50 protein-coding genes and 1 tRNA gene (1 of these 51 running past the window's edge) are annotated in these 57,671 nt (G+C 41.5%); 15 read left to right on the top strand and 36 right to left on the bottom strand.

Going from position 1 to position 57,671, the window contains the following annotated elements:
* Positions 1–167, top strand: the 3' end of a protein-coding gene (locus tag C7B70_RS03585) for a HAMP domain-containing sensor histidine kinase (protein ID WP_106367701.1). Its footprint begins 1,021 nt before the window's first position; only the last 167 of its 1,188 coding nucleotides appear in the window; its start codon lies beyond the left edge, outside the window; the stop codon is at positions 165–167.
* A gap of 8 nt (positions 168–175) precedes the next feature.
* On the opposite strand, the gene plsY is transcribed toward C7B70_RS03585, so the two are convergent.
* The 4 genes from plsY to C7B70_RS03565 are packed head-to-tail and all read right to left on the bottom strand — an operon-like array spanning position 176 to position 3,300.
* Positions 176–859, bottom strand: a complete 684-nt coding sequence (gene plsY / locus C7B70_RS03580; protein ID WP_106367700.1) for a glycerol-3-phosphate 1-O-acyltransferase PlsY — start codon at positions 857–859, stop codon at positions 176–178.
* 26 nt (positions 860–885) lie between these two features.
* On the bottom strand, positions 886–2,058 hold the full coding sequence (locus C7B70_RS03575) for a DUF3086 domain-containing protein (RefSeq protein ID WP_106367699.1): 1,173 nt from the start codon (positions 2,056–2,058) through the stop codon (positions 886–888).
* Positions 2,059–2,098: 40 nt separating this feature from the next.
* Positions 2,099–2,482 carry a DUF3119 family protein gene (locus C7B70_RS03570; RefSeq protein WP_106367698.1) on the bottom strand — a complete coding sequence of 128 codons (384 nt, stop codon included), beginning with the start codon at positions 2,480–2,482 and terminating at the stop codon, positions 2,099–2,101.
* 41 nt (positions 2,483–2,523) lie between these two features.
* Positions 2,524–3,300: an MlaE family lipid ABC transporter permease subunit gene (locus C7B70_RS03565; RefSeq protein WP_339376736.1), complete on the bottom strand. Its 777-nt coding sequence runs from the start codon at positions 3,298–3,300 to the stop codon at positions 2,524–2,526.
* Positions 3,301–3,595: 295 nt separating this feature from the next.
* Here C7B70_RS03565 and C7B70_RS03560 point away from each other — a divergent pair, with 295 nt between their 5' ends.
* Complete coding sequence (locus tag C7B70_RS03560; protein ID WP_233220816.1) at positions 3,596–3,895, top strand: hypothetical protein; 300 nt, start codon at positions 3,596–3,598, stop codon at positions 3,893–3,895.
* Here the strand turns inward: C7B70_RS03560 and C7B70_RS03555 are convergent.
* A complete protein-coding gene (locus C7B70_RS03555; protein WP_106367695.1) occupies positions 3,892–5,532 on the bottom strand; it encodes a Ppx/GppA phosphatase family protein in 1,641 nt (546 codons plus the stop codon). The genes C7B70_RS03560 and C7B70_RS03555 overlap by 4 nt on opposite strands.
* Positions 5,533–5,628: 96 nt before the next feature.
* On the opposite strand from C7B70_RS03555, the gene C7B70_RS03550 reads away from it, so the two are divergent.
* On the top strand, positions 5,629–6,513 hold the full coding sequence (locus tag C7B70_RS03550) for a 4-hydroxybenzoate solanesyltransferase (protein WP_106367694.1): 885 nt from the start codon (positions 5,629–5,631) through the stop codon (positions 6,511–6,513).
* Positions 6,514–6,587: 74 nt separating this feature from the next.
* Positions 6,588–7,400, top strand: a complete 813-nt coding sequence (locus C7B70_RS03545; protein WP_106367693.1) for a carbon-nitrogen hydrolase family protein — start codon at positions 6,588–6,590, stop codon at positions 7,398–7,400.
* A gap of 372 nt (positions 7,401–7,772) precedes the next feature.
* Here the strand turns inward: C7B70_RS03545 and fba are convergent, their stop codons facing one another.
* The 5 genes from fba to pdhA all read right to left on the bottom strand — a co-directional run bounded on the left by fba (position 7,773) and on the right by pdhA (position 12,057).
* Positions 7,773–8,852: a class II fructose-bisphosphate aldolase gene (gene fba / locus C7B70_RS03540; protein WP_106367692.1), complete on the bottom strand. Its 1,080-nt coding sequence runs from the start codon at positions 8,850–8,852 to the stop codon at positions 7,773–7,775.
* 162 nt (positions 8,853–9,014) lie between these two features.
* Positions 9,015–9,821, bottom strand: coding sequence for a site-specific DNA-methyltransferase (locus C7B70_RS03535; protein ID WP_106367691.1), 807 nt, complete (start codon positions 9,819–9,821; stop codon positions 9,015–9,017).
* 169 nt (positions 9,822–9,990) lie between these two features.
* Positions 9,991–10,062: transfer RNA gene (locus C7B70_RS03530), tRNA-Lys, on the bottom strand.
* A gap of 68 nt (positions 10,063–10,130) precedes the next feature.
* Positions 10,131–11,003 carry an aldose epimerase gene (locus C7B70_RS03525; protein WP_106367690.1) on the bottom strand — a complete coding sequence of 291 codons (873 nt, stop codon included), beginning with the start codon at positions 11,001–11,003 and terminating at the stop codon, positions 10,131–10,133.
* Between the two features lie 16 nt (positions 11,004–11,019).
* The gene (pdhA, locus tag C7B70_RS03520) at positions 11,020–12,057 is read right to left on the bottom strand and encodes a pyruvate dehydrogenase (acetyl-transferring) E1 component subunit alpha (RefSeq protein WP_106367689.1); all 1,038 of its coding nucleotides are present in this window, start codon (positions 12,055–12,057) and stop codon (positions 11,020–11,022) included.
* A 188-nt stretch (positions 12,058–12,245) separates the two neighbouring features.
* Between pdhA and C7B70_RS03515 the strand changes: the two genes are divergently transcribed.
* Together C7B70_RS03515 and petG are read left to right on the top strand one after the other, a co-directional pair.
* Positions 12,246–14,261 (top strand): IMS domain-containing protein, encoded by a 2,016-nt coding sequence (locus C7B70_RS03515; protein ID WP_106367688.1) that lies wholly within the window; start codon positions 12,246–12,248, stop codon positions 14,259–14,261.
* Positions 14,262–14,318: 57 nt separating this feature from the next.
* On the top strand, positions 14,319–14,432 hold the full coding sequence (gene petG / locus C7B70_RS03510) for a cytochrome b6-f complex subunit V (RefSeq protein WP_106367687.1): 114 nt from the start codon (positions 14,319–14,321) through the stop codon (positions 14,430–14,432).
* Here petG and rsmD read toward each other — a convergent pair.
* Entirely contained in the window at positions 14,427–14,984 is a 558-nt protein-coding gene (rsmD, locus tag C7B70_RS03505) for a 16S rRNA (guanine(966)-N(2))-methyltransferase RsmD (RefSeq protein ID WP_199192036.1), read from the bottom strand. The genes petG and rsmD overlap by 6 nt on opposite strands.
* An 8-nt stretch (positions 14,985–14,992) precedes the next feature.
* Positions 14,993–15,628, bottom strand: coding sequence for an imidazole glycerol phosphate synthase subunit HisH (hisH, locus tag C7B70_RS03500; protein ID WP_106367797.1), 636 nt, complete (start codon positions 15,626–15,628; stop codon positions 14,993–14,995).
* Positions 15,629–15,677: 49 nt separating this feature from the next.
* Between hisH and C7B70_RS03495 the strand changes: the two genes are divergently transcribed.
* The 3 genes from C7B70_RS03495 to C7B70_RS03485 are packed head-to-tail and all read left to right on the top strand — an operon-like array spanning position 15,678 to position 19,181.
* The gene (locus tag C7B70_RS03495; RefSeq protein ID WP_106367685.1) at positions 15,678–16,205 is read left to right on the top strand and encodes a peptidase C15; all 528 of its coding nucleotides are present in this window, start codon (positions 15,678–15,680) and stop codon (positions 16,203–16,205) included.
* Between the two features lie 8 nt (positions 16,206–16,213).
* Positions 16,214–17,539 carry a DUF3370 domain-containing protein gene (locus tag C7B70_RS03490; protein WP_106367684.1) on the top strand — a complete coding sequence of 442 codons (1,326 nt, stop codon included), beginning with the start codon at positions 16,214–16,216 and terminating at the stop codon, positions 17,537–17,539.
* Positions 17,540–17,546: 7 nt separating this feature from the next.
* A complete protein-coding gene (locus C7B70_RS03485; protein WP_106367683.1) occupies positions 17,547–19,181 on the top strand; it encodes a glycosyltransferase family 39 protein in 1,635 nt (544 codons plus the stop codon).
* Between the two features lie 22 nt (positions 19,182–19,203).
* On the opposite strand, the gene C7B70_RS03480 is transcribed toward C7B70_RS03485, so the two are convergent.
* Positions 19,204–20,532, bottom strand: a complete 1,329-nt coding sequence (locus C7B70_RS03480) for a hypothetical protein (RefSeq protein ID WP_106367682.1) — start codon at positions 20,530–20,532, stop codon at positions 19,204–19,206.
* A gap of 154 nt (positions 20,533–20,686) precedes the next feature.
* On the opposite strand from C7B70_RS03480, the gene C7B70_RS03475 reads away from it, so the two are divergent.
* Positions 20,687–21,145 (top strand): transcriptional repressor, encoded by a 459-nt coding sequence (locus C7B70_RS03475; RefSeq protein ID WP_106367681.1) that lies wholly within the window; start codon positions 20,687–20,689, stop codon positions 21,143–21,145.
* Positions 21,146–21,156: 11 nt separating this feature from the next.
* Here C7B70_RS03475 and C7B70_RS03470 read toward each other — a convergent pair whose 3' ends face one another.
* From C7B70_RS03470 to C7B70_RS03430, 9 genes are all read right to left on the bottom strand, one after another.
* Positions 21,157–21,606, bottom strand: a complete 450-nt coding sequence (locus C7B70_RS03470) for an SH3 domain-containing protein (protein ID WP_106367680.1) — start codon at positions 21,604–21,606, stop codon at positions 21,157–21,159.
* Between the two features lie 20 nt (positions 21,607–21,626).
* Positions 21,627–23,141 carry an AAA family ATPase gene (locus tag C7B70_RS03465; RefSeq protein WP_106367679.1) on the bottom strand — a complete coding sequence of 505 codons (1,515 nt, stop codon included), beginning with the start codon at positions 23,139–23,141 and terminating at the stop codon, positions 21,627–21,629.
* A gap of 1 nt (position 23,142) precedes the next feature.
* Positions 23,143–23,643, bottom strand: a complete 501-nt coding sequence (locus tag C7B70_RS03460; protein ID WP_106367678.1) for a DUF177 domain-containing protein — start codon at positions 23,641–23,643, stop codon at positions 23,143–23,145.
* 60 nt (positions 23,644–23,703) lie between these two features.
* Positions 23,704–24,222 carry a R3H domain-containing nucleic acid-binding protein gene (locus C7B70_RS03455; RefSeq protein WP_106367677.1) on the bottom strand — a complete coding sequence of 173 codons (519 nt, stop codon included), beginning with the start codon at positions 24,220–24,222 and terminating at the stop codon, positions 23,704–23,706.
* A 3-nt stretch (positions 24,223–24,225) separates the two neighbouring features.
* Positions 24,226–25,371, bottom strand: a complete 1,146-nt coding sequence (gene yidC / locus C7B70_RS03450) for a membrane protein insertase YidC (protein WP_106367676.1) — start codon at positions 25,369–25,371, stop codon at positions 24,226–24,228.
* Positions 25,372–25,522: 151 nt separating this feature from the next.
* Positions 25,523–25,915, bottom strand: coding sequence for a PH domain-containing protein (locus tag C7B70_RS03445; RefSeq protein ID WP_106367675.1), 393 nt, complete (start codon positions 25,913–25,915; stop codon positions 25,523–25,525).
* A complete protein-coding gene (gene rnpA, locus C7B70_RS03440) occupies positions 25,902–26,276 on the bottom strand; it encodes a ribonuclease P protein component (RefSeq protein ID WP_106367674.1) in 375 nt (124 codons plus the stop codon). Before rnpA ends, C7B70_RS03445 begins: the two co-directional genes overlap by 14 nt.
* A gap of 22 nt (positions 26,277–26,298) precedes the next feature.
* Entirely contained in the window at positions 26,299–26,439 is a 141-nt protein-coding gene (gene rpmH / locus C7B70_RS03435) for a 50S ribosomal protein L34 (protein ID WP_199192035.1), read from the bottom strand.
* A 221-nt stretch (positions 26,440–26,660) separates the two neighbouring features.
* Positions 26,661–27,194: a DUF2808 domain-containing protein gene (locus C7B70_RS03430; protein WP_199192030.1), complete on the bottom strand. Its 534-nt coding sequence runs from the start codon at positions 27,192–27,194 to the stop codon at positions 26,661–26,663.
* Between the two features lie 456 nt (positions 27,195–27,650).
* Here C7B70_RS03430 and C7B70_RS03425 point away from each other — a divergent pair, with 456 nt between their 5' ends.
* From C7B70_RS03425 to C7B70_RS03415, 3 genes are all read left to right on the top strand, one after another.
* Complete coding sequence (locus C7B70_RS03425) at positions 27,651–28,817, top strand: Re/Si-specific NAD(P)(+) transhydrogenase subunit alpha (RefSeq protein WP_106367672.1); 1,167 nt, start codon at positions 27,651–27,653, stop codon at positions 28,815–28,817.
* 169 nt (positions 28,818–28,986) lie between these two features.
* Positions 28,987–29,280, top strand: coding sequence for an NAD(P) transhydrogenase subunit alpha (locus tag C7B70_RS03420; protein WP_106367671.1), 294 nt, complete (start codon positions 28,987–28,989; stop codon positions 29,278–29,280).
* On the top strand, positions 29,280–30,680 hold the full coding sequence (locus tag C7B70_RS03415) for an NAD(P)(+) transhydrogenase (Re/Si-specific) subunit beta (RefSeq protein ID WP_106367670.1): 1,401 nt from the start codon (positions 29,280–29,282) through the stop codon (positions 30,678–30,680). The genes C7B70_RS03420 and C7B70_RS03415 overlap by 1 nt, the downstream gene beginning before the upstream one ends.
* 142 nt (positions 30,681–30,822) lie before the next feature.
* Here C7B70_RS03415 and C7B70_RS03410 read toward each other — a convergent pair whose 3' ends face one another.
* From C7B70_RS03410 to htpG, 6 genes are all read right to left on the bottom strand, one after another.
* Entirely contained in the window at positions 30,823–31,413 is a 591-nt protein-coding gene (locus C7B70_RS03410) for a Tfp pilus assembly protein FimT/FimU (protein WP_106367669.1), read from the bottom strand.
* Positions 31,414–31,456: 43 nt separating this feature from the next.
* Complete coding sequence (hpsC, locus tag C7B70_RS03405; RefSeq protein WP_233220815.1) at positions 31,457–32,470, bottom strand: hormogonium polysaccharide secretion pseudopilin HpsC; 1,014 nt, start codon at positions 32,468–32,470, stop codon at positions 31,457–31,459.
* Between the two features lie 3 nt (positions 32,471–32,473).
* Positions 32,474–33,172 carry a hormogonium polysaccharide secretion pseudopilin HpsB gene (gene hpsB / locus C7B70_RS03400; protein WP_106367668.1) on the bottom strand — a complete coding sequence of 233 codons (699 nt, stop codon included), beginning with the start codon at positions 33,170–33,172 and terminating at the stop codon, positions 32,474–32,476.
* A 35-nt stretch (positions 33,173–33,207) separates the two neighbouring features.
* Positions 33,208–38,652 carry a hormogonium polysaccharide biosynthesis protein HpsA gene (gene hpsA, locus C7B70_RS03395; RefSeq protein WP_233220814.1) on the bottom strand — a complete coding sequence of 1,815 codons (5,445 nt, stop codon included), beginning with the start codon at positions 38,650–38,652 and terminating at the stop codon, positions 33,208–33,210.
* A gap of 567 nt (positions 38,653–39,219) precedes the next feature.
* Positions 39,220–39,456 (bottom strand): 50S ribosomal protein L28, encoded by a 237-nt coding sequence (rpmB, locus tag C7B70_RS03390; protein WP_106367667.1) that lies wholly within the window; start codon positions 39,454–39,456, stop codon positions 39,220–39,222.
* Positions 39,457–39,561: 105 nt separating this feature from the next.
* The gene (htpG, locus tag C7B70_RS03385) at positions 39,562–41,535 is read right to left on the bottom strand and encodes a molecular chaperone HtpG (protein ID WP_106367666.1); all 1,974 of its coding nucleotides are present in this window, start codon (positions 41,533–41,535) and stop codon (positions 39,562–39,564) included.
* A gap of 664 nt (positions 41,536–42,199) precedes the next feature.
* Here htpG and C7B70_RS03380 point away from each other — a divergent pair.
* The gene (locus tag C7B70_RS03380; protein ID WP_106367665.1) at positions 42,200–42,991 is read left to right on the top strand and encodes a WecB/TagA/CpsF family glycosyltransferase; all 792 of its coding nucleotides are present in this window, start codon (positions 42,200–42,202) and stop codon (positions 42,989–42,991) included.
* A 90-nt stretch (positions 42,992–43,081) separates the two neighbouring features.
* Here C7B70_RS03380 and C7B70_RS03375 read toward each other — a convergent pair whose 3' ends face one another.
* From C7B70_RS03375 to clpB, 7 genes are all read right to left on the bottom strand, one after another.
* Positions 43,082–45,220, bottom strand: coding sequence for a sialidase family protein (locus C7B70_RS03375; protein WP_106367664.1), 2,139 nt, complete (start codon positions 45,218–45,220; stop codon positions 43,082–43,084).
* 273 nt (positions 45,221–45,493) lie between these two features.
* Positions 45,494–46,513: a glycosyltransferase family 2 protein gene (locus tag C7B70_RS03370; RefSeq protein ID WP_106367663.1), complete on the bottom strand. Its 1,020-nt coding sequence runs from the start codon at positions 46,511–46,513 to the stop codon at positions 45,494–45,496.
* A 43-nt stretch (positions 46,514–46,556) separates the two neighbouring features.
* Positions 46,557–47,822: a lipopolysaccharide biosynthesis protein gene (locus C7B70_RS03365; RefSeq protein WP_106367662.1), complete on the bottom strand. Its 1,266-nt coding sequence runs from the start codon at positions 47,820–47,822 to the stop codon at positions 46,557–46,559.
* A gap of 58 nt (positions 47,823–47,880) precedes the next feature.
* The gene (locus C7B70_RS03360) at positions 47,881–49,029 is read right to left on the bottom strand and encodes a glycosyltransferase (protein ID WP_106367661.1); all 1,149 of its coding nucleotides are present in this window, start codon (positions 49,027–49,029) and stop codon (positions 47,881–47,883) included.
* A gap of 150 nt (positions 49,030–49,179) precedes the next feature.
* On the bottom strand, positions 49,180–50,439 hold the full coding sequence (locus C7B70_RS03355) for an O-antigen ligase family protein (protein WP_106367660.1): 1,260 nt from the start codon (positions 50,437–50,439) through the stop codon (positions 49,180–49,182).
* 145 nt (positions 50,440–50,584) lie between these two features.
* Positions 50,585–52,006: a hypothetical protein gene (locus C7B70_RS03350; RefSeq protein WP_106367659.1), complete on the bottom strand. Its 1,422-nt coding sequence runs from the start codon at positions 52,004–52,006 to the stop codon at positions 50,585–50,587.
* A gap of 302 nt (positions 52,007–52,308) precedes the next feature.
* Positions 52,309–54,948, bottom strand: a complete 2,640-nt coding sequence (gene clpB / locus C7B70_RS03345) for an ATP-dependent chaperone ClpB (protein ID WP_106367658.1) — start codon at positions 54,946–54,948, stop codon at positions 52,309–52,311.
* A gap of 183 nt (positions 54,949–55,131) precedes the next feature.
* Between clpB and recN the strand changes: the two genes are divergently transcribed.
* Entirely contained in the window at positions 55,132–56,862 is a 1,731-nt protein-coding gene (recN, locus tag C7B70_RS03340; RefSeq protein ID WP_106367657.1) for a DNA repair protein RecN, read from the top strand.
* Here recN and C7B70_RS03335 read toward each other — a convergent pair.
* Complete coding sequence (locus C7B70_RS03335; RefSeq protein WP_106367656.1) at positions 56,851–57,402, bottom strand: DUF2808 domain-containing protein; 552 nt, start codon at positions 57,400–57,402, stop codon at positions 56,851–56,853. The two genes, recN and C7B70_RS03335, sit on opposite strands and share 12 nt — an antisense overlap.
* Between the last annotated feature and the right edge of the window lie 269 nt (positions 57,403–57,671).

The following is a 57,671-nucleotide window of genomic DNA, read 5'->3' as shown; positions in this document are numbered from 1 at the left end:
CTTATTACCGAGTTAGCAACGAAGAAAAAGCTTATTTACCTGAGAGTACAGGATTGGGACTGGCGATTGTCGATCAACTTGTACAACTACTAAAAGGAAAAATTGAATTAGTGTCACAGGTTGGAGTTGGTTCGACATTTACAGTAACTTTCCCTCTAGCAATTTAAACAGCTATTTATTTCAAAATTTGTTCTGGTTGGGTGACGTGGTTTTGACCTATTTGAGGTTCCGTCCCCGCAATTAAGCGTTCAATATTGCTACGATGTCGCCAAATAACGTACAAACTTCCAGTAAGAGCAAAGAGTATATAGGCTAAAGGCTGGTGGAAAAAGATAGTTAGTAAAGGAACAGAAATCGCACTAACTATAGAACTCAACGACACAATCCGCGAAAAGGCAAATACTAAGCCAAAAACGCCCATCGTAGATAATCCCACCATCCACGACATTGCAAACAAAACACCTAAACTTGTCGCCACAGATTTACCGCCACTAAAGCCTAGCCAAATTGACTTACTATGTCCCAAAATAACGGCTAAACCAGCGCTTGCTACCATCCAGGGAAGCCAGCTTGCGGAGTTTACTTCTAAAGGAATTAGTTGATTATTCGCTGCAAAATTAACTAACCAATGAGTAAATGCGATCGCGCCATACCCTTTGAGAGCATCTACAAGTAAAACAAACGCGCCTGGGACTGTTCCAAGAGTTCTAAGCACGTTTGTAGCTCCCGTGGAGCCGGAACCGTGTTCGCGGATATCAATGCCCTTAAGCACCCGCGCGGCGGTGTAGCCTGTGGGAGTTGAACCAAGCAAGTAAGCTACAAGCAAAAGTGCGCCGCACAAAGTTAACCAAGTAAGCATATTTTTTTTAGAAAAGGGACATCGCTTTAGTTAAAAAAGTCGTCTTCTCGCTCTTTAACCATTTGCGGATCGGGAGCAAAAGCAAGTAACAAGGGAAATTGCAGCAAAGACAAGCTGATTTTCTCCTCTGAGTCATCAACAATAATTAACGGTAACTCTTTAGCTTTAACTAAACGCTCGGCTTTAATTGCCAATGCATCCGCAGACTCAAATAATACTACACCACGATCAGGCCCAAAATCAGCGCGAACAATGCCTAAACAGTCCTGTAAACCTCGCCGCCATTCTCCTAAGCGTTCGGGTGTATTTGCGATAATTAAGGCGCGGAGGCGATCGCCATGCAACTCTGACAAGACCGATATAACGGCGGAACTAATCAAAATATTTTGCAAGCGACTACCCATTGTCTTTAATGCGCCCCTCCCCCCCTGATTAAAAAACCACTGTGATACCCGCTCCGCATGGATGGGTTCAAAGGTACGGCGTAATTTCCAAGGTTCTCCATAGTAATCGGGCTTTGTGCGATATTCATCGAGCATTTGGCGAATTTCTTTAGTTGTCGATTGAAAACGTTGCTCGGTAAATTGTGGGATACTAGGCGCGACAGCTTTTTTAGGTGGTGGCGGCTCTATACTGGGAATTGGAGCTAAGGGCGGCTGTTTAGTAGAGGTTAATTGTAGCTGTTCGGCAGAGGCTGCCAAGTCTTGCAAGCTGCCTGTAAGATAATCTTTAAAGCCTTGGACTCTAATCGCTAATTCTTGAGAAGTGCCAGCAAAAGTAGTTCTCATCTCAGCGCGGATACGTTCTTGACGGCGTTCTAGCTGCTCAATCGCAATAACTAAGGTTTGTTTGCGTTGTTCTAGATGCGCCAATGATTCTTGCACCACTACCGACATGGCATTTTGGGTTTGTGACAACTGCTCAGAAATCGAACTATAGTTAGCTTGCAAACTGGCGATTTCTTTTTTCAGGCTTTGTTCTTTGACTTGTAAATCTGCGATTCGTTGTTCCTTTGATTCTATTTGCTCAATGTCAGAAATTCCTGTTTCGATTTGAGTTAGTAACTCATCTTCCGATGCTGCCGTTTGTCCATCTAGCGAATTAAACTCTGCAAAGCGATCGCTATCATCAAGAGTATTTTCTGAATCTGTTACAGGCTTAGTAGTTGGTTTGGGGTTTGAAAATTGGTCTGAATTCATATAAAAACAAGTTCGCCCACGCTTCAATACAATTTATTCTTTACTGATTAGGGAAGCGTTGCTCTAATCCGCTTTTCAGCATTTTGGGGTCAAACAAAATTGGCAGAAAATGAATACTTTTAACTTCTTTAAAGTAAAACAAAATTGGTACAGATGGCCAAAATATCCGCCAAGTTTGCCATTCTGCGTAAGGAAAGCAACGAATTAAAGTTTCGCCACGATAGATATCTAAAGCCGTATCGCCTAATTGCAGACGCAAAGTTGCCGCTTGAATCATCAAAAATAAACCAAACAAACCGCAAACTAATCCAACCCATACCTGAATTAGCAATAAGGGAATCGCCGCAATGACAATAGTTATCGGCAAAGTATAGCTAGGGGCAAGTTGTACCGTTGCAGCCGATTGGGGCGTAGAAATAGTCATAATTTTTATTTTCGCTTTAACTTGCTTACCATTTTAGAGTTTTACAACACCGAGCTACCGCTACCTTGAAACATTACCAAGGTTAAAAGAAAGTTACTGATAAAAATAGCCAACAAAGCTGTAACTACGGCGGCGGTAGTAGATTGTCCTACTCCTTTAGCACCTCCGGTGGTTGTTAAGCCCCAGCTACAGCCAATTACAGCAATTAAAGCTCCAAAACACGCGGCTTTAATTACTGAACTACATACATCCCAAACGCTCAAAAAGTTCTGCACCGAATCAAAAAAGACATTTGCAGACAAGTTGTATAAGTTATTGGCTACTAAAAAGCCCCCAGTTAATCCAGTAATTAAAAATATCAATGTTAAAACTGGCATCATTAAGCAGCAAGCAATGGTGCGGGGAACTACCAAGTAGTCGATGGGATCGGTTTTGAGAATATAGAGCGCGTCAATTTGTTCTGTAACTCGCATTGTGCCAATTTCTGCGGCAAAAGCCGAACCTACTCTACCCGCCAGCACCACCGCCGCAATTACTGGGGCAAGTTCTCGCGTCAAAGCGATCGCAAGTACCCCTCCTACCGCCTGTACTGCCCCAAAACTGATAAATTCTCTAGCTACTTGAATTGTAAATACCATCCCCACAAAAGCGGCAGTAACTAAGACAATTAGCAAAGATTCCGGGCCCACAGCAGCCATTTGTTCGATAGTATTGCGGCGGTGAATTTTGACTTTGAGTAAGTGAAATAATACTTGTCCGCCTAGTAAAATGGCGGCTATTAAGCGCTGACTCCATACTCTTAAGCTTGAGCTAGTCACAATCTTTGCCTGCTGCAAAAGTTCAATTGTACCTATTGTTGAGTTTTCTTATTAAACTTAAAACTTTTCTCATACATAAAAATTGCTAAGTTTTCCCCAAAATCGCCTAAATGTATACCAGTAGACTTTTCTGCTTAATGTATTCAATACTCTCATCACATTACTTTGGAGGAGTTCACAAAACTTTTAATGAAAACTTAAGATTGTTGAAGACATAGTTACCCATGATGCGATCGCGTTTATTCTAGAAAGTAGCAATTACCTACAAATTGCCTCTAGTTAACTAACGAAAAATATGCACCACATGAGCATTTTGCCAAGTTTTCGCCCCAAGCTGGCGCTAACAATCGTTTTTAGCTTCGTAGCTCCAATATTGCTAATATTTGGGCTGCTGGTAAGTTTCTCTTTAATTAGTCATCTTCCAGGACTTACGACAATTTCTACAGCAATAAGTAGAGGTATAACTGACTTTTTAGCCTCCTTTGGCAGTGGCAATTCCTGGAGAGGAATAGTAATTATTGGTTTAACTTGTAGCTTTGTCGGCGGATTATTTGATACCTATACGTTCTACCGCTACCGCCATCTGCGTAACTAAGCGCCGATGTAACTAGGCGCTAAGTCTAAACTTGCCAATAATTTAACGCCGTACTCTGCTTCAAAAATTGCTTTTTTAGTGTCCAAACTCCATAGCTCTAAAGCGCAGTCATCATTAAGATGGGCGGGTTTGAGGTGTAGGTGAAGTTCAAAAGATGTAAAGTTATAATCACACCGTAATTGACTAATCGCCCCAATTTGTCGCCGATCTAAAGCTACTGCCAAACGCAAAAATGCACTAACTTGGTTAACTAGCTGGCGGGAATTTTTAGATAAAATGCGATAATTTTCATGTTTTTTCTTCGGAGCGCTGCGGCGGTGATAACGGGCAATATTAGCAATAATTTCTAGTTCAGTTTCCGTGTATCCAAGTAATTCGCCATGACGAACTAGATAGTAGGTATGTTTGTGGTGAGCAGCATGATTGACGTGGTAGCCGCAGTTGTGCAGCATAGCCGCCGCCCACAATAGCTGCCTTTCTTCTACTCCCCAACTGTGAAGTTTGCCTTGGAGTTGATCGAACAGAGAAATCGCAAAATTAGCAACGCGATCGCTATGCTTTAAGTTAGCTTGATATTTTTGCGCCGTTTTAATTACATTTCTTTGGCGAACCGAGCTTTGGTAGCGCAAACGATCTTCAATCAAGCCGTGAGAAAGCATCCAGTTAACGATAATTCCTTCGCGCAAACTGCGTTCGCACACTGTCAGCGTATCTAGCCCCAAAAGCTTCATAGCTTCAACTAAAATAATTGCTCCAGCTAAAATAATTTCCGAGCGGCTTTCAGAAATACCAGCAATAGCGGCTCTTTCTACATAATTGAGCCTACGTAACCGATGGACAATTTCTTGTAAGTCTTTAAGGCAAAATTGGTATCCGGTAAGCGGTGAAGGAGTTAACCCTAGTTTTTCTCTCGCATGAACGGCTGCGAGAGTCTCTATCGTGCCGGACGTACCCACCAAGCGGGCTACTTCACCAGGTTGCAACAAGGCGCGTAACTCGTCAACAGGACGCTCTAAAGCGCCGCGCACACTGGCAGTTAGATAATTAAACTCGCGATCGCTAATGGGATCTGTAGTAATGCGTTCAGTAGTTAGGCGTACCGCTCCGATTTTGGTACTACTAAGACTACGGGCTTCGTGACTATCCCCCAAAATTAACTCTGTAGAACCGCCGCCAATATCGATAATTATATGGGGCTGATCGTTAAATTCCATCCCCGATAGTACGCCGAGGTAGATTCTTCGGGCTTCTTCTTGACCAGAAATTAAGTCAACTTTTAAGCCTAATTGCTCATCAACTTGCTGCAAAAACTCCTTGCCATTAGGCGCTTCTCGGACGGCGCTAGTAGCTACAGCAATAGTTGTTTGGGCGTTGAAGGTTTTAGCAATTTCTTGAAAACGGCTTAAAGTGGCGATCGCCCGATTGATTACTTCTAACTTTAAGTTACCCGTTGTTAGGTCGCGATCGCCCAGTCTTACAGGTTCTTTTTCTCTAGCAATAATTGTAAAAGCTGGCAGTGTCGGTTCGACTTTAACTACTACCATATGCAAAGAATTTGTCCCCAAGTCGATAGCCGCAATAATTTGTTGCTCAACTTGCGTCGGAATTAGCCAACTAGCAGAAACAGAATTGACCATGTAGATTTACCATCCAGCACCCAGCATCATAAATAACGATATTCTATAAATGGTAAACAAAAGCTGAATTCATCTATCTTTATAGTTATCTTTCCTATGACGATCGCTCAAAAAGAAAATACTTCTATACCAATTTGGCTAGCTATTATTAGGCTTTTGCGCTGGGATAAACCCGCCGGAAGATTAATATTAATGATTCCGGCTTTATGGGCAGTATTTTTAGCCGCCCAAGGTTCGCCACCAATACCTTTAGTAGGTGCGATAATTTTAGGAACTTTAGCAACCAGTGCGGCAGGGTGTGTAGTAAATGACTTATGGGATCGAAATATTGATTCTCAAGTAGCACGAACCCGCAATCGCCCTCTAGCTTCGCGATCGCTCTCAGTTAAAGTTGGGTTTGGAGTGGCAATTGTAGCTTTAATCTGTGCGTTAGCGATCGCATCTTACCTCAATCCTTTAAGCTTTTGGCTGTCGATAGTAGCAGTTCCGGTAATTTTACTTTACCCCTCAGCTAAACGAGTGTTTCCCGTGCCGCAATTTGTCATGGCAGTTGCTTGGGGTTTTGCAGTTTTAATTAGCTGGAGTAGCGTTACAGAGAGTTTAGATAACGCAATGTGGATGCTATGGGGGGCTACGGTATTATGGGCATTGGGATTTGATACAATTTATGCGATGAGTGATCGTGAAGACGATCGCAAATTGGGGGTAAATTCCAGCGCCTTATTTTTTGGCAAATATGCACCTACAGCAATCCTAATTTGTTTTGCGGGTACAGTTTTGCTAATGAGTTGGTTAGGCGTAACAATGGAGTTAACTTTTGCTTTTTGGCTGACACTGGGTATTGCCGCGTCGGGTTGGGTTTGGCAATATCTGCGCCTAAAAAATCCGCAAATGCCTTCTAGTGCTTACGGTGAGATGTTCAGACAAAATGTTTGGATTGGGTTTATTTTACTTGGGGGAATGATTGCCGGAGTATTGTAGATAATTCTAATTGCACTGATTCCAAAATAAACTTATATTTTTATAGACTACAAAGCACGATTTCCGTTTAACTCATGAAGTCTTATCTTGCCGCCGCGATTCAAATGACGAGCCTGCCCGATCTAGAAAAAAACTTAGTTCAGGCTGAAGAATTAATCGAACTTGCTAGGAGACAGGGCGCAGAGTTAATTACATTACCAGAAAACTTTTCGTATCTGGGAGAGGAAGTAGACAAAATCGCTCAAGCAGAAGCGATCGCTCAAAAGAGCGAAAACTTCCTCAAAACAATGGCTCAACGTTTCCAAGTCACGATTTTAGGCGGGGGTTTTCCCGTTCCTGTAGATGCGGAAAAAGTCTATAATACCGCCTTATTAATCGATCCCAACGGTCAAGAAATTGCGCGTTACAAAAAAGTTCATTTATTTGATGTCAACTTACCCGACGGCAACACCTACCGAGAATCTAAAACCGTTATGGCTGGTACAACGATGCCGCAAGTATACGCCTCAAAAGAGTTAGGCAACTTAGGTTTATCTGTGTGCTACGACGTGCGTTTCCCCGAACTTTACCGTCACTTAGCAAATAAAGGTGCAGATGTAGTATTTATTCCCGCAGCTTTTACAGCGTATACAGGCAAAGATCACTGGCAAATTCTTTTACAAGCAAGAGCGATTGAAAATACCTGCTACGTGATTGCACCCGCCCAGACGGGACAACATTATGCTATGCGTCAAACTCATGGTCACGCCATGATTATCGACCCCTGGGGGGTTATTTTAGCCGATGCGGGAGATAAACCAGGCTGTGCGATCGCCGAAATTTCTCCTTCTCGTCTCGAACAAGTCCGCCGTCAGATGCCATCATTACAACATCGCGTATTTTTGTAGAAGAATATTTGCATACCATTACTTACAAAATAGAATTGCCAAGAACTTGATTATTTACAGATAAAGCCTAATATTCAGGCAGGGACTTACAGAAATTAAAAGATTAAGTTAGCATAATCCGCAACCAGAGTATATGCCCAAAAACTAGCGGATATATTGAGAGACATTTTGCTGGGGGTTTGGGGGAGGCAACTCGTCCCCCAAGGGGAGGCAAAAAGCGGTGTAGCTTTGCTTCCCGCTTTGTTGCCGTGGGGTTTGGGGGGCAGACCCCCCAATTCCTGGTTTTTCTTACCGAAATATAAACGGTACAAGTTCAGCACCAACAGAAAAACCGGGCATCGCACCCGGTTAGTTAGATAAACTTAGCTTAAATTAAGCTTTTACAGCTTGCTTAGAAATTGCTTTTAGTTCGCCTTTAGCGTACTTAGCGGCAAAATCATCTAAAGAAACTTGCTTAATCTTGCTACCTTGACCAGCCGATTCAAATTGCTTGTAGCGATCGCCACAAACTTTTTGCATATAGACAATCGAAGGCTTAAGGAAGTGACGGGGATCGAACTCTTTGGGATTGCTCATCAAAGCTTCGCGCACCGCCGCAGTAATAGCCAAACGGTTATCAGTATCGATATTGACCTTACGAACGCCGCACTTGATACCTTTTTGAATTTCCTCAACAGGAACGCCATAGGTTTCAGGAATTTGCCCGCCATTTTGGTTAATAATGGCAAGTAAATCTTCAGGTACAGAAGAAGAACCGTGCATAACCAAGTGAGTATTGGGTAAGCGGCGGTGGATTTCTTCAATCCGGCTAATAGCGAGAATCTCGCCTGTAGGCTTGCGGGTAAACTTGTAAGCGCCGTGACTTGTGCCAATGGCAACCGCCAAAGCATCTACTTGAGTTTGTTCTACAAATGCTACAGCTTCGTCAGGGTCGGTCAATAGCTGGTCATGGGATAAAACCCCTTCAGCACCGTGACCGTCTTCTTTGTCACCCATGCCAGTTTCAAGAGATCCCAAACAACCAAGTTCGCCTTCAACGCTAACGCCGATGGCGTGAGCAACATCAACAACTTTGCGAGTTACTTCAACGTTGTACTCAAAACTAGCGGGGGTTTTGGCATCAGCTTCTAAAGAGCCGTCCATCATCACGCTAGTAAAACCATGACTCATTGCTGAGTAGCAAGTTGCGGGGCTATTGCCGTGATCTTGGTGCATGGCAATGGGAATATGGGGGTAAGTTTCTACCGCCGCCAAAATTAGGTGACGCAGAAAAGACTCGCCTGCATACTTACGAGCGCCGCGAGAAGCTTGCAAAATCACGGGGCTATCCAATTCATGAGCAGCCTGCATAATTGCTTGAATCTGCTCCATATTATTGACGTTATAAGCTGGGATACCGTAGCTATTTTCAGCCGCGTGATCTAGAAGCAGCCGCATTGGTACGAGCGCCATAAAAATTCCTCCTAATTTGGTTATCAGCTAGTGTTTTGAACAAGCGTTTTATTACGCTAATCTTAAGATAATTTTCAGCTTTAACAAAAATTATATCTATGTATGTTACAAAAGCTTGCACTTAGATAAGTTTTCCTTTCCGTAACAGTTTTACAGAGACTTTTAGAGCAGACCTGCAATATTTTCGGCAGCTTCGGCTGATGAACTTCTTTTCGTACCTGTAGTAATCTTGGGAAACTCCCAAACATCGGATGGATTTTTACCCAGTGGATTGCATCGATATTCACCGTTTTTCTTTTGATTGGGATATTTTACATTTGGGTCACGTATAGCATCTAAATTAAATGTATAGTTCTGAATATCCTTAATGTAAAATAGCCATTTTTCATTACGTGGGCTAAGACGATGCTTAGTTGAGACACCCGCACCATATTGCCACACAACCTCTTGTAGTAAATAGAATGGTGACTTATCCCATAATAGATAGGGTATCGGCACACACAAGCCTTTACTGGGAACTTCTAGATATCCAACATTCAACCAAAATGTACCATCAGCTTTCGTAATTTTATGAAGTTGGTACATCCATTTAGAACACCACTCTATATATTTGTCAACAGACATCAATACTTCATATTCTTTGCCGATATTATATGGTGGAGACGTAACAGTTAAGTCAATTTTGATATTTGCTAAATCGAGCTTTTGCAGTAAATCTGTCGAATCGCCTTGATAAAGAATAAATCTATTATCAGAGTAAAAAGGCTTACCTAGAAATTTGTATAACTGTGCTTCTAATAACTCTTGTTGAGTTGAAAGATTGTGCCTCAATTCTTCTGAAAGAGGCTTTAGTAATGAAGGTGGGGCTATTTGAGTAGCTTTATGCTGATCAATCCCATTACCAATGTAAGCATTGTGTTCTTTGCTAGCTATCTTCCGCGCCTTGTCCTCTGTAATAGGAACATTCATGCTTTGTCTGGTTGACCAACGATTCTTTAAACTCTTTGAAGATATTATCACTAAGATGCAGTGCTTACCTCATAGCCTATAAATAACGAGGACGAATTGTCTATAGTCGTACAATAAAATCCTATTATGTTGGGTTAACTAACCCAATATGTATCATTTTGTATTTTTATGGGTCGCCTGGGATTCGAACCCAGAACAAATCGGTTAAAAGCCGAGTACTCTACCATTGAGCTAGCGACCCGTTGTTTAGCATCGTTTTTGACACCGTTTATAACATTAGCATGAGTATTTAATAAGCGCAAGGGGTTATTAAAAAGTTATATTCATACTCACCCAAGTTTGTAAACTGTCTCCTGGAGGGAGGGCTATCAAACCATCTCCTGTATTTAGAGCGTTACGGGGGGCTGTCCAAGGCTCTAAACAGTAGAAGTCTTTATCCTTAACCGTCCAAAAAACTACCGTGTTGTAGTAGTCGTTATTCCACTCTAAATTTAATTGCAACTGCCGACTTGTATCCTTGACCGAAGCAGATTCCCCCGATAATTGCTTAAAAGCTGCGTCTATTTCATCGCGGCTATAGTCAAATTCACCATTAAAGGCTTGGGTTGATTGAGTTTTTTGATCGTAAAACTCTGTTGCAGGGATTTGTACTTGTAACGCTGTTTTATCTGGGGCGGCAAAATAAGGGTGAAACCCGACCGAAAACGGCATTGATTCGCTTGAGTTGTTTTGAAAGTTTTGATGGATAACTAAGCTGTTACCCCATAGCCGATAGGTAAAACTTACCTCGAAATCAAAGGGATAAACAGCTTTTGTCTCGTCGTTGCTGGTTAAAACTAAAGTAATACTGGCACAATCATTTGTTGATTGGTTGGTAACAAGCCAAGGCATTTCACGGGCAAAACCATGTTGTTTTAACGTGTAAGTGCGATCGCCATGCGTGTAAGTATTGTCAGGTAAGTTGCCGCAAATCGGGAATAATATTGGAACTCCGCCCCTGACGCTTAAGTCAGGATGAGTAAATCGCTCATTATCTAAGTAAAATATTTCCTGCCCTTGAATCCGCCATTTAGTTATAATCCCGCCTCTTTCTGGCACTACTTCAATTAATGATTGGGCGTAAGAATCAGAAAGAGTGTAGGTTTTATACTGCTGTTGATTTATTGCGACTTCAAACGTCATAGTTTCCCCTAATTTACTATTTATCTTCCGCAAATATAAAACGATACAATTCGTCAGGTGTGGGTTCTGGACTGTCTTCTGCAAACTTTACCGCTTCATCGATAACTTGAGTAATTTTGCGCTCAATTTCTTTAAGTTCTGACTCCGAGGCTAAATTATTTTCCGTCAGGTAAGCGGCTAATTTTTTAATTGGATCGCGGCTAAACCAAAAATCTTTTTCTTCTTTGGCTCGTAGTTCGTCAGGATCGGCTAAAGAATGACCGCGAAAACGATAAGTAAGCGCTTCAATTAAAGTTGGCCCTTCTCCGGCGCGGGCGCGTTCTACGGCTTCTGTAGCCGCCGCACGTACCGCTAATACATCCATGCCATCTACTTCTACCCCTGCCATGCCAAAAGCATGAGCTTTCTTATAAATTTCTGGGTGAGAAGTTGCGCGTTCATGAGCCATGCCGATCGCCCATTTGTTATTTTCGACTACATAAATAATCGGCAGTTTCCACAACGCCGCCATATTTAAGCATTCAAAAAACTGTCCGTTATTCGCCGCACCATCGCCAAAAAAGCAAGCAGTTAATTGATCGGCAAAACTTTCATCTTTCAAGGCTTCCCGGCGATACTTAGTTTGAAAAGCTGCCCCTGTAGCTACCGGAATCCCCTCCGCCACAAAAGCGTAGCCGCCTAGCAGCTTATGTTCATGAGAAAACATATGCATCGAACCACCCCGCCCTTTGCTGCAACCAGTGGCTTTTCCAAATAACTCAGCCATTACTTCTTTAGCTGGTACGCCTGCACTTAAAGCATGGACGTGATCGCGGTAGGTGCTACAAACATAATCTGATCCTGGTCGCATCGCTTGAATGACCCCAGTAGACACCGCCTCTTGACCGTTGTATAAATGGACAAAGCCAAACATTTTACCTCGGTAATACATTTCGGCGCATTTGTCCTCAAAATACCGCCCTAGAATCATATCTTCATAAAGTAGCAAACCCACTTCTTTTGATATTTCTACTGCATTAGTATTAAACGTAGGTAATGCTCGTTCTTGAACCATAGGGCAATTATCCTTGTATGTAGTAATTTATAAGAAAAATGTGTTAAGCAATCGTTAGTAGTAATGTAAATAGACGCGCTACAAGAGTGGAGGTCACAAGTTATTATATTGTCACGGTTTGACCGACCTGATAAACGATTTTGATTGTAGGTTAAATTTTGTTGTTCGCGGTTATAGGGAAATAAGCTGTGCGGATTCCACTAGATTATTACCGAATATTGGGTTTACCAATTCAGGCAAGCAAAGAACAGTTGCAGCAGGCTTACCGCGATCGCTTATTGCAATTACCTCGGCGCGAGTATTCCGAAAAAGTAATTGCCACCAGAAAACAACTGATAGACGCAGCCTATAAAGTTTTAGCCCACCCCCAGCAACGACAGGGGTACGATAGTAACTATTTTGTGGCAACTTATGGCGACACTGCCGATACTTTAACAGAAACTCCCCCAAGTATAACGGAGCCTCTCGCGCCCAGTATTGAAATTACTAATGACCAATTTACCGGGGCATTATTAATTCTCCAAGAGTTAGGAGAATATGAGCAAGTCCTTAATTTAGGTCAACCCTATCTAGATCCAGAAAGCCCCTATAACAGCGATCCGGATCTCATTTTAACAGTTGCTCTTGCTTGTTTGGAGTTAGGTAGAGAGCAATGGCAACAAGGTCAATACGAAAATGCCGCTTATTTGTTGGAAAATGGATATAGTTTTCTAACGAAGGCTGGGTTATTTGCCAAAATTAGCCAGGAAATTGCCGCAGACCTCAACAAACTCCGTCCTTACCGCATATTAGAGTTATTGTCTTTACCCCAAAATCGCATAATCGAACGCAAGCAAGGTTTGCAATTGCTCCAAGATATTTTGCAACAACGGGGTGGCATTGATGGTACGGGAGACGATGGATCGGGACTAGCTTTAGATGATTTTTTAAGATTTATTCAGCAATTACGCAGTTATTTAACGGTAAGAGAGCAGCAAGAACTATTTGAAGCCGAAAGTCAGCGCCCGTCGCCCGTTGCTAATTATTTGGCGGTTTATGCCCTGATGGCGCGGGGATTTGCCGAAAGAATGCCGATTTTAATTCGTAAAGCAAAGCTACATTTAATGCGATTAGGCAAGCGTCAAGATGTCCATTTAGAACAAGCTGTATGCTCGTTGCTGCTAGGTCAAACTACTGACGCTAGTAGGGCAGTTGAATTATCTCATGAGTCGGAATCTTTAGCTTTGATTCGAGAAAATTCTCAAGGATCTCCTGACTTATTACCGGGTTTATGTTTGTATAGCCAAAAGTGGTTGCAAAATGAAGTATTTGCTCAATTTAGAGATTTAAAAAGTCGCCCAGTTTCTTTAAAAGACTATTTTGCCGACGAGCAAGTACAAAATTATTTAGAAGCTTTACCTACAGAAATTGAGGCAACTAACGAATGGGATGCCGTAAAAGTTGATACGGTGCAGCAAAATATAGCGTTAAAAACGGCTGAAAGTAAGACTATAACAAGCACTCCCGCAGGAGCTATCACTTTGGCTACTCGTACAGATTCAGATACTAATTCTATCGTCCATGTTAAACCCAGACAAAGGATAAGGAAACGCGATCGCCGTTTTTCTGGGGGCATTTTGAAAAATGCCAAAATAGTTCGCCTAGGTTTGCTGGCGCTGGCTAGTTTAGGCGGAGTCATATTTTTAGGATTTATCGCTAGTAAAACTTATAGTTGGATGCAGGGTAGTAAAACTGCGCCAGCCGTTTTAGAAACCCAACCATTACCAAAGATAAATCAACCCTTAGCAGAAACTATTAATCCACCACAAAACGATAGTCTATTAACGGAAGCAACAGCCCAGCAAGTTATCCAAGACTGGCTATCGAAAAAAGCTTTAGCCTTTGGGAGCAGCCATGCAACAGAGAAATTAGAGCAAATTTTAGTCAATCCAACTTTGTCGCAGTGGCAAAAACGAGTAAATAGCGACAAAGCAGACAACCGTTATCGTGAGTATAAACATACTTTAAAGATAGACGGGGTGAAAGCTGAGCAAGCAAACCGCGATCGCGCGATCGTTACCGCTACGATTGAGGAAGTCGCTCAAGTATATAAAGATGGCAAACTCAGTAAACCTTTGTCTTACGATGAGAAATTGCAGGTAAATTACGATTTAGTCCGGCAAGCTAATCAATGGCGAATTAGAGAAATGGTAGTTTTGAAGTAGCCCAAGTAGTAAGATCGAGAACAGGTGATATATTTACTAATTTCTCAGGAGCTTACTGTGGTTGAACCTTTATTAGATGGAATGGTTTTAGGATTAATTGCTATAACTTTGGCAGGGTTATTTTTTGCTGCTTACAAACAATACAAGCGCGGCAAACAACTCGGTTTATAGAGCTAGAGATTGCCCTTCTTGCTGAGAAGGGCAATAAAAAGTTACGGCGGTATGACCATAAGCTTTTTGTCGGCAAATTGCTAAAGTCGTAATTTGCGGCAATTCAAAATTAGGCGAATGTTCTACAGCAAGTTCGCCATCAGGATGTAAAAGTTGGGAAGATGCGATTTCTTCTAGCACTGGTTGATATAAATTGCTGGCGTAAGGTGGATCGAAGTATATCCGGTCAAATTGTTGCCCGGTAAGAGTTTTCAATTTATGTACTACGTCTCCCCGCAATATTTGACAGGTTTGATTTTTGGCTATTTGTTGCAAGTTTTGCCTAATAATGGCACAAGCAGGGCTAGATTGTTCGATACAAGTTACAGATTTTGCCCCTCTACTTAAAGCTTCGGCGCTCATTGCTCCGCTACCTGCACACAAATCTAGCCACGAGCAATTATCTATTTCTCCTTGCCAAATATTAAACACTGCGGCTCTTACCCGCGCACTTGTAGGGCGGGTATCAAGCCCTGATAGAGTTTTTAATTGACGATTGCCATAAATTCTCAAACTCATAACTAAGCGGGGACTTTAGCGTTTACCTGTTTGACAAAGTTAGCTAAAATTTGCAACCCTGCATGGGAAGATTTTTCGGGGTGAAATTGTACCGCCAGCAAATTATCAAGGGCGATCGCAGCAGTAACAGTTTGCGTCCCATGAGTGACCGTTGCCGCACGAACAGAGCGTTCTATTGGATCAACGTAGTAGGAATGAACAAAATACAACCATTCTCCGCCTTGCAGCCCTTGCCACAGTCCGCATTTTGGTTGAGTAATTTCTAATTGATTCCAACCCATGTGGGGGATTGTAATTTCTGGCTCATTGACAAATCGCCTTACAATACCGGGAATAATCCCCAATCCTGGCTCTTTACCTTCTTCGCTACTATCAAATAACATTTGCAAGCCGAGACAAATGCCTAAAAATGGTTTACCACTGGCGATTAGTTTTTTGATGGGAGCTTCTAAACCGCGCGATCGCAAATGCTGCACGGCGGGATCGAAAGCTCCTACTCCAGGCAATACGATCGCGTCGGCTTGCTCTAATTCCCGCACAGAATCGGTAATTTTTAGCTTTGCTCCGGCTTTTTCTAAACCTTTACAGGCAGAGTGCAAGTTTCCCATGCCATAATCTATAATCGCTATTTCTGTCATTGTTTTACTCAAGTGACTAACGTTTATTTTAAGTTGGCGATCGCCTAACATGAGTAAAAAAATACTATTCACTTCCTTTACTACCTGGCTACCTCATCAAAAATCTAATTCCTCTGACGACTTGCTGCAAGAAATCCAAATCGCGGGCGAAGCCCTGCGTGCGCGCTTGCGCTATCGCAATTCGTTTTTAAGACAATTACCTGTAGATATTGAGCTTGCAAGTAAAAGTGTGATTTTCAAAATCGCCGAACTTCAACCTGATATTATTATTTGTTGTGGTATGGCCGAAAGCCGCAGCCAACTTACTATTGAAGCAAAAGCAAGCGCTCAAGATGATATTTTGAATACTCAAGTAAATTTGCCCCTTTTGATAGCTGGCATTGATGGTATTGAGATTAGTTACGATGCCGGGAAGTTTGTCTGCGAAGGTCTTTATTACTCAGTATTGAAGCATTTACAAACTTCGCCTTTGTCGACTCATTGTATATTTGCCCATATTCCCATTCTTAGCCCAGATAATTTGACGGAAGTTAAAAACAGTTTTTTAACCGTCGTCCAACGATTAACCTTTGTCTAAATTTATTCATGTTTCCATTTTTCCTAGCTCAAGTTGCGCCTCAAGAAATAGTCCAAATTCAACAAGTACGAGAATTACCAGGCAAATTAGACAACGTGCTTGTTTTTAATAGCAATAGCCCCGAATTAGTCCAAAAAGCCGGGATTTTACTTTCAACGTTTCCCCCAAGTGGTAAAAGAGCAAAAACGGCGCATCTAAATTTTCCCTTGCAAGGAAGATTCGATATATTTGCTCATCATGTAGCGAAAGCACCTACGGCTACTAATTTGCGATCGCTCTATCTGGGGATAATTCTTCACAACCCTAGTGACAAACCTTTGCAAGTAAATGTGTTGCAGGGGGCAACTTTTCTTAGTCAACCTGATGCACCGTTTATAGAATTACCAGCTTTAACAGAAAACCCGCTAAGTAAAATATTTGCTGGGCCAGGCGATCGCGTTACTAATGTCATACTGCGAGGACAAAGGCAAAGTTTACCCGCTTATATTCTGCTTCCACCCCGCCAAAGCCGCCTATTACTTAATTTGCCAATTCCAGTAAAGACTTTAGATCCGCCTATTAATGGGCGATCGGTACTAATGCGATTGCAAAGCCCCCGCCCGGTTTACGCGGCTAGTCTAGCTATGTACGCGCCTGTGGATGCCTATAAAAGGGAAATTGCGCCAACTTTGGCACAATGGCAACAACTGTTGTTTGCGGGAAGTTTAGTATCGCCACGCGATCGCGCCCCCACACCGCCGGAACAAACTACAAAGACTGTTATCTATGGACGGGTAGCCGGAATCGCTCAAGGCTCTCAATGGACGGCGCAAATCGTCGATCCTAATACAACTTACTTAACTATTCCGCGATCGCGTCAGGCATTTTCTTACGGTTTAAGTACGCTTCCTTTAGGCAAACTCGGTACAAATCAAGTCCAAAGTGCGCCCTTATTAGCACGTTACCCAGACACAGCTTACAGCGCTCATGGCAATTACGGCATTCAGTACAATCTCAATTTACCTTTACGCAACAATACAAATACGGCTCAAACCGTTACAGTGTCGCTGCAAACGCCGATTAAAGAAGACAAGTTGAGTAAAAATGGATTGCGTTTTTTTAATCCGCCAGCACGTCAAGTTTTCTTTCGGGGAACTGTAAAAGTGGCTTACAACGATGATCGAGGATTGCCACAAACGCGCTACATTCATTTAGTTCAAAAAAGAGGCGATCGCAGCGCACCTTTAGTAAAACTAATTATGAAACCGCGAGATATTCGGCTAGTACAAGTAAACTTTGTCTATCCCCCCGATGCCACACCGCCGCAAGTTTTGACGATCGCCACGACTAGGTAATTAAAAAATGAAAATGCGTATCAAAAGCTCTTTTTTAATCGCAACATTGCCTTATCTCAGCTTGTTAATTTGGGTAATTCCTTTATTAGTATTCAACTCTCAACAACAGAGTTTAATCGCCCATGACGAAGGAATTTATGCTTGGCGAGCAAGATGGATTGTAGAACAGGGCGATTGGCTTAATCCGGCGATTATTCATTATGGTAAAACTCCAGGTATATATTGGTTGATTGCAAGTTCTTTTTCTCTATTTGGTATTAGCGAAACAACTGCAAGGCTTCCGAGCATAGTTTGTAGTGTTATTAGTGCTTTACTAATCTATGAAATCGGTAAGATTACGATTAACAAACAAGTAGGCTGGTTAGCGGCAGCTATTTTAAGTGTTGAGGTTTTCTGGTTGCAATATAGCCGAATGTCTGTACCAGATATTCCTTTAGCAAGTTTGGTATTACTAGCTATTTGGTGCTTATTAAAAGCTGAGTTACAGCCTAAAAATCGCTTTATTTGGGGCTTGGGTGTTGGGCTAAGTTTTGGTTTAGGCTTTTTGATTAGAAGCTACATGATTTTTCTGCCAATGTTGGCTTTAATGCCTTACTTACTCTGGGAACATCGCCGCCACCGTCATTTAACTAACCCAGCAATATACCTAGGTTTATTGCTGGGTTTAATTCCAACAATTTATTGGCTTTTCAGTAGCTGGGCTTATTATAAAACAACTAAATTCGCAGAAATGTTTGATTTTATTGTCCATCTAAACTCAGAAGAACGCAACGGAAATAGTATTTTTTATTATGTCTGGAATATCCCAGCAAAGACTTTTCCTTGGGCTTTTATGGGTTTGCTAGGCTTGAAAGTTGCTTTAGATAATCCAATTCCTCGTTATCAGTTAATAATAGTTGGGTTTCCGATCATCTTATTTATTGAAATTAGTCTTTTCTCCACTCGAATACCTCATTATGCACTATCTCTTTATCCATTTATTGCTTTACTCGCCGCCGTAGCTTTAGATTGGTTAGGTAAAATTTATCAAAATAAATTAGATGCAAATAAAAGCCTAGTTTCTATTCTTAGTTATGTTATTGGTGGCTTGAGTTGTCTATTATTAATAGCAAGTTTAATTGTGCTTACAGGTGTAGTAATTTCTGTAGATGCAGAAATTAAAAATTATGCTGCGAGCGCATTTGTATTAGGATTATGCTGGTTAACTGTTCCCCTAGTATGGCTGGGACATCATAAATTTGGGCAGAAATTTTTAACCGCTAAATATTGGATAGCGGCTTGGTTAGTATCTCCTTGGTTAGCTTTATCTGTAGCTGGTATTAATGGTTTTCTGGGCGATTACAACCCCGAAGTTAAAGCCTTTTTGAAACAACCAAACATCGCTTCTGTAGTCCAAAATCATCCGATTGACTTTGTAGAAGGTGGAGGAAAAACCGGAGTATTACTGCGTTTTTACACTCCTTATTTAGGTAAAGAAACAGTAAATCTTTCTGACTTACCAAAAGCTAGTTATGTTTGGGTAAAGTCGGAAATTGCGAGGAAGTCGGACTTGTCTTACAATGCCATCGGTACTATCCGAGAGATGGAGTTAGTTCAATTAATAGAAACTCCTAAAAATATACCGCAAAATTCTTCTAAATGATTGGTTACTAACCAAAAGAGTTTTAATTTATCTTCTGAAACCCAGAATTTGCTTTTTTAGATGTTTTACTCTTAGACTTTGATTTATTAACTTCTGCAACAGCTTCCTCAAATAAGTTGTTTAAATGGACTGGTACGCTGGCAGTTTCTGGCAATTCTGGTTCTAAAGGCTTATTAAATTTGGCTTGTAAAAGTGCTGTTAATTGGTCAATTTTAAAGTCTGAAAGTTCTAATAATTGTTGCAACACTTTTTCTAACTGCTGAGGAGCTTGTTGAGCCAATCTCTGCCAAATAAAAACATTAATACTAGGGTTTTCTAGATAGTAACGGATAAGTTTTTCTGCGCCTTCAATGCTTTGCCAATCTTGGGCTTCGAATATAGTTTTAAACTTACTATAAGTAGGTAAAAACATTTGTCCCCAACGTGGATGAGATAAAGATGTTACCTGCTCCGCTTTTTTCAATTCGGCTGGTAATTCGATTTTAGGCGCTACCATTTTGCTAGGGCTTTTTTTGTCGAACAATTGGGCGACAAGTTTTGCATCTGCGCCCGATTCTTTAGCTGCGGCGGTGATTTCTGCTTCATCTATTCCTGCATCTTGGGCTAATTCTGCCAGAGATTTAGTATTATCAATACCTGCATTGCTTAAGCTTTGCTTCATTAGTATGTCTTGAAATTCGGCAACTTTTTTATTAAGTTGATATCCCGGCATTGTCACTTCATCGCTGCCAAAAAAATCGATAAACTGTTGATGATATTCGGCTACAGATTGCCAAGCTTGTTGTAACAATTCTGGCGCATCACCGTAGAGAGAATGTTTGTAATTATCTCTAAAGTTGCCAATTGCTACTGCTAATTTTGGCTTACCTAATTTGCCTAACATTGTCCAATTACTATAAAATGTCCAGTAATCGGTAATTGGCGCAATCTGAGTAAGTATAATGTCCCCTTCTTTACAGCGCGATAACTCTTTAATAGTTTGAGGATTATTCGGCTTAACGATGTAGTGTTTAGTTGTCAGCCAGTTTTGGAGTTCAAAACCATCGCTTAAAACTTTTACTACTGCAAATAAACCAGCAAAACTACGCCGCCAGTTAATTAATAATGCGCGATCGCTTTCTGTCAATTCTGGCTGGCTATTGATAAACAAATCTATAGGCGTTGTATCGCCAACTTTACCCTCAATAATAAAAGTATCAACAATTAAGTCATGCTGTTTATCTCCCAGCTTGCGCCGCGACTGCTCGGCAGCATACATTTCTAAAGCTGTTGCTAATTCGCCCTCCGCTTCCAAAACAAAGTCCACTAAGGCTTGTTTGATTTGGTATGACTTTTCTAATATTGCATCCATAACTTATTATTCTCTCTGCACATCACTTCTAGGCTAAAGGTTTTTGCCCAAATAGCTTTAATTAACAATGATTCTCAATAAGTTTCCTTTGTTGACAATCGAGCTATAAATTTATTAGAATTAGCAATAACAAAGCTTTCTTGAGAATGTCGTTATGACTGTTTACACGGCTGGTTCCCTCAAAGCAGAACTCCACGATCGCGGCTGGCGATTAACTCCTCAACGAGAAACTATACTGCACGTTTTTCAAGAACTTCCTGAAGGAGAACATCTCAGCGCCGAGGATCTGTACCATCAACTAGAGACGAAAGATCAAGCAAATATTAGCCTGTCTACCATCTACCGAACTTTGAAGTTGATGGCAAGGATGGGGATTTTGCGCGAACTAGAGTTAGGCGAAGGGCATAAACATTACGAACTAAACCAACCTTACCCCCATCACCATCATCATTTAATTTGCACTCGATGCAACAAAACCATCGAATTTAAGAACGATTCGATTTTAAAAATAGGTAGTAAAACGGCGGAAAAAGAAGGTTATCACTTGTTAGATTGTCAGTTGGCAATTCATGCAGTGTGTCCTACTTGTCAAAGGGCATTGATGCCTTTGTAGTAAGTTTTAGTTTACTCGCGCTCGGTGTTACCTGCTTTTACCCACCCTTGCAACTCACTATCGTCTAAGCGGATTTGCTGCCATTTTTCGTCTTTGCTTTGTTGCAAGACTACGATTTTTTGGTTGTAATCTAGGCTACCAATACGTTCTGCGTCTAAACTAGGTTCGGAGCGCAGACTTAAGCCTTGATTCCATGTAACCCGCGCTGGATAACTACCTGATGCTAGTGAAGGGGAAGGCTTACTTTTAGGAGCATTTTTAGTAGCGATAGAGGTTTTAGGTTTAGTTATATTTGCTGTTTTTTTAACCGCGCTGCTGTCATTAGCAAAGATTGGTTTAGGTGGAGGAGAGGAGGCGCGGTTGATAAATATTAGTGCTAAAGCTACGCTGCCACTAATCAATAAAGTAATTGCAATTACAAATCCTAAAACTAATTTAACTAAACCTGATGTCCAACTCATTCCCCATACCTCCTAATCAATTACGGCAATTGTCGCCCAATGCGATCGCTTAACGAACTGTGTTTTGATGCTAAACGAGCTTTCCCGGCTTTTGCCCATTCTTGTAAAAATTGAATTTGCTCTGTAGCAGTACGGGCTAAGGGGATAATTTGACTCGCGGCTTCTAAAATGTCATCGCTGGTAAAGTCGCGGTTTTGGCTAAAACCAATGTGCATAGCTTCTACTAAAGTTTGCTCAATTTCCGCGCCAGAAAAGTCGGGAGTTTCGTAAGCTAGGCGTTGGATGTTGTAATTATTTAAGTTATGCGATCGCAATCTTGATAAATGGACTGTAAAAATTTCTTGTCTTTCTTCTTGACTAGGTAAGCCAACAAAAAATATCTCATCAAACCGACCCTTTCGCAACATTTCTGGCGGTAGCGCCTGAATATCGTTAGCTGTAGCTACAACAAACACTGGGGATGTTTTTTCAGCCAGCCAAGTAATAAACGTCCCAAACACGCGGCTAGTAGTGCCAGCATCGCCTTTACTATTTAGTCCCGAAAAGGCTTTATCAATTTCGTCAATCCACAAAATGCAAGGGGCAAGGGCTTCAGCTACTTGGATCATTTGCCGGGTGCGCGACTCAGATTCGCCGACCAAACTTGCAAACAAACGCCCCACATCTAGCCTAAGTAAAGGTAGATGCCAATGATGAGCGATCGCTTTAGCGGTAAGGGACTTACCCGTACCTTGTATTCCTACCAATAGCAGCCCGCGCGGGTACGGTAAACCGTAAGCTCTAGCTTTTTCGGTAAATCCACCACCACGCCTGAGCAACCAGTCTTTAAGGTTGTCTAATCCGCCGATATCAGAAATCTTTTCAGTAGTGGGGTAAAAGTCTAAAATTTGAGTTTGGCGGATAGTTTGGCGCTTTTCTTCTAACACCAATTCCACATCTTCGGGCTGTAATTCGCCGTGAAAAGCGATCGCTCTTGCTAATACGCGGCGAATCCGCTCCATTGACAGCCCTTGACAGGATCTAACTAATTCATCTAAAAATTTTGGGTCGATTGATTGCCTTGTAGCCAATAATAAGCGCTCAATTTCGACTTTAATTTCTGGCGGCGCAGGTAAAGGAAACTCTAACACCGTCAGCACTTCGCCCAAATCTTCAGGAATGGCAAGTTTCGGCGATAGTATGACTACATTTTTGGGCTGAGATTTGAGCAACTTTGCCAAATTGCGGAGTTTGCGCGACACCGAAACATCTTCTAAAAAGCGGTGAAAGTCACGCAACACAAAAACGGCGGCGGCGCTGGCGGGGAGCTTTTCGACAAATTCTAAGGCTTGCAAAGGGTTGCGCCGACCAAATCCTGCATCGTTAGGATTGCCCCCGTAGCCGTCTACAAAATCCCAGGTATATACGGTGCGATTACCTTGATTTTGTGATTCTTCTTTAATTACTACTTCTACTCGCTCCTCCTCGTAAGTGGGGATATAAATCAACGGATAACGAGCGCGTAAAAGTAGTTCAAATTCGTTGCGGAAGCTCATTTTAGGGTAGTTGCTTTTTTAATGCTTCCAAAGAAGCCCAACGGCGATCGCCTACTTTGTCTGTCATGCTCGTATCCGCAGTTATTCCCGCACAATCGCTTTTGCATAGCTGTTTTTGGGGCATTTCCAAACACAACTGCTCGTATAGCCACTCACTGGGGTTAAAGTAGCCTTGAGGCGGCAGAGATTCAATTAAATCTTCTACAGCAACCTCTTTATCGATCGCACCTTCATAGGGCAAACTTGCGCTTTCATCTAACCAAATCATTTCTGAGGTATCAATACTCAAGCGATAATTGTATTGCTGCAAACAACGATGACAAGTTAAAGTAACGATTGTTTCGGCTTTACCCGACACCTCTAAATAATTAACTTGATGCTGAACTCTAACCTGACCGCGCACCGGAGTTAAGGTTTCTAAACCAGCGATAAATTCTTCAACTGGTATTACCTCGGTTCTCTCTGGTGCTTTTGTCAGTTGGGGAATGTAAATTGCCTCCATAGGAAGTTTGCCTCACCCTTAATAAACGCTAACTTTGATTGTGGCAAAAATTACAGCTTTTTAACCAAGATTATCTGCCGCTAGTTGTCTTACAACAAGATGACGATGGGGTTCTTTACCACGACTAAAAGTTTCTAACTCTGGGTACTCTTGCAAAATCGTGTGAATTTGCCTGCGTTCGGCGGAGGATAAAGATTTAATTTCTACTTCTTCCCCTGTTGCTCGTACCTGTTCGGCGGCGGATTGTGCGATCGCATTTAGCTCGACTTGCCTTTTAGCTCGGTAGCCGTTCAACTCAACTACATAAAAGCCTTGTGGCTCTGTTTGGTTTAAGTTTAAAGTGGCATTAGCTAGGTATTGAATGCCATCTAATACCTCTCCTTGAGAGCCTGTAAAAGTTGCTACTTGCTCTGCACTCAAGCTCTTTTCATCAATAGTCAACCAGTAGCTGTCTACTGGTGTTTCTCCGAGTTTGTGTCCGCCCGGATTACTCTCTACTTCTGCTTTCACATCCGCAGGTACTCCAGCTAATTGCAGCAGGGTTTTTAACCACTGCTGACCCTTTACTGCACTATCCATGATTTAACCTGAAGCTTTTTTCTTAGAACGATTTGGTTCAAAAGGCAGTGATTCTCTGTCTTTTGCTTCGGTGACTTTTGCATCTGCTTCCACAATTTTTTGCAGATTTTCCGGCAAAGGTTCGCGCGAGACGATCGCCGTTTGCAAGGTTTGAAATATATTTGCAATCAGCATATACATCAATACTCCTGCCGGAAGTGGGAAAAACAGAAACATTCCCGAAAATATTACTGGTGTGATTTTATTTACGGTTTCTTGCTGCGGATTTCCCCCCGTAGATCCTTGCGCCGATAAAGTTTGACTCAGATACAGACTCAAGCCAAAACCAAGAATCATCCCGACAATATCCCAGTGAATTGTCCCATCATCATCAAAAGCGCCAACTCTACCCAAGGCATCAATAAACAAAAAGCCTTTTTTGGTTGCAAGTCCTGGAATTGTGCCGACAATTGTGGCTTCTCCAGGCGCTAGGGCTTCTATATTGCCATCAGCATCAATTTTTACTCGATCTTCCCCTTTGCTCACTTTTAAAGTGGGTACAAGGCTACTATCAGGATGCTCGGCTTCTAACGCTGTTAAACTTTTACCTTCGACAGTTTGAAATTCAACTTTTGTTTTCCCACCTACGCCTAAGTTACTACCCCCAGGTAAAACGGCAATAATCGGCGCGTGGACTCCATCAGCGATGTAAATGTTTTGGGGTGGAGTTGTAAAAGCTACAGGTTGAACACTCTCAATTTGTTCTTGAGGCACAATTTGCAGGTTGACATTGTAATTGATGTCGGAAAATGGCGAACCCCGTAAAGTTGCAAACAGAGCAAATAGTACGGGCATCTGAACCACTACAGGCAAACAGCCAGCTAAAGGATTGCCAAATTCTTTATAGACACCGCTCATTTCTTCTTGCAATTTGGTCGGATTGTCTTTGTAGCGCTCTTGAAGTTCTTTAACTCGTTTTTGCATCAACGGTTGAGTAACCTTTGTGCGCCGCATATTGCGAATCGATCCGGCGCTTAAAGGATAAAGCGCAAAGCGAATTACTAGCGTTAACGCGACAATTGCTAGTCCATAACTTGGCACGATTCCGTAGAAAAAATCTAGGATCGGCAGCATCACGTTGTTAGAGAGAAACCCTATACCAAAATCCATTTATGGGAACTTAACCTAAAATATGTTAGTTTGTCTAAATTTAATTTATCTGATACTGGTTGACATTTACGGGTAGCGTTAACCGTATAAGTTTTTTGTGATGATTGGCTGGTAATTTTGTAGCCAATCACGAGCAACCAATTTTTAGAGTTTATTTATCGGCGGCGGCACTTACTTTAGGATTTTTCAGAGCTACTTTCTCGTTAATATACTCGTAAGTCTCCCGAAACTTGGGTATGGCTCTTAATTCCAAACGGCTACCATCTCTTAGAGTTAGTACCATGTCTCCCCAAGCGCCAAGCCCACGCGGAACTTTTGCTATTTTGACGATTTCTGAATAAATAATATCCGTGCGATCGCGTCCCATCCAACCCCCAGTAATTGTCACCCGACGGTTTGTAATTCGGTAGCGCAGCCACAAAGCCCGGACAATTGCGCCCACTGTCAAGGGTAAAGCTACAACTGTTAACCCCACAATCAAACCAAATATCAATTCTCCTACATGAGGGCCACCCTCGTAGTAAACATCTTCACGAATGCCCATTTATCACCTCTGCTTTCGCCAATAACTGCTTTAATTCTTGCAGAAATTGTTGATAATCGCATTTACTCAAGACAGCTTCGGGTTGTACGACTACAACTAAACTCCATCCCGGCGCTATTTGCGGTAATAATGACCGAAATGCCGCCCGAATTTGCCGCTTAATCCGATTGCGAATTACCGCGCGCTTGCTAACTTTGGTACTAATAGAAATTCCAATCCGAGTAGCGCCTGTAATTATTCCCGATGGGTGCAGACGTAAAGCTCTCAAGGTTAAATGAGAGCTTTTCAGGCGGTTTCCTTCCCGAAATAAGGTTTGGAATTCATGCCGATTTTTGAGTCGATTTACTTTTGGTAAAGCCACTTTGCAATTGGGCTAATTTACTCTAGGAAACGCTGAGGCGATACCGCCCTTTGCGGCGACGGGCGCTAATTACATTTTGTCCATCTGGGTTACGCATCCGAGCGCGAAAGCCAGAAGTTCTCTTTCTTTTACGAGAAGTACCGCCCAATGTCCGTTTCATTATTTATGCCCTTAAATTTCGTCAAAAAGTCACAATCTAAAATCTTACCATTAAAACGAATAATATGAAATTCTAAGTTGTAGTAATCAAGATTTGCCTGCATTCTCTAAATAAAGAGCAATTTAAGATATTTTTCCTTTCTCAATGGGTTGTTGAGATATTTTCCCCCCTTTTTTAAGGTGGGTTAGGGGGGATCTCCACTCCTCACCAGTTACAAACCCTCTCTAAGAAATACTAAGAATCCAAGTACCTACATAACGGAGAAGCGGTACATCGCCAGGAGAAAGAATTTGACAATTAAAGTAGTAAGTACCACCAAATCCTGGATTTTTAACATTAGAAAGCACTAATTCTACTCTGCTACCTGCGGGTACTGGCTCTTGGGGATAAATTTCTAAAGCCCGATTTTCTTTATTCCAAACTACTTCTTTTAAAGGTACGGCTTTACCTTTGATGCGAATTTCTACTTTTTTGGTATCAAAAGTGCCTTTATAGTAATCGGGATAAGAGACAGAAAATTGAGCTACAGCTAACTTTAACTGTTTGGGTGGAATCCGCAAGCGATAACGATCCCAGCCGCCAGCTTGTCCGCCAAAATCTAATCTAAAGGGCAATTGATTCTCGCGCTTGACACCACTAAAAATTGTGAATCCTGGTAAACTTTGAGCCGAAATCAGCGCCGGAAACCCAGCAATTATACAACTTGTAACAGCTAAGGCAGAAAGAAAGCGGCGCATAGATTTTTTTTTGGCAAACATTGGTTTAGATTAAGTTTTTGTACTTATAATTTACTACTTGCTTAACCACGTTAGACGGTAAAGTTAATTAAAAAGTGCCTAAAGCTAGGTGAAAAGTGAGCTAGTGTCAGGTATAAACGCATAATTGAGAAATTTTGTTGTAAAAATTAAAAATAATCATCACCCGCTTGCAATTCAAATAAGCTAGATTATCCGAAACATTAACATTAGTGGTGAGAACTCGCACTCCAAGAAAATTATCAAAAATTCTATGGGCAAAGATTTATAAGTTAGATGTAGACCTAAAATGAGCAAACTGTGCAACTTTGCTAATATGTGTGTCTGAAGGACTATCCTCGATCTAGTTAGTTAAAGGTACTAAATATATTGCTGCCACTGTCAGAAAGTCGGTAATTACAAAAATTCAACTTAATTTTATTCTGGCAAAAATAAGTTTTCCCGATTTAAGGAGATGAAATGATAATAGCGGTTGCCAAAGAAATTGAAGTCGGCGAACGTCGTGTTGCGTTGATCCCAGAAACCGTAGGGCGGTTGGTGAAAAAAGGCTTAGAAGTGTGGGTAGAAACGGGCGCAGGCGATCGCGCCTTCTTCCCTGACGATGCTTACGAAGCCGCCGGGGCAAAGGTTGTAGCCGATAGCGCGGCACTTTGGGGCGAGGCGGATATTTTGCTCAAAGTAGGTTTACCTCAAGAGCGAGAAGACGGGCGACAAGAAATTGATTTGCTTAAAGAAGGAGCGGTATTAATTGGCTTTCTTAACCCCTTGGGAGTGCCTGAAATTGCTCAAAAGTTAGCCGATAAGAAAGTTACCGCTTTTGCTATTGAACTAATCCCCCGGAGCAGTAGAGCGCAAAGCATGGACGCTTTATCGTCCCAAGCATCGGTAGCTGGTTACAAGTCTGTATTAATTGCGGCGGCGGCTTTACCTAAATATTTTCCAATGTTGACAACGGCGGCGGGAACAATCGCCCCAGCTAAAGTATTTATTATGGGAGCAGGGGTAGCAGGATTACAAGCGATCGCAACAGCCAGAAGATTGGGAGCGGTAGTAGAAGCTTTTGATATTCGTCCTGCTGTTAAAGAAGAAGTGCAAAGCTTGGGAGCAAAGTTTGTCGAAGTGCAGTTAAACGAGGAAACTGTCGCGGCGGGAGGCTATGCTAAGGAAATCTCCTCAGATTCCAGAGCGCGCACCCAAGAAGTAGTCGCCGAACACATCAAGCAATCAGATGTAGTAATTACAACAGCGCAAGTACAGGGTAAAAAAGCCCCGTTACTTGTAACCGAGGAAATGGTAGCGCAAATGAAGCCGGGATCTGTGATTGTTGATTTGGCGGCGGAACAAGGTGGCAATTGCGCCCGTACCGAGCCAGGAAAAGACGTACAATGGCACGGCGTGACAATTATTGGCACAATTAATTTACCTTCTTCAATGCCTATCCACGCCAGCCAAATGTATTCTAAAAACTTGGCTACTTTGGTGCAGTATTTGGTTAAAGACAACGTTATCAACCTCGATTTTGCGGATGACATTATCGATTCTGCTTGCATTACGCACGGGGGAGAGATTCGCAACCAAAGAGTGCGCGATGCTTTAGTTACTACTAGCGCAACCGTAGGCAATTAGTTTTTAGGTTTTGCTGAACGTAGGACGCGAAAATGATCGCGCGTGATTTCAAAACCTGTGTAGAAACGTTGCATTATTCGTAGAGACGTTCCACCGCAACGTCTCTCTACAGCATTTATACATTTAATCAGCAACGCCCAATTAGTTTTTAGTCAGGAGACTTGTAACGGTGACAGAAGCATTAATCGCTGCATTGTTCGTGTTTGTTTTAGCATCTTTTGTTGGCTTTGAAGTAATCAATAAAGTACCGCCAACCTTGCATACCCCTTTGATGTCTGGTGCTAATGCCATTTCGGGAATTGCCGTAATTGGGGCGCTAGTTGTTTCTGGGAGTAGAGACGTAAACATTAGTGTAATTTTGGGATTAATAGCGGTGGTACTCGCAACTATCAACGTAGTAGGCGGCTTTTTAGTTACTGACCGGATGTTGCAAATGTTTAAAAAGAAGGAGATTAAAGCATAGTGAGCGATTTTTTGCCAACGGGGATACAGCTAACTTATTTAGTTGCAGTGTGTTTATTTATCATCGGTTTAAAACAACTAGGTTCACCTGCTACGGCGCGTAATGGCAACTTGTTAGCTTCGGGGGGAATGTTGCTGGCGGTGGGTGCAACGCTTTTAGATCGGCAAGTATTGAATTATGAGATGATTTTGGTAGGTTTGGCGATTGGTTCATTGATAGGCGCGATCGCAGCCCAAAGAGTTGCTATGACCGAAATGCCCCAAATGGTCGGTTTATTGAATGGTTTGGGGGGTTTAGCTTCAGCGCTAGTAGCGGTTGCCGAGTTTTGGCGACTAATTGGCAATGGCGAACCTATAGCTTTAGATGCCAATATTTCTATGCTGCTAGATGTATTTATTGGTGGTGTCACTTTTACAGGCAGTATGGTAGCTTTTGCTAAGTTGCAAGGCTTGATTAGTGGTTCGCCAATTACTTTTCCTTTGCAGCAACCAGTAAATATTTTATTGCTGATTGGGTTTGTAGTCGGTAGCGGCTACTTATTGGTAACGCCGGAAAATGTACCTTTATTTCTTGGTGTAGTTGCTGTATCGTTGCTACTGGGCGTATTGTTTGTTATTCCCATCGGTGGCGGCGATATGCCTGTAGTAATTTCGCTGTTGAACTCTTTATCGGGAGTAGCAGCAAGTGCGGCGGGCTTTGTAGTCATGAATAATATGCTGATCGTTGCTGGCGCACTGGTAGGCGCGTCTGGGTTGATTTTGACTCAGATTATGTGTAAAGCGATGAATCGCTCCTTAGTTAGCGTCTTATTCGGCGCTTTTGGTGGTGGAGTAGCAAGCGGTAGTGCAGGAGAAACCGCAGGCGATAAAACTGTTCGCAGTATTGACCCTGAAGAAGGCGCAATGATGCTAGGTTATGCTCGTTCGGTTGTAATTGTTCCTGGCTACGGTATGGCAGTGGCTCAGGCACAGCATAGCGTGCGCGAGTTGGGCGATCAATTGGAGCGAATGGGTGTAGATGTCAAGTACGCAATTCACCCTGTTGCAGGGCGGATGCCGGGGCATATGAACGTATTACTAGCAGAGGCAAATGTGCCATATCCTCAGTTATCGGATATGGATGATATTAATCCTCAGTTCGAGCAAACCGATGTAGCTTTAGTAATTGGGGCAAATGATGTAGTTAATCCCGCCGCCCGTCATGATACCGCTAGTCCAATTTATGGGATGCCGATTTTGGAAGTAGACAAGGCAAAACAAACAATTGTAATCAAGCGCGGCATGAGTACAGGTTTTGCTGGTGTAGATAATGAATTGTTCTACAAAGACAAAACTACTATGCTGTTTGGCAGCGCTAAAGACATGGTGGCAAAGCTGGTAGCTGAAGTGAAGCAGCTTTAAGAAAGACGAATCACTTTAGGTAAGGATAGACACAGGTAAATAATATTTAAGTAGCTTGCTGATGAGGTTTTAAACTTATCAGCAAGCTATTGTGTTTGTATTTGGAATGCATGACTTACTTTTTTACTGATATGGCTGATTATTACGTACAACCGTTATCCTTATCGGTGCGAAGCGCTCCCAATATAGTAGATACAATTACACAGCGTTTAGTACCATTGGTTGCGCCACGTACAACTAAAGTAATTCTGCCAAGCACTAGATCGGTACTACCATTGTATTCAAACTGTCCTCGATAATAACCAGTCTGGCTATTATCAAAAGTTGTGTTAGTTGTATCAATAGCTATTGCCTTACCGTCGCCGCTAAGAGGCTGCCAATTGGTAGCATTACTACAACTACTTGAAGCATTGCTTGAAGGTATACTACGAGTAGACCATAAAACTTTAGTCCCATCGTCACGAAAGCAAGTTTCCCAAGGTAGTTTCTCTTTTTTAGCATTACTTTGAGCTTCAGTTATTGAGCGGTAGGCTTGATCTTGGGCTGTGTTGAGACGGCGAGTTTGTACAAATGATAACCAGCTAGGAACTGCGATCGCACTCAAAATGCCAACCATCAATATAACAACTAACATTTCGATCAGGGTAAAGCCCGATTGATTTGACGAGTAATTATTGGGTATTAAGTTTATTTTTTTTAAATAAAATCTAATATAGTTTATCGAGTTTTTCATAATGTTTACAACTCACTGTTTTTATTCTTAGCGATAACCAAAATTAGTTGACACCTAAAAAACCACGTCCTTTAACTTGAACGCTTGCTGTAGGAAAATAAGCAGAATTACCCGTACTATAAACATTAGTATTGCTAGTTCGAGCTAAGGCATTACCTCGAATATATACTTGTGCTAAGGTATTTGACGAATTAACGCAAGCGTAAAAGCCCCTAATAGTAGTATCTGATGGTACTCTTGGCATATCCGCAGGGCAGTTTTGTATCGGTGAATCAGCCGTACTTTGATCGACATAATCAATCAGTGTAAGAGCCTTATCAGTATAAGCTGTTGTAGTTTTCGTCCATAGGTTCATTTTGTCGCTAAGGGTACTACCCGCATTAGTTAAGTCAAACTCTTTATATCCTTTACTAGGCTCATGAGCGGTATCAACATATTTAGTCGTACCGTCAGCATTTGTGGGATCGTTAGGATCTATTACCCCAGCTTTGATTTGGAATCGAGCAATACGAGCAGCATTTGACCAGATTCCGCCCGGATCTTTGACTAAATAATAAGCAACTAAGGAGTAAACAAAGGTATCATCCTGAGTTTGTGCAGTGCTGCCAACAAAAGGAAGGGCTTTTTTTTCGGTTTCGCGTTTCCAGAAAACTAGAACTGGAAAGCAATTAGGTGTTGAAGTTCCACAACCTGTAGCAGTAGCAGAGGGGGGAATTTGGTTTTTAATTCCGGGAGGAGTAGCCGTTGAGGCGTTTTCTATACCACTAGCATTGTAAATATAAACGGCTTGTTCCAAATCTTGAGCAATGTAGTCAATAGCTGTTTGAATCTCTGCTTCAGAAGTTGCTTTTGCTTGCTCAATACGATCGCTATTGAGGATATTTACCATAAACCCTAATAAAGGTGTAATTACTAAAGTGGCAATAACCATTGCTACCAATAGTTCAATCAGAGTGAAGCCGGAATTTGTTTGTTTCGGTGCTTTTTTTAGTAGTTTGGTTAGTAATTTGAGCATAGGTGCGATCGCTCCTTTTCTAGATTCAATATTGGCAAGCATAATTTAGGTACAACCGCCTAAGCGATCGCAGTAGTCCTGATATCCAGGCTGAGTAACAGTAATTTCTGTAGTCATTTGTAATAGGGGAGCTTTCAGCTTGCCAAGCCCACCAGTAAATGTAGCTTGCTGTCCTCCAGCAGTGAAAACATCAGAAGTTTTGAAGCCCTCTGCTCGATAAACTCTTACTCCTAGTAGATAATTTTTATCATTAGTGGTGCGAAAAGATTGAATTATTAAGTCTCTAACACTATTGCTACTACAGCCTGCTGTCTCATCGCCATTGATACAGTACAAACTTGATGTAGTAGTGTTTTCTGTACAGTAATAGTTTGTTGTCGTTACAGGACTCGTTGTTGGAGAGGTACAGGTGAAGCTACCTGTACTTGTAGGAGCCGCAATAGCTGCAAAGGTACTTCGAGCGGATGTGAATACCTTAGTTGTTGCGTTTACTTCCGATAGTGTGACAGTGTGAGTGGGAGCAATAATCGTTCCGGCTTTTACGCCATCAACGTAAGCTCTAGCAGCTTGAGAAGCTTGTTCTACCCGTTTTGCCTGAACTCGTGTAGCTACAGATAGAGCGATCGCAGGTGCGATCGCTGCCATCAAGATAGATACTACAACTACAGCCATTAATGACTCAATAATAGTGAAACCCGATTGACTAGACTGAGTGAAAATTTGTTGTTGCTTGGGTGTAATCATAGTTAATCAGTGGCTGTAGAATTTGAGGCTGGGCATTAGTCGTTGTAAGCATTGAGGGCTGGACAATTTGCAGGACGTTGATCGCCAATAGCAGCAGTGTAATTACTTGCACTACCTTGAGCCGCGCAAAGCAGATTTTGCACCCAAGGATCGCCTTGTCCTACTTGCCTAAAGAACTCGTCAGGGGCAATATTACTTTGCTGAGTAAATCTTTGGGCAAAAAGGTCTGGAGGCTGAGTTAGCAGTGCTACATCGAAACCCCATTGACGAGTAGGCGCAGTGTAGAAAGTTAGAGTGCTACCACCACCTGCTTGAGGGTAGAGAGTTTGGGAGTAGTTAAAAATGCTGAGGCTTCCATTATTGGAACCAACAATGGGTGCAGCGCCCGTACTTCTAATTGGTGAGAAGGAACCTGTCGCATAGGCACTCTTTTTCAACTGAATAAAGCTACCTTTGATATTAACTGTTGTGTTACTCCACCTTTCCATAAAGCGGACAAAGTTATGCAAACCCGCAGATTCTTCAGCAGGACGACTAGGACTATTTCCTGTTACAAGCGCCGCATTAAAAGTTGTCTCTCCAGATGGTGCTTGTATCCAATCTGCCTGGATACTGCCAGTAGTAGTATTCAAATTAGTGGCAGGAGTTCCCCCTGGAGAATGAACTTGCAATACTGGTGTTAAAGCTGGTTGATCGGTAGTAGTAATTGCTGTAATGTTGATACCCGTAGTGCCGTATTGTGAAGTAGGAATATTTGATACTCCTAATATTCGTCCTTGTATATTTGTATTTGCTCCTATTTTACCCGCACCTTTGCCAACAAAATTGCCTAATAATTGATGTCCGGGAGCGCTAACATTGTTAAAATCTAGCGAACCATTTATTGCCCAAAATATATTATTTGGATTCACTCCATTAAGTACAAGAGTTACTCCAGCGCCGCAACCACTACCATTGTCATTGTTGCAATTGCTTCCAAAAGATAAATTACTGCTTGCTTGTAAAACAAATATGGCATTTTGATCGGTGGAGTTGAGTGTTATGGTTGTACCGTTATTAAGTGAATTGGGGAGTGAGATAACATTTAAGTTGCCAGTTGCATTTACTGTCCCACTAGTAGAAGGCAAACTTGTAGTAGGGGTTAAGTCTAGTAGACCAACTGCGCCTCCTACTCCAAGAAAGTCATTAATTGCATCAGCAGTAGTTGATGGGCAATTAGTACCGGCAAAAGGTGTAGCAGGTTCGTATTGTTGTGAGCCAGGTTGATTTCCATTGCCAATACACACCGTGTAATCAGATCCGCCTTGATTGCCGGCGGGTAAATTAAGACTATTACTAGGTGGTATTCCTGGAATATCAGGTGTTTCTGGCAAAATTAATTTCGTAGTAGCATCATCATAGTAAAGCGGCTTGTTATCAGCATATACTCTGTCGTCTGCGGTACAGCCTAAGCCAGCAGGAATGTTATTAGACCTACAAAAAGGTCTGCCGTTAGTATTGTTAGTTGTTCTAAACCACAAACCATTATCTGCTACTCGCGGGACATTAGTGCCACTGTTATAAGCAAAGTCCGCAACTTGACCACTGCTATTTATACCTATAGGAATAGGGGTAATTTGACCTGCATTAGGAGCGGTCCAATCGGTAAGCTCAAGCATATTACTATCGTTTTTTCGTTTAAAAGCAACGCGACGAGCATAGCGGCGATCTGTTGCTTGCAGAGCAGGTTTAGCCGTAGTACCCGCAACAAGTTGACTAGCGACAGCAGACGCTGGCAAATTTCGGGCTTTTATATCTTGTTCCGTTGTTAAAATAACGCCGTTGTTGTCTGCATCATACCCAACTACCCAATCGCCTGGTTGACATTCCGAGACGGGTATTTTGCGGCAAATTTCCATTACATACTCAGGAAAATCAGTTCTTCTCTGGACTGGGGTTACCCCATTTGTTAAGTAAGAACTAACATAACTATTAGTTGTCTTACCGGAAGGAAAAGGGTTATTTGCAGTATTAGCTGTATTCCACCACAATGCACTTATGGCAAAACTGTTTTCAAAGAAACCGTTTTTCAGACGATTTGCAATGGTTGAGAAACCTGCGTTGTTATTAAGGTCGTAGTCGCCTAAGTCGCGGAAACCATCGAGAAAACCTGTTGACATCAGTGATGTAGCGTCAGAAATAATGGTAGCAGGTCGCCATTGATCACCTTCAGTACCGCAACCTGGTTGATTTATCCGACAGGCAAAGTTTGTATTAAGAGTTGCAGCAGTACGACTGTAAAAATTGCTCCAAGTGTCATCCAAGGTTGCTGTAAATTCTTCCCGTAATGCACCGCCTCCTGGTTTTTGATGCAGGTTAAAATTACCTTTGATATATACAGGTAAGTTAGTAACTAAAATCAGTCCTTTTTCTTCTGCTCTAAAGTTATTGTCTCGTGCTAAGTTACTGCCGTTAATTAGCCTGATACCGTTAGGACGACGAGTAGGATCGAGTTTGAAATCCGTAGGGCTTAGTAATTCTTTTTGTGAGGTAGTATTACTTAAGTCAAGTAGTGCATCCTCGCGAGTTGCATAAATAATGCCGCTATTTGGCAGCATATACTCTTGGTTAGGTGTACCACCAATGGTTTTAGTTCTCAGCAGGTTCATGTCAATGTCCGTTACCCGAATTTCTAGGGGTTGACGTTGCTCTAGTTGCAAGTTGTAGTTGCCGTCAGCACCAGTTGCATCTAGTTCTGTAGGACTGACGGGTTCAATAAAAAGGTTACCTGATGAGTCAAGACCAGGTTTTCTATCTAGCGCTTTAGCTTGTCTGGCATCAAGAAAAGAAGATTCTTTAATTGCTCCATGAGCAATTGGCGGCGTTGCACTAGGAAGAAACCCAGTGTCAGTAAGGATTCTAATGCCACAAATTGCTGTATCGATCGCTGAATTATCTGCTAAAGAGCGCGTACCTGAAGCATCAATTTTTATGAGAGCCTTTCTCAATGGGTCATTTACAATTCGTCCATTGGGGAAAACTAGCCTTGCTTGTCGGTTTAGTTGACTGCGGTAAGTTCCTACCGCCGTAACTCTAGTAGCATCCGTTGCATAAGGAGCGGGGTAAACAATACCATTATTTGACCTACCAGCATTCAAGGCAGTAGTTACAGCAGGCAGCGCCGCTAAATCGGGCAAACCTACAGTATTCCTTGATGTCACACTATTAGTTGGATCGTAGTAACTGCTAATACAGGCTGTAGGAGTGCGATTAATGTAATTAGTGTCGGTGTAGGAAGTGTCTTTGTAATGATAAATTGCCGTAGCTCTCATTTGCAGATCGCCTTTTCTAGTTTCTCCCGCTCCACCAGTCATCGGCATCATGTCAGTCCACGTAACTATATTGTCATTTCCAGTAGTGATAGAAGCGGTAATAAATTTGCTAATAGGATTAGTTACACCTACGCCTGGATCTAACTGAGGTCTTCTCAAGAAAGAATAGGTAGCGCGTGAGTAATTGGGAGTTCCTACTGTAGTAGAACCATCATCATCAACATAAATGCCTGCTCCTGTCACTACCCGCAAACCACCGACATTGGATGTAGTAGTTGCTGGTGTTTGCGCCGCCGTATCTTCCCAAAAACCTGTACGATCTGATATTCCCAAATCAGGGAGTGCTATTACTTGAGTAGTCCGAAAGCGGGGTTTGTCTGCCGGATTGTTCCAAAAAATTGTACTACCAAGAAACTGGCGTTCAAAGGGCCCAGTAACAAACTTACCTAAAGTATTTTTCCAGTATGCAGGAAGGTTGTTACCTACATTAATGCGATCGCCTAACAACACCTCTTTGCCAAGTTCTTTTTGCTTGTCTGGATCGGTTTGCTCTAGTTGAGTGGCACTTAAAGTAAGTCCCGTATTGGCATCCGTTGGCTCTCGCCATGCAGTAGGTGGCTCAATTGTCCCCGTAGCAAAAACGTTTGTGGTAGTGAATGTACCGATTGCATTAGTGTCAGGAGTGGCAACTTCTGCATAGGGAACTCGGCGAGTACGATCTTTTAGGTATACTTCTATTACATCTTCTAAAACTTGTAGCGTATCTAAACTAGGGTTTGCAGTAACTTTGGCGCTAAAACTTGATTTAACTTCTTTGTCTGGATATCGAGTTACAGCATTAACGCTTGCTATGGTTGGGGGATTAGTTGTGGAGTAAGAAAGTGCTGTCCGCTTCATTAAAGCAATACGGTTGTTGTAAGCAGTATCGTTGTAACCTACGGCTGCGCCGCCCGTACTGGTTGTAGATTTATTGCTACCGTCAATTACTTTACCAGTTATAGGATCATTGCCAGAGCCATTATACAAATCAACATTTACTGATGTTTGGTTTGTTGTATCGTTAATATTTCCCGTACCTACATTCCCTCCTACATTTATTTTGGCGTTTTCTTCTTTGTAATAACAGGAATTTTTACTGCTAACTTGAAACAGCCTAATTGCTCCACCATGTCCGCCAATTAGTAAGTTTGCGTTAGTAAACACCCTGCCATTTAAACGAAAAGCGGGGCCGGGACTAAGCTCTAAATCATCTTGAAATAAAACCGCGTTGTTGTTGAGAGGAATCTGGCTGCGGTCTTGCTGATACTCTAGAGCCGTAAATCCTTTATTTCCTTTATATGGCTCATAACTAGGAGGGTTAGTAATTGGAGGGTTAGTAATTGGTACTGTAGCAGTGTATACATAAAAACTTTTAGTCAATTTACTGCCTATTTTGTACCAACTCGAATCTCCCACTAAATTAGCAGTAGTGCCAGTTGCATTATTGCATTGACTGCCGAGGTATCCGCCCGACATGGGTGGTGTTCGGGCTTCTAAAGGATTTCTTTGCCTATTAAATTTACCATTCGCATCACGAGTAGGGCTGCGGAAGTAAATGCCATATAGAGTGTAGCTGTCAAACAATCCATTATTATCTGTATCAATTGGATATTTCCAAGCGGTGTTGATAGTTTCGTCACCTTCTAGAGTTGTTGCTGGCTGTTTCTGGATGCCAGCAGTACCATTAAATTCATTAACAAGCTTTAAGCGTGTCTCATCACCGAAAGTGTATCTATCACTTGTACTACTTTTTTTAATTGCAATATCTAAAGCGATATCTGATGGGGTTGTCCTAGGCAATGTAGGATCTCTAAAAAGGGCATCTAGTTTTGCTTTAGCTCGATCTAACGCTGGAGTTGCCGCATTTAGCACTACCTGATTGACCCTAACATTACTAGCATTTTTAGAGCGGTCAAAAGCTCTCACTACCAGCGCCACAGACAGCAGTACAACTACTAGCGATACCATTGCTACGGTAGGCAGTACAAAGCCTGCCTCCAAATTGGGGCTACCTCTAACAAGCAAGCTACGTAACAGCCATTGAATCTGCTGCTTAAGGTTAATTTTAGATAACTGCTCAATTTGTTTAAGTATATTTTGTTTAGCTTTATCTTGCTTGTTGATAGACATAACGACTTTTGGGTTAATAGGAATTTGTACAAGTAATAAATAAAAAGTGCTGAGATGATTTGCGGTAAAGCCTTAATTTTTAATAAAGTTGCGTGTTGTTATAAAATTTTATACTTTCGTAAATATAATAAATTGAGCTTCTAATTACTTTTTTTAGCAGTTAAAACCTGTATTAGATATGGGATAAATACCAGTTTTATTATATTGACTGGTACGCTCTTATGCGTGTTATTACTGACAACACAAATTTTTTCTCTGAAAACACGTGTTTTTTAAGGAGCAGCTAAATTTTGCAATTAAGAAACAATTATGAAAATTTTAAAGATGTTTTAGATGGTGTTTTCTGTAATGCCACAATAGGAGATCCCCCAGCCCCCCTTGAAAAAGGGGGGAGAATATTTAATAACTTGCTTAAAAAGAGAAATTTGCAGGAAATCTGAATGATTGGCTACTAACAAAAAACTTTTAAAATATCTACTGGGGTTATCTTACCCAAAACTCATCGCAAAAATAACTTACAAAAGCTAATGGTGAAACAAAGAGGAGTATCGCACCATTAGCTCTAACCTAATAATGATTGAGGTTGATTCCGGCTTCTTTTGCCATTGCGGCTATACCTCGGCTGTTTAAGGTTTTAATGGCTTTGGTAGAAATCTTGAGCCTTACCCAACGATTTCCTTGACTCCACCAAATGCGTTTCCACTGCAAGTTTGATTCTTGGAGTTTTTTGGTGCGGCGGTGAGAGTGAGAAATAGCAAAGGCGTTATTGGCTTTTTTGCCTGTCAACTGACATATACGAGACATAATAGCTGTTAATTTTTAACTAAGGTGCAGTTTCTTATTGTATCGGTACTTAGGGGTAATGGCGATCGCACTTCTCAATTAAATGCGATCGCCCATCATCGCAAGTTAGCTACTTGCAGCGCGTTCGGTAAGGCGTGTTAGCACCTGGTTAGAACGTTCAACAAAAGCATTCATTCCTTCAGCATCGAAGCCTTTCTGAGCCATCAGTGCAAGGTCGTAGACGTGATTGCAGAGCAGGTTTGCAAGTTCGGCTGTAGGGGAAGTTCCAGCACCAATTGCGATCGCGCCAGAGTTGAGATTGACCAAGTTTTGAATTAGGGGATGAGTTGTATTGACTAGCAAAATATGCTCCTCTGGAAATTGAGGGGTTTGTTGCTGCATCATGGCGCTCATGTCTTGCATCCGCCGCATAAATTCGGGTACTAAAACAATTGCAGGTGGTGTTCCTTGAGGATTATCGGACTTTATAGCCTCGGTGCGGATGGTAACTTTAGGTTTATTGATAGCTTGCTCAAATATCTCCTTAATTACCTCGCTGCGGGTTTTGTTAGTTTTGGGATCGACAATTTCCGCAGGTTTGTCTTGTTCTAAAAGGCTTTCGTCTAAGTCGGAATCTACACGCGAAAATTTGACGCTAGAGTATTCTTGCTCCAAAAAGGCGATAAAGTGCGTGTCAATAAAGGAGTCCATAAACAGGACTTCTAAACCTTGGCTTTTGTGCAGTTCTATATACGTTGCTTGCGTAGCTTCGTTGGTGCAGTAAAAGACGCGGTTTTCGTGACGCTCTTTGTTGCGTTCTAAGTATTCTTTGATTGTGGTGTATTGAGGAGTGTTTGCATCAGTTTCGGGCGTTGACACCTCTTGCCAAGCATCATCTTCGCTACCTTGCACTTGAACACTGGGGGTTGTTTCGGCGGCTACGGCTTTGGTAGTACGGTAGATGAGGATATCTTCTACTTGCTTTTTAAACTTCTCATCGTTGAGAGCGCCAAACTTGGCAAAAGTACCGATATCTTGCCAGCTTTTGATGTATTCTGAGCGGTTGTCGCGGTACAATTCTTTGAGTCTGTCGCCGACTTTACGCGCAATGTAGTCTGCTATTTTTTTGACAGTGCGATCGCTTTGCAAGGCGCTACGAGATACATTAAGTGGGATATCTACGCTGTCAATTACTCCGCGCATAGGTAGCAAAAAGTTAGGAACGATTTCTTCGCAATGGTCGCTGACAAAGACTTGATTGCAAAATAGTTTAATTTGCCCCTTCGTAACGTCTACATCTGGTACTAATTTGGGAAAGTAGAGAATGCCGTTAAGCAAAAAAGGATAATCGGTATTGAGATGCACCCACAATAACGGTTCTTCTTGAAAAGGATATAAGTAGCGGTAAAACTCTAAGTATTCTTCTTTGGTTAGGCTACTAGGAGAATCGCGCCAGGGTGCTTTTTGACGGTTAATTACTTCGCCGTCTAATTTGATGGGTACGGGGAGAAAATCGCAGTAAGTTTTAACTAACTGGCGGATACGAGCAACTTCTGCATACTCGCTTTCTTCTTCCTGCAATGTCAGAGTTATAGTTGTACCGCGTTTAGTGCGGCTAGATTCCTCTAAACGAAATTCTGGAGAACCGTCACAACTCCAACGAATGGCTTGAGCGCCTTCTTGATAAGAAAGGCTATCAATTTCAACTTTTTGCGCCACCATAAACGACGAGTAAAAGCCTAGTCCAAAGTGGCCGATAATTGGCTGGTCAGATTTGCCTGCGTACTTTTGGATAAATTCTTCGGCGCTAGAAAAAGCTACTTGATTGATATATTTTTTTACTTCTTCGGCGGTCATTCCAATGCCGTTGTCAGTTATAGACAAAGTTTTTTGCTCTTTGTCTACAGCAATAACGATTTCAGGTTCGCCAGCATCGCCGCTATATTCTCCCGCACGAGATACCATTTTTAGCTTTTCGGTGGCATCTACGGCGTTGGAAACAAGCTCTCGTAAGAAAATCTCATGGTCTGAATAGAGAGATTTTTTGATGATGGGAAAAATATTTTCAGTATGAATACTGATTGTGCCTTGTTCCAGCATGAGGTTTTAGATGCAGTGATTACTTATTTAAGATTTTAATGGCTGTGGAAGCGCGATCGCTCGTCTAAAAATATCAACATCTTACCTAATAGGTATTTCCTTTTTACAAAAGCAGAGGCAAGGTAAAAATAGTTACTACGGTTCTGCTTACTCGCGTCAAATAATTCTCTGTAAAATTATACATGACTCGGTTTAAGCAATTAAGTAACAATAATTCGTCAATATGCCAAAAATTCGCCTTAATTTGCAAGTTTGGCAATGTCTGTGGCGACTTTAGACAACGTTAAATAATGACTATATATTTACTTAGTAACACCTCTTGTCATTTTAATTACCAAATGTTAGCATTTAAACATACGTACATTTATTAGTCACGAGTCTAAAAACATACTTATGTGTTTGTAAAAGTTGTTACTTAACGACAGAAATATTTGAAATATTCTCGGATATTTAATTAATGAAAATATTTCTATATTTATGATCTATGTCTGTTGATATGATGTAATACTATCTTGATAAAAAATTTTGACACAAACAATGTAATTTTTATTACCTAATTCTAGGACAATAAAAAAACTGGTGTTTGCTCTAAGTCAAAAGCGATCGCGGTTTTTAGGGAAAAATTAACATTTTTAAAAGCTAATAAAGTTTGAACCCCAAAATTATGGACAAAGTAAATCTATTAAGTGTTTCTATTGATAATCTGTTATTAACGGAACTACTCGCTCAGCTAACACAGGGGGTTGTGTTTACTCCAAATGTAGATCATTTGGTTAAATTGCAAAATGATAAAGATTTTATTGAAGCGTATAAAACCGCAGATTATAGATTGTGTGACAGTAAAATCATATGTTATGCAGCAAGCTTCTTAGGTACACCAGTAAAAGAAAAAATATCTGGTTCGGATTTATTTCCAGCGTTTTATAGCTATCACAAAGAAAACGCAGCAGTAAAGATATTTTTGCTAGGGGCGAATACAGGAATTGCTAAAATAGCCCAAGAAAAAATCAATACTAAAGTAGGTAGAGAAATAATTATTGCGGCTCATTCCCCATCTTATGGGTTTGAGAAAAAGCAACAAGAATGCGAACAAATAATTAATATTATCAATAATTCTGGAGCGACAGTATTAGCAATGGGAGTAGGTTCGCCTAAGCAAGAAATATGGATAGCTAAGTACAAAGAGCAGATGCCAAATATAAAAATATTTTTAGCAATTGGCGCGACTATTGATTTTGAGGCAGGAAAAATCAAAAGATGTCCCAAGTGGATAAGTAACCTAGGCGTAGAATGGCTGTATAGACTGCTGCTTGAGCCAAAAAGACTATGGAAAAGGTACTTGGTAGACGATCTACCATTTTTGTGGTTAGTTTTGCAGCAGAAATTCAATTTGTACCGAACGCCAACTCGCGAAAAAAACGTTGACGAGTTAGTAGCGGCTCAACAAATAGAATGAGTAATGATGGCAGAAGGCGATCGCTATCATACCAATATTACTAACATCTCATCATTATAAAAATTAGTCAATTGCTAGCAAATCACCAGCTTAGGGAGTACCGTAGTATACACCTCGCCCATTAGTACCGATAAACACCAAACCAAAGGTCTGTCTGCTAGCTTCCATAACATTAGGCTGATTCCCAATCAATTTTTGGGAATTGCCAACACTAGCCCAAGTTTTGCCATAGTCAAGAGAGCGGAAAATTCCTTCCCCTAATCCAGTAATTTTACCGTACACATACAAAGCAGAAATATTACTATCATTAGGCGGCTTACCAAAAGCAAATAAATAAGCGGTTTCGACCCCAGCAATTTTACTAAAAGACGCACCACCGTCGGGGGAGCGGTGCAGACCATTACCGTTTAAACTCAGCCAAACCTCACCTTTGACCCCTGGAAGGGTTTTAATCATCGACCAACTCTCGCTATTGAGCGTAGAATTGACGATATTGAAAGTAGCGCCACCGTCGATACTACGATAGGCTTTGCCATTGCTGTAATAGTAAAAAGTATTGCCATCAACTTTATCTGCAACTAGAGGCTGTCCCCAATACCAAGCGCCCCCAGGGCCTTGGGGCAAACCGGAAACCGAACTCCAAGTGCTTCCCCCGTCAGTAGTCCGAATTGGCTGTCCATTACTGATGCTGACAACAAATAGCTTAGGGTTGGTTGCAGACATAGCTACGCGCAAGGGCATTATATTAGCAGGAAAGGAGGGAAACTGCTTCCAAGTCAGTCCGCCATCGGTAGAAGTTGCGCCTGTAAAAATATTGCTCCATCTATGACCGCCAACGCGCACCATTTGTAAAGGATTGTTCTCCCCATAGGCGATGCTATAGGTATCTTGAAACCAAGCGCCAGTACGGGTAAAGTCTTTTGAGGGGTAGGTGTCTAAGCCATTATTATGATTAAACCCATCCACATCTGCCATGCCACTGACTAACGCCGAGCCTTGAGGAGGAGTAGCCAAAGCAAAGCTGACTAATTCTTCGTGTCCTTTTTCATAATTAGTCCAAACCGTAGGATTGGTATCAATGTTTGAAGTTTGCCATATACCATACCAATCAGTTAACCAAACTTTTCCTGGTACTTGGGGATCGAATTCAATAGCGGAAGTTGCCGACCCAAAATACCAGTCGTACCACCAAGACACTTGATGATTCAAAGTTGGGGTCTTTGATTGCCAGGTATTTCCACCATCATTTGATTGAAATATTCGATTAGCATCATCGTGCTTATCGTACTGATCGTAAGCGATAAGTAGGCGGTCGGGATTATTAGGGTCTACCGTTAAGCTGCTAAAAGCGGCTTTGGCATTAGTGGGAGTAATCGTCGTCCAGACATCATTTTTATATTTACTAACTCCTGCGGCATGGGTGACATACATTACGCTATTGCTGGCAATAACTAAACGATTTACTTGAGTGGGGCTACCGGAGATTTTGCTCCAAGTAAGTCCTGTGTCTTTAGAAAGATATAAGCCGTCACCGTGAGCATTGGCATACATTAAACCTGCTGTTTTGCCAAAAGCAACTGAGGAAATCCCAATATTATTTGTAGATTTGCCGGGAAACGCTGTAACTTGCGCCCATGTAACCCCCTGATCCAAGGACTGCCACAGACCATTAGTGCGTGAGCCAAAAAAGATATTTTTAGAATTAGAGGGATTGACAACCAGTCTTGCGCCTAACCAGCGTTTATCTTCGTTGCTACCCATAGGGAGGTTGATATTTAACTTCGTCCAGTTTTGTCCGCGATCGCTAGATTTGAAAATTGTCCCTAATCCACTCCAACTAGCGGTATATTTGCCTGCGGCAATATAAACAATATTTGCATTATTGGGATCGATGGCTAAAGCTTCGCCACCATAGTAGTTACTGTCTTTGCGAGATAAACGCTCGTTTAGAGCAATCCATGTTTTGTTAAGGGCATCCCAACGATAAAAGCCACCAATATCGGTTCTAATATAAGCTAGGTCTTTTTGCAGTGGGTGGAGATAAACCCCAGTTACATAACCACCGCCACCAATAGCAACATTTTTCCAGCGATAATTTGTAGATAAATTGCTAGGAGCGGGAGTAGTCGCCGTGCAGCTTAGTAAAGAAATTGACAGCGTAGTTGCGATCGCTACCATACCAATGTAGCTTGTCTTTTTTAGTGGTTGCCAAAAACGCGAGATATTCATATAAATAATTAGTTTTGCGCATCAGTAAAGTAAGTGAAAATAATAAGTTTATTTTTGATGTAACTTAATTTACTTCAAATTTATCTATACGATATATTCACAAAACAAATTTAACTGACGCTATCTGCTTGTTACAAGCGAATTTCTACGGATAAGTTTTACAAATTACCCCATATTTTTATGAATTCTACGTAAAATTAATAATACTTAAGTGCAAGTAAAAATACTTAAATATAAATATTCAAAAGCAAAAGAGCGCTTAAGGGATACTAACTATAATTTATTTTGCTGAAGGCGGCGTTTTTGACTAGCTCCGGTCATTTTTAAAGCCACTTGCTCAACTTGTTGATAAAAAAACTTAGGTAGTAACCGAATTAAATAAGCCGCCGTTAGTGTTAACAAGGTGCGGCGGGGTTCTTCTAGCAAAATCTGCCAGTGGGTTGCTAAAGCCTGATGGGTCAGTTGCACCGCCGCAACACCATCATGTAAACGGATAGCTCGGCGAGCGGAATAACGCAAGTAGTAAGCCATCGCTGGATTTTTCCATTTAGCGATAAATTCTGGAGCATAGGAGCGCGTTTTTTCAATTACTTTTTCTAAAAATTCTAACTGTGTCAGTACATTCGCTGATAACCCGCCCGAATTGACTCGGTAAAGCGTTAAAACTTCTGCAATACCCTCCATCTGCCAAGAGGTTTGTAAGATAATTCGCATCCAACATTCCATATCTTCAGACTGACGGAAGCTCTCATCAAAATAAAAGTCTTCTACTTCACCACGAAGATTATCTTGAAACTTAATAGCTGTAAAAACTTCGCGTCGAATCACTGGAGCGGAACCATTGCCAATTGGATTGCGGCAAAGAACAATTGGGGGAGTAATATTAGTAAATTGAGGAATTTGATAAATCCCTAAAGGCTGCCCATCGTCGTCAATAAATGCCGAGCAGCTAAAACTAACTCCTACTTTGGGCGAACTATCTAAATGATTAACGTGTTTTGCTAATTTTTCTGGCAACCACAAATCATCGGCATCTAACAAAGCTAAATATTCTCCTTGAGCATGGCGAATGCCTGTATTTCTAGCCCCAGCTAACCCCCGATTTTGCTGGTGGACAATTTTAATTCTATTATCAGTAAATTCTTGGCAAATTTCTATACTGCGGTCAGGGGATTCATCGTCAATAATGATAATTTCAAAATCTGTGAAAGTTTGATTGAAAATAGAATTTATCGTTGCCGCTACGTATTTTTCGGCTTTATATACGGGAACAATTACAGATACTTTTGGCATGGCAGTTAGCAGTTTTTTGTAAGTAGTTTCGGTTAGCTATAAATTAGACGGCTTTAGAGAATACGTAGCGGGTAGCCCAAAAGGTAAATAAAGGTAGAAAAATAAAATGAGCTAACAGTACAGAGGTAGCTACCCCTACGATTTGCCACTGCACCCCAATTAAGATTCCAGTAATTACAATTGCTGTAAATATTAGGTTCCACCGTAACATTAAGTTGGGCTTGCCCACCGCGATTAGAAGTTGAGAAGCAGCATCGGCAAAGGGGCGAGGAATTGCTGATAAACAAATCAAAATTAGGACTGGTAAGGCAGATACCCATTGTTGACCAAAAACAATTGGTACATAAATAGGTGCTAAGCTAGACTGCAAAACTACAATAGGAATGATAATAAAAGCAATTGTTTTAATGCTACTTAAATATTGCTTTTTAAACTGTGACCAGTCGCTTCTCACCGCGCACAGATGAGGTAGTAAGGCTACATTAATAGCATTGATAATACTTAAACTTACTCCTAATCCGGCATTAAAAGCAAAGTAGTATAATCCTAATACCTGGATTCCTAAAATTCGACCAACTATTAAGTAATCTAAGTTATTCACCGCAGTTTTTAACAATTCACTGCCTAGTACATTACGTCCAAATTCAAAGATGTTTCCCCAATGTTGCGTTGTAAACTTTTGTGTTGGTCGCCACGGATGATTAGTATAATTAACTAAAACCCAGAAGGGAGACATTAAGAGTCTAGTTAAAACAATTGCCCACAGTCCCAAACCTGAAGCAGCTAGAATAGCGGTGATAATGTTACCACCAGTAATTTGAATGAAGTTATTAAAAGCTGTAACTTTGAGTCTGTTTTCCCTTTGAATAAGTGTTGCTTGGATAACGGCGATGGGAATTGTTAGATATAAAATTGCTGTGATACATATAGGTAAAACAAGTTGAGGAGCTTGATAAAACCAAGATACAGGAAAAGCTAAAAGACATTGAATAAAAAATAAACTTATATAAACTACCCAATTTAACCAATAAGCAGAATTACATAATGTTTCTAGTTCTTCTGCGTCGGCTTGAATAAGTTTAGCGCTAACTCCATTACGAGAAAATACTTCTATAAACTCCGCCGTTGTGATGATAATAGCCGCCAAGCCATAATCATAAGGAGTTAAAAACCGTGCTAAAACAACCGTTGTAACCAGGCGAAAACCCCGATTTAAAATTTCTGAGCCACCCATCCACCCAAGATTGCGAATAAACTGGCTAGAAAACTTTTTTTGAAAAGAGTTAAATAAAGCGGTAACTTTTATCATTAAATATGCGTATTTTAATTTGGCATCTTGAAAAAATTCAATCCGATGATGCTATCTATTAATAAACAAAATTATCAGCTTTGACAGCAGCCAAATAATTACTTGCTGCCACCTCTAGAGTAAACAGCTTGGTATCTTCTGGGGCAAAAACACGTTTTGGTTGACTAAGTACCTTTAATATAGATTTAGCTAGGGCGATCGCGTCTCCCACCGGAACTAGCGGGCCCAAACGCCCATTTTGGAGGATCTCCCTCGGCCCGCTTGGGCAGTCTGTGGAAACTACTGGCGTACCTACTGCTAAAGCCTCAATTAACACATTTCCTAACCCTTCCCAGGCGGAGGAAAGGATAAAGACATCTGATTGAGCCATATAAGCATAAGGATTGTCTGTAAGCCCTGGCAAGCTGACATCGTTTTGTAACCCTAGCTGGTTGATTAAGCTTTCAAGTTGGGGCTTTTGTTCGCCATCACCTAAAATAACTAAACGGCATACCTTTTGTTTGCGAACTAAGGCAAAAGATTTAATCAAAGTAGTAAAGTCTTTTTGCTGCGTCAGTCTGCCTACACCTAAGATGATGGGCATTTCTTTAGAGACAAACCAAGGATGAGTTATGGATTCCTTTGATTTTTGCAATAGTTCAGAGGTGATTACCGGATTGTAGATTACCTTAATTTTTTCTAAAGGCAGTTTTAGACTACCAGACATATCTCCTGCGACTCCATGAGATACGGCTACAATTTGGTCAGCTTTTGGATACACCCGGCGAACTATAAAAGGCATAAATTTCCCACTGCTGCCATCTAGGGAAGTTTTAGAGGGGGGAACATGAACACTAATTAATACTTGGGTTGATACTTTGGCAAACTGTTTAGCCCAAATAGCGGCAATATTGGCGTGATCTTTGGCGGATAATAAAGCAATGGGCTGTTCTTGTTTTAAGTAGCGTGCTAATCCGGGTAAACTTGCAATTGTTCGCAGGTAATCGCCAAGGTTGGTAAATTTAGACCATGTGGGCCCAGCTTTGAGATCGATCAATCGTACTTGGGGCGATAGCTTGGCTAGAAAAGCACCCGTAGCTCTAGCTAGAACTAAGTCTACTGCTAAACCGCGATTGAGAAACCCTTGAGCAAGGTTGACTGTAACTTGCTCAACGCCACCACAGGGAAGATCGAGTAAAAATAAACTGATGCGAGGTTTTTTAGACATATGTTATATTTCAGCAATTATTTAATAACAGCTTATCAAAATAGTTTTTGTTGGATTAATGCTAAGTTTAAAAAATATTTATCGTATATAAATATGTAATTACTTGCTTAGGCAGCTAAGACTTAATTTCCTAAGCTCCTAATTTAATTACTAGGGTATACTTTGCTTTAAAGATTGCTCTTTAAAACCAAGACCCATCATAACAAGACCGGGCCAAAATACGTAGGCTAAAAACTCTAAATTTTCGGCAAAAGAGTAAGAAATTAAGAGTAAAACTATACTTAAGCCAGCTTTTGCGATCGCACTTTTTTGACCTTTGATGAGCAAATCTAAAAAGCTAAAACTTAACGGAATCACGAAAGCAAAAAATCCAACAATACCTTTAATAAATAGTACTCCATAAAAAGTGCTATGGGAGCCAATATACATAAACTGCACTAAGTGAGGCCCTTTTTCTACTGCTCCATGACCCCAAATAGGAGCTTCTTTAAACCGTTCTAAAGCAATTCTCTTTAAAGAGTCACGTACACTTGATGAACTTGCTCTAGCAGAGTTAAATTTATCCCAAAATATACCAAAAGATTCCATAGCTGAAGGGCCAATAATAGAGCCTATCGTTGATAGAAAACCTAATAGTATTAAATAAATAGGGCGAGATAAATTTGTTAGACCCCAAGTTGCCGAAGATATAACTAATAAATTGAGCATCCCAAGTCTAGATACAGAAATTAAACACATGACAATACTGCCAATAATTCCACTCCAACGCCATTTAGGATCTTTTTCTTGTAAAGCCAGAATAAAATAAATGTTACCTATAAAGCCTAAAGCAGGGGCCCAAGGTGTAAATAATCTCCACCGAGGTTGACCATTATCGGCATCAATTTCATAAAAATTAAAGGCAAAAAAGTCTGGAGATGGGCCGCCAACAATTTGTAATGGAGAAACGTAAAGTTGATTAGGCCAGTGGAGAAAATAAGCCAAGATAAAAATAGGGACAAATAGTAAAGTTTGAAAGCAAACTATACAAGCGCCTCGGTAGAGTAACTGGGGGCGAATTGGTAAGCAACTAATTAATGGAAATATACTTAATAAAGCCCAACCTTTAGCCCAACCAATAGAAGATTTGAGCAATTCGGCGGTGCTAAAATTAAAATCTAAGTGTCCCATAATTAGAGCGACTTCTTGCACTAGCATTCCCACTACCCATAACCAAATAATCATAGGAATATGGATTTTTTCACTGACTGGGGTTGTATCATCTTGCTCCCATAATTTTTTACCTAAGTACGCCAATAATATCCAGGCAATTACTGGGCCTAATATATATACACCACCAATAACATAAAAGCCGTAAGTTCCAATTAAGGAGTACCAAATAATTTGTTCAGGAAAGTTTTGTGGCTTCATCTTGATAATAGCTAAGGGCAAAAAATGAATGCTGTCAAAAAGTGCGAAGCCCGTTACCGGGCGCGCTTGCGCTATCGCCCACAGGCAATCTTAATAGTTTTTAAAAGAGCAGTTTAACGCCAACTTTTAGCTGTTAAATTTCACTTTATATCGTTTCATTGCTCGATCTTCTGATGTGCTTGGTGTTGTTTTTGCGGCGATCGCGCAGCCAGTATAATAGTATGCCCGTTGTTGATAAAAGCGAACCTAAAATTGCCCCAGCCAAAGCTAGAGGTTTGTTAGGTGTAATAGGCTTCTCAGACAAACTAGGTTCGGTAATTACTTGAACTAACGGGTAAGAACCAACTATATTTGATTTGTTAATATCTAATTTAGTTAAATTGGCAGAAAAGATGGCTTCGGCAACTTGGGTATTGCGCTTGAGATTGCTTAAAGTTGCATCCTGCTTTGCCATATTTTTTAGTCGAGTTTCAAACAACAGGATTTGTCTATCTAGTTCTTGGGTTTGAACTTTAAGCCCTTGTTGGTCTACTTGAGCGGTAATTACCTGCTGGGATAAATCTTCCCTCGCCGAAGCGTAGCCCCCACTGCCAAGGCTAAATTGTTGTAGATTTGTTAGACTAATGGGTCGTCCTAATATGGATTTACTGCGGGCTAACAAGGCGTTTCTAGCTGCGTCTCGTTTAGCTCTTTCTGCAACCATTGTGGGGTGACTAGGCAGAAATTTGGCTCCTAAGACTTCCAAATTAACGCTGGTTTCACTATAATTTTTTAAGTTTTGCTGAAATTGTTGATCGCTTTGTAAAGCAAAAGCTTCGGTTGCTTGATTTGAGGATATTTTTAAATTACCTGATAGTTCTCGCGAACGACCATCTGCTTGCTGTTGTTGCGCTATTAATTCGGCGCGTTGCTTGCGTAATTGCTCTACATTGCTCGTTAGCTCTTTGATTTGCTCGTCTGAAGTTAAGCCAGATTCGGCTCTGTAATTGGAAAGTCGCTCTTGAGCAATCTCTAATTTTTTTTGGGAAGAATTTAGGGCGGTTTTTACCCCTACATCTCGTCTAATAGCTTCTTGTATTCTTAATTCATCGAGCTTTTCTTCAAAGGCTTGATAGAAAACTAAGGATTTATTGCGTGCCTCTTCTGGAGTAGAACCTTTGAGTCTAATTTCGATAATAGTTGTGTTGTCTAAAATCTTGATCTGCGGCTTATCAAACTCCCCTAAAGGGATATTCATTTTGGTGGCGGCGGCTTTTAATACGGGTTCGCTTAAACCCAAAAATTTATAATTTTCTCTAGGGTCACGCGTGGTACTATCATAAGGAGATGAATCTTGAAAACTTGCTTCCCCAATTCCGGGAAGGTTTACTTTGCCTGTTGATGTCAAACTAGGTAAACTGATTGCTGATTCGCTTACATAAGTAGGCACAACAAACTTTAAGTATAAGAAAGCTATACCCCATATACTTAGGTTGGCTAGTAATCCCAATAATAAATAAAGTTGTCCGTGTTCTTGGTCTACTTCAGATTTTCGCAAGACTTTTGGAATATTCATGCTATCGGTCATTTCGTTACTCCTCAAACTACATAAAAAAAGACAACGATCTTGGGGTAAAAATTACTGTACTAAATTGTTTAATTACTTAAGTAATCTATAAAACTTTGTTTATTCAAACAAAAAACGGGCTTTATTAACGATTAATGTTAGGGGCGAGTTTTCCGTGATTATCAAGTACTATTTTATACTCATAAAAATCCGATGTCAAATCAGAGATAGGGTTTCTCAATAAACGAGCAACATCTATCTTAAGAGAGAATTACTACGAACCTAGAGCGATTACCCTAGGTTTGTAATGGGCGATTACTGTTTTACTTAGCTAATTTAGCTTTTTTAGGTAGGCTAACAGGGATATGGCGATTAAAGGTCAAACTACTGTCAGTATAATCTACAAGAATAGTATCGCCCTCAGTAAAGGTATTTTCCAAAAGCTTAGTAGCTAGAGGGTTTTCAATTTGCTTTTGAATTGCTCTTTTTAGGGGACGAGCGCCATAAACGGGGTCATAACCCGCTTCAGCTAAGAAGTCTAAAGCGGTGGAGGATAATTCTAGGCTGATTTTTTGGTCGGCTAAAAGATTCATTACGCGCTTGATTTGGATAGCGACAATTTGCCTGAGTTCGCTGCGGTTGAGGGTATGAAACAGAATAATATCATCAACACGATTAAGAAATTCAGGGCGAAAATGCGATCGCAAGGCTTCTAATACTTTGGTCTGCATTTGGTCATATTTGCGATCGTCTCCTGCTACATCTAAGATATGTTCGCTACCGATATTGCTAGTCATCACAATTACAGAGTTGCGAAAATCTACCGTCCTACCTTGAGAATCTGTAATCCGTCCATCGTCTAACACTTGCAATAAAATGTTGAAGACATCGGGATGGGCTTTTTCTACTTCGTCTAATAACACGACAGAATAAGGACGACGGCGTACCGCTTCGGATAATTGACCGCCTTCTTCGTAGCCTACATATCCTGGAGGCGCTCCGACTAAGCGCGATACGGAGTGTTTCTCCATGTATTCGGACATATCTAAACGCACTAAAGCATCGTCAGCATCAAATAAAAATTGTGCCAAAGCGCGGGCTAACTCAGTTTTACCTACTCCTGTAGGGCCCATAAAGAGGAATGAACCAATGGGGCGACCGGGATCTTTCATCCCGGCACGGGCGCGGCGGATGGCGGCGGCAACGGCTTCTACAGCCTCTGTTTGACCAATTACTCGTTGATGTAAATGGCTTTCTAGTTGGAGGAGTTTTTGGCGCTCGGATTCTAACAGGCGATTTACAGGTATACCTGTCCATTTGGCGACAATTTCTGCGATGTCTGCTTCGGTGACTTCTTCGCGCAGCAGGGTAGCACCTTGGGTTTGAATTTCTAATAACTTCGCTTCAGTAGCTTCGCGCTCGTGTTGGACTCCTTCTAATTGCCCATACTTTAACTGAGCGGCAGTATTTAAGTCGTAGGCGCGTTCGGCTTGCTCAATTTGAACTCGCAAAGAATCTTCTTCTTTTTTCAAGGTGCTAATAGCATCTAATATCTGTTTTTCGCCTTGCCATTGATTGTTAAATTCCTGCTGTTTTTCGCTTAAACTAGCGATTTCTTGCTGGATTCGATCTAATCTCTCTTTGGTAGTGACGGCGCGTTGATCTTCTCCAGCTAATGATAGTTTTTCCATTTCTAGCTGCATAATCCGCCGATCAATTGCTTCTAATTCTGAGGGTTTAGAAGTAATTTCCATTTTTAGTTGGGCGGCGGCTTCGTCTACTAAGTCTATTGCTTTATCGGGCAAAAAGCGATCGCTAATATAACGATTAGATAGGGTAGCGGCTGCTACTAGAGAGGAATCGGTAATTTTGACACTATGATGCACTTCGTAGCGTTGTTTTAAGCCGCGCAAAATAGAAATTGTTGTTTCAACTGTTGGTTCTTTGACAAATACTTGCTGAAATCGGCGCTCTAAAGCGGCATCTTTTTCAATATACTTACGGTACTCGTCTAAGGTTGTTGCACCAATACAACGTAATTCTCCCCGCGCCAGCATGGGTTTAAGCAAGTTTCCCGCGTCCATTGTCCCTTGACCTGCTCCCGCACCTACAACGGTGTGTAATTCGTCGATAAATAGGACAATTTGCCCATTAGATTCGGTAACTTCTTTGAGTACCGATCGCAAACGATCTTCAAATTCTCCGCGATATTTAGCCCCAGCAATTAAGCTACCCATCTCTAGAGAAATTAGTTGCCGATTTTTGAGATTTTCGGGAACATCACCATTAATTATCCTTTGGGCTAACCCTTCGGCGATCGCAGTTTTACCAACCCCAGGTTCGCCAATTAATACAGGATTATTCTTACTACGCCTTGACAATACTTGAATTACCCGTCTAATTTCTTCATCTCTACCAATTACGGGGTCAAGTTTGCCACTTTTTGCTTGTTCTGTTAAATCTTGCCCAAACTTTTCTAAAGCTTGGTAGCGCGATTCAGGAGTTTGATCGGTAACTTTTTGGCTACCTCGGACAGATTTAATTGCGGATTCTAATTTTGCCGTGTCGAGGTTGAAAGTTTTATACAAACGGCGACCAATGCGATCGTCTTGAACTAAGCCTAAAAGTATGTGTTCGATGGAGATAAATTCGTCTTCCATCTTCGCTCTAGCTGCCTCTGCGCGGTCGAGCAATAGGTCTAAACTCCGCCCTAGGAAAAGTTGTTCGCTTTTGCCAATTTTGGGCTGGCGCTGGGTGAAAGCATCAAGTTGTTGTTGAAAGCGGCTAAGTTCGATCCCAGCCTTAGTTAATATGCGATCGCCCAATTCGTTCGGTTCTAACAGTGCCAATATTAAATGTTCTACATCTAGCTGCTGTTGCAAAAAACTTCGGGCTATATCTTGGGACTTGACAATTGCGTCCCAAGCTTTGTCTGTGAACTTGTTAGGATCGGTAGGCTGCATTTGGAAATATTCTTAAGTTGGCGATAGTAATTTGTTTAAAAATTGCCTGTACATCAACAGTTTAATCTTTATTGTTTAGTAACGATACACAAGTATGGATGTACTAGATTAAGAAGCACTAAACTAAAAGTGTCTATCAAACTGGCTATTTTTGGCATCTAACCTGACGTGAATTAAGTTTTTATGCTTTTATCCCTTTTAATTGAAAATTTTGCTTTGATTGATCGGCTGAATCTGGAGTTTGGCGCGGGTTTAAACGTGCTGACGGGAGAGACAGGGGCGGGAAAATCAATTATTTTAGATGCGATTGATGCAGCTTTAGGGGGTAAAGTTTCTAGCCGCGTTATCCGTACAGGCTCAAATCGGTCAATGGTAGAGGCTACGTTTAAGTTAAACCGCTCTTTGGCGGCTTGGTTAGTAGAGCAAGAAATTGAGCTAATTGATGAAGAAACGCTAGTTTGCAGTCGAGAAATGAATGCTAGTAGTGGTAGTCTTCGCAGTCGCACGCGAGTAAACGGTGTATTAGTCAATCGTCAGGTAATGACGCAGTTGCGCGGCTTATTGGTTGAAATTACCGCCCAAGGACAAACTGTACAAGTCGGACAATCAGCGCAAGTTAGGCAATGGTTGGATCTTTACGGTGGCGAAGCGCATTTTAAAGAGCGGGAAATTGTATCGAAGCTGTTTGCAGAGTATCAAGAAGCAAAAACAAACTTAGAAAAACGCCGCCAGTGCGATCGCCAGCGTTTGCAGCAATTAGACTTGCTTAAGTATCAATTCCAAGAATTAGGGGCGGCAAATTTAAGCGCTCCTGATGAAGTTGAACTTTTAGAACAAGAAAGCCAGCGTCTTAGTCATGTAGTGGAATTACAACAATTGAGCTACAAGGTTTATCAGGCGGTGTACCAAAACGATAACGATGGTTTAGCGGCGGCAGATTTGCTAGGAAATGCTGAATCAGTTTTAATAGACATGGTTCAGTACGATTCTCAGTTGCAGCCGTTGTTAGAGGCAATTTCCGAAGCTTTGGCTACTGTCGGGGAAGTAGGAAGACAAATCCACGTTTATGGAGATGCTTTAGAAGCCGATCCGCAGCGCTTAGAGGAAGTTGAGGAGCGAATTCGTGAATTAAAACAAATTTGCCGCAAGTACGGGCCCACCCTAGTAGAAGTCATCGCTTATTACGACCGCGTCCAGGGGGAATTAGCAGAAATCGACGGTGGCGAACACTCGATTGAAGCAATGGAACAACGCGAACAACTTTGTTACGCCAAGCTGATGCAAACAGTAGATAAATTAACTAAACTGCGCCAAACTACCGCCGCTCGAATGGAAGAAAAGCTACTAATTCAGCTTAAACCCTTGGCAATGGATAAAGTAAAGTTTCAAGTTGCTATTGAACAAACTACAGTTTCAGCGATGGGAGGTGATCGCGTTATGTTTTTATTTAGCGCCAACCCTGGCGAACCTTTGCAACCGCTTACGGAAGTTGCTTCCGGGGGCGAAATGAGCCGTTTTTTATTAGCTCTCAAGTCTTGCTTTTCTAGCTCCGATCCCGTAGGAACTTTGATTTTTGATGAAATTGATGTTGGTGTATCGGGAAAAGTGGCAAATGCGATCGCCGAAAAATTGCATCAACTAAGCGATCGCCAACAAGTATTATGCGTCACTCACCAGCCTTTAATTGCAGCAATGGCTGATCGGCATTTTCGCGTTGACAAACAAGCTCTTGATGCCTCTACAGATGCGGATATTCGCACAGTGGTGCGCGTCAAAGCCTTAGATAATTTTTCTACGCGCCGAGAAGAATTAGCCACCTTAGCTAGTGGACAATCTCAAACGGAAGCGATCGCGTTTGCGGATTCTTTGTTAGCTCAAGCTGCCCATTTACGCCAAGCTAAGTTAATCAAATAAATCGCCGTAAAATTGCAGCCGTCCATAACCCATAAATTGTCCAGCCGTTTTTGCTCCTACAGGAAAAGCTTTGACACCAAACAAGTAAACTCCTGACGAAAAAGGATTTTGCACCGGACGCAGACCAATTGTAATTGTCTTTCCTGGAGTGACTGGCGGATTAAATAGTACAGTAACAGTCCGCGTTTCTTTATCTCTAGTGACTGCGCCCAAACTAATATTTTCCCCTCGGCGGCGGCGCGTTCCTACAAAAGCACGGGTATCTTTAAGGTCGAAACGAATATTATCTACCCCTTCATGCTGGTTAAACGTAACTGTTTGCAAGGGTTCTCCAGCATTTTGCGGTAAGTCAATGGTGAAGTAGTAAGTTGAACCCCAAGCATTTGTATCTTGTATTGACGTTGCGGTTGCTACCAAACGGGGCTGTTGAACAAAAGATACGGTTCCATCTCTTAACTGTACTGATCGCGCAATTTCAGGCGCAATTACTGAAATACTTACAATTGCTACTATTGCGGCTAAATTTGGGCGGATTAGCATAGAAAATACTTACTTTAAAAACTGCGATCTCTTACTAGGTTCAATCCTAACAATTGTGATTAATCTTGGTTATAGTTCACAAAACTTAGAGCGTGTTTGTAAGGTATTTTAGGTAAGAGGACAGGTTTGCTCCGTTTGATGCCAAGGCGGTTAGCATCAAACGGAGCATGGCAGCGTAAATTATGCTTTCACTAGCGACCTAACCAAGCAACCGTTCGTTCTACTACCCAACGATGGGGCAGCACTTTAAACCCCTGAACGTTGTCAGA

Origin of the sequence: Chlorogloea sp. CCALA 695 (assembly GCF_003003885.1) — a bacterium.
Classification (GTDB): Bacteria; Cyanobacteriota; Cyanobacteriia; order Cyanobacteriales; family Chroococcidiopsidaceae; genus Aliterella.
Note: the sequence above shows the minus strand (reverse complement) of the source record. Positions and strands in the feature narration are given on the sequence as shown.

Excerpts from the sequence above, each read along its gene's own strand:
- plsY (WP_106367700.1), bottom strand. The coding sequence starts at position 859 with ATGCTTACTTGGTTAACTTTGTGCGGCGCACTTTTGCTTGTAGCTTAC.
- C7B70_RS03575 (WP_106367699.1), bottom strand. The coding sequence starts at position 2,058 with ATGAATTCAGACCAATTTTCAAACCCCAAACCAACTACTAAGCCTGTA.
- C7B70_RS03570 (WP_106367698.1), bottom strand. The coding sequence starts at position 2,482 with ATGACTATTTCTACGCCCCAATCGGCTGCAACGGTACAACTTGCCCCT.
- C7B70_RS03560 (WP_233220816.1), top strand. The coding sequence starts at position 3,596 with ATGCACCACATGAGCATTTTGCCAAGTTTTCGCCCCAAGCTGGCGCTA.
- C7B70_RS03555 (WP_106367695.1), bottom strand. The coding sequence starts at position 5,532 with ATGGTCAATTCTGTTTCTGCTAGTTGGCTAATTCCGACGCAAGTTGAG.
- C7B70_RS03550 (WP_106367694.1), top strand. The coding sequence starts at position 5,629 with ATGACGATCGCTCAAAAAGAAAATACTTCTATACCAATTTGGCTAGCT.
- C7B70_RS03545 (WP_106367693.1), top strand. The coding sequence starts at position 6,588 with ATGAAGTCTTATCTTGCCGCCGCGATTCAAATGACGAGCCTGCCCGAT.
- fba (WP_106367692.1), bottom strand. The coding sequence starts at position 8,852 with ATGGCGCTCGTACCAATGCGGCTGCTTCTAGATCACGCGGCTGAAAAT.
- C7B70_RS03535 (WP_106367691.1), bottom strand. The coding sequence starts at position 9,821 with ATGAATGTTCCTATTACAGAGGACAAGGCGCGGAAGATAGCTAGCAAA.
- C7B70_RS03525 (WP_106367690.1), bottom strand. The coding sequence starts at position 11,003 with ATGACGTTTGAAGTCGCAATAAATCAACAGCAGTATAAAACCTACACT.
- pdhA (WP_106367689.1), bottom strand. The coding sequence starts at position 12,057 with ATGGTTCAAGAACGAGCATTACCTACGTTTAATACTAATGCAGTAGAA.
- hisH (WP_106367797.1), bottom strand. The coding sequence starts at position 15,628 with ATGACAGAAATAGCGATTATAGATTATGGCATGGGAAACTTGCACTCT.
- C7B70_RS03495 (WP_106367685.1), top strand. The coding sequence starts at position 15,678 with ATGAGTAAAAAAATACTATTCACTTCCTTTACTACCTGGCTACCTCAT.
- C7B70_RS03490 (WP_106367684.1), top strand. The coding sequence starts at position 16,214 with ATGTTTCCATTTTTCCTAGCTCAAGTTGCGCCTCAAGAAATAGTCCAA.
- C7B70_RS03485 (WP_106367683.1), top strand. The coding sequence starts at position 17,547 with ATGAAAATGCGTATCAAAAGCTCTTTTTTAATCGCAACATTGCCTTAT.
- C7B70_RS03480 (WP_106367682.1), bottom strand. The coding sequence starts at position 20,532 with ATGGATGCAATATTAGAAAAGTCATACCAAATCAAACAAGCCTTAGTG.
- C7B70_RS03475 (WP_106367681.1), top strand. The coding sequence starts at position 20,687 with ATGACTGTTTACACGGCTGGTTCCCTCAAAGCAGAACTCCACGATCGC.
- C7B70_RS03470 (WP_106367680.1), bottom strand. The coding sequence starts at position 21,606 with ATGAGTTGGACATCAGGTTTAGTTAAATTAGTTTTAGGATTTGTAATT.
- C7B70_RS03465 (WP_106367679.1), bottom strand. The coding sequence starts at position 23,141 with ATGAGCTTCCGCAACGAATTTGAACTACTTTTACGCGCTCGTTATCCG.
- C7B70_RS03460 (WP_106367678.1), bottom strand. The coding sequence starts at position 23,643 with ATGGAGGCAATTTACATTCCCCAACTGACAAAAGCACCAGAGAGAACC.
- C7B70_RS03455 (WP_106367677.1), bottom strand. The coding sequence starts at position 24,222 with ATGGATAGTGCAGTAAAGGGTCAGCAGTGGTTAAAAACCCTGCTGCAA.
- yidC (WP_106367676.1), bottom strand. The coding sequence starts at position 25,371 with ATGGATTTTGGTATAGGGTTTCTCTCTAACAACGTGATGCTGCCGATC.
- C7B70_RS03445 (WP_106367675.1), bottom strand. The coding sequence starts at position 25,915 with ATGGGCATTCGTGAAGATGTTTACTACGAGGGTGGCCCTCATGTAGGA.
- C7B70_RS03430 (WP_199192030.1), bottom strand. The coding sequence starts at position 27,194 with ATGTTTGCCAAAAAAAAATCTATGCGCCGCTTTCTTTCTGCCTTAGCT.
- C7B70_RS03425 (WP_106367672.1), top strand. The coding sequence starts at position 27,651 with ATGATAATAGCGGTTGCCAAAGAAATTGAAGTCGGCGAACGTCGTGTT.
- C7B70_RS03410 (WP_106367669.1), bottom strand. The coding sequence starts at position 31,413 with ATGAAAAACTCGATAAACTATATTAGATTTTATTTAAAAAAAATAAAC.
- hpsC (WP_233220815.1), bottom strand. The coding sequence starts at position 32,470 with ATGCTTGCCAATATTGAATCTAGAAAAGGAGCGATCGCACCTATGCTC.
- hpsB (WP_106367668.1), bottom strand. The coding sequence starts at position 33,172 with ATGATTACACCCAAGCAACAACAAATTTTCACTCAGTCTAGTCAATCG.
- hpsA (WP_233220814.1), bottom strand. The coding sequence starts at position 38,652 with ATGTCTATCAACAAGCAAGATAAAGCTAAACAAAATATACTTAAACAA.
- rpmB (WP_106367667.1), bottom strand. The coding sequence starts at position 39,456 with ATGTCTCGTATATGTCAGTTGACAGGCAAAAAAGCCAATAACGCCTTT.
- htpG (WP_106367666.1), bottom strand. The coding sequence starts at position 41,535 with ATGCTGGAACAAGGCACAATCAGTATTCATACTGAAAATATTTTTCCC.
- C7B70_RS03380 (WP_106367665.1), top strand. The coding sequence starts at position 42,200 with ATGGACAAAGTAAATCTATTAAGTGTTTCTATTGATAATCTGTTATTA.
- C7B70_RS03375 (WP_106367664.1), bottom strand. The coding sequence starts at position 45,220 with ATGAATATCTCGCGTTTTTGGCAACCACTAAAAAAGACAAGCTACATT.
- C7B70_RS03370 (WP_106367663.1), bottom strand. The coding sequence starts at position 46,513 with ATGCCAAAAGTATCTGTAATTGTTCCCGTATATAAAGCCGAAAAATAC.
- C7B70_RS03365 (WP_106367662.1), bottom strand. The coding sequence starts at position 47,822 with ATGATAAAAGTTACCGCTTTATTTAACTCTTTTCAAAAAAAGTTTTCT.
- C7B70_RS03360 (WP_106367661.1), bottom strand. The coding sequence starts at position 49,029 with ATGTCTAAAAAACCTCGCATCAGTTTATTTTTACTCGATCTTCCCTGT.
- C7B70_RS03355 (WP_106367660.1), bottom strand. The coding sequence starts at position 50,439 with ATGAAGCCACAAAACTTTCCTGAACAAATTATTTGGTACTCCTTAATT.
- C7B70_RS03350 (WP_106367659.1), bottom strand. The coding sequence starts at position 52,006 with ATGACCGATAGCATGAATATTCCAAAAGTCTTGCGAAAATCTGAAGTA.
- clpB (WP_106367658.1), bottom strand. The coding sequence starts at position 54,948 with ATGCAGCCTACCGATCCTAACAAGTTCACAGACAAAGCTTGGGACGCA.
- recN (WP_106367657.1), top strand. The coding sequence starts at position 55,132 with ATGCTTTTATCCCTTTTAATTGAAAATTTTGCTTTGATTGATCGGCTG.
- C7B70_RS03335 (WP_106367656.1), bottom strand. The coding sequence starts at position 57,402 with ATGCTAATCCGCCCAAATTTAGCCGCAATAGTAGCAATTGTAAGTATT.